The 57671-nt window shown below is 33.7% G+C and carries 60 protein-coding genes and 3 pseudogenes (1 of these 63 running past the window's edge); 46 read left to right on the top strand and 17 right to left on the bottom strand.

All coding sequences use genetic code 11. The annotated features are described in order from the left end of the window. Together ACVWY7_RS21535 and ACVWY7_RS21530 are read left to right on the top strand one after the other, a co-directional pair. Positions 1-510, top strand: partial view of a cytoplasmic protein gene (locus ACVWY7_RS21535; protein WP_105989672.1) — the 3' portion only. 198 nt of this gene lie to the left of the window's left edge; the window shows 510 of its 708 coding nt (coding positions 199-708); the start codon falls outside the window, past its left edge; its stop codon occupies positions 508-510. Positions 511-534: 24 nt separating this feature from the next. After that, on the top strand, positions 535-2070 hold the full coding sequence (locus ACVWY7_RS21530) for an MDR family MFS transporter (protein ID WP_456523971.1): 1536 nt from the start codon (positions 535-537) through the stop codon (positions 2068-2070). Between the two features lie 54 nt (positions 2071-2124). On the opposite strand, the gene ACVWY7_RS21525 is transcribed toward ACVWY7_RS21530, so the two are convergent. Then, the gene (locus ACVWY7_RS21525; RefSeq protein WP_001062733.1) at positions 2125-2445 is read right to left on the bottom strand and encodes a hypothetical protein; all 321 of its coding nucleotides are present in this window, start codon (positions 2443-2445) and stop codon (positions 2125-2127) included. A 396-nt stretch (positions 2446-2841) separates the two neighbouring features. Between ACVWY7_RS21525 and ACVWY7_RS21520 the strand changes: the two are divergent. Beyond that, positions 2842-3056 (top strand): annotated as a pseudogene (locus tag ACVWY7_RS21520) (GNAT family N-acetyltransferase); the annotation flags it as partial. Between the two features lie 535 nt (positions 3057-3591). Here ACVWY7_RS21520 and ACVWY7_RS21515 read toward each other — a convergent pair. Continuing rightward, positions 3592-4023, bottom strand: a complete 432-nt coding sequence (locus tag ACVWY7_RS21515) for a GNAT family N-acetyltransferase (protein WP_000022183.1) — start codon at positions 4021-4023, stop codon at positions 3592-3594. 224 nt (positions 4024-4247) lie between these two features. On the opposite strand from ACVWY7_RS21515, the gene ACVWY7_RS21510 reads away from it, so the two are divergent. Beyond that, positions 4248-5108 carry a DegV family protein gene (locus tag ACVWY7_RS21510; protein ID WP_000538266.1) on the top strand — a complete coding sequence of 287 codons (861 nt, stop codon included), beginning with the start codon at positions 4248-4250 and terminating at the stop codon, positions 5106-5108. A 33-nt stretch (positions 5109-5141) separates the two neighbouring features. Here the strand turns inward: ACVWY7_RS21510 and ACVWY7_RS21505 are convergent, their stop codons facing one another. Further along, a complete protein-coding gene (locus tag ACVWY7_RS21505) occupies positions 5142-5576 on the bottom strand; it encodes an Lrp/AsnC family transcriptional regulator (protein WP_000343325.1) in 435 nt (144 codons plus the stop codon). Positions 5577-5718: 142 nt separating this feature from the next. Here ACVWY7_RS21505 and ACVWY7_RS21500 point away from each other — a divergent pair, with 142 nt between their 5' ends. The 8 genes from ACVWY7_RS21500 (at position 5719) to ACVWY7_RS21465 (ending at position 13327) form a co-directional block, all read left to right on the top strand. Then, a complete protein-coding gene (locus ACVWY7_RS21500; RefSeq protein WP_105989670.1) occupies positions 5719-6975 on the top strand; it encodes an APC family permease in 1257 nt (418 codons plus the stop codon). Between the two features lie 129 nt (positions 6976-7104). After that, positions 7105-8661, top strand: coding sequence for a M3 family metallopeptidase (locus ACVWY7_RS21495; RefSeq protein ID WP_105989669.1), 1557 nt, complete (start codon positions 7105-7107; stop codon positions 8659-8661). Positions 8662-8673: 12 nt separating this feature from the next. Further along, positions 8674-9426, top strand: coding sequence for a WecB/TagA/CpsF family glycosyltransferase (locus tag ACVWY7_RS21490; protein ID WP_105989668.1), 753 nt, complete (start codon positions 8674-8676; stop codon positions 9424-9426). 15 nt (positions 9427-9441) lie between these two features. Continuing rightward, complete coding sequence (locus ACVWY7_RS21485; RefSeq protein WP_105989667.1) at positions 9442-10440, top strand: phosphotransferase; 999 nt, start codon at positions 9442-9444, stop codon at positions 10438-10440. A gap of 21 nt (positions 10441-10461) precedes the next feature. After that, entirely contained in the window at positions 10462-11163 is a 702-nt protein-coding gene (locus tag ACVWY7_RS21480) for a 5'-methylthioadenosine/adenosylhomocysteine nucleosidase (protein ID WP_001033369.1), read from the top strand. Positions 11164-11182: 19 nt separating this feature from the next. Further along, complete coding sequence (locus ACVWY7_RS21475) at positions 11183-11845, top strand: HAD hydrolase-like protein (protein WP_456523970.1); 663 nt, start codon at positions 11183-11185, stop codon at positions 11843-11845. Positions 11846-11897: 52 nt separating this feature from the next. Next, on the top strand, positions 11898-12602 hold the full coding sequence (locus ACVWY7_RS21470; protein WP_456523969.1) for an alpha/beta hydrolase: 705 nt from the start codon (positions 11898-11900) through the stop codon (positions 12600-12602). A 272-nt stretch (positions 12603-12874) separates the two neighbouring features. Then, on the top strand, positions 12875-13327 hold the full coding sequence (locus ACVWY7_RS21465; protein WP_000651757.1) for a GNAT family N-acetyltransferase: 453 nt from the start codon (positions 12875-12877) through the stop codon (positions 13325-13327). A 52-nt stretch (positions 13328-13379) separates the two neighbouring features. On the opposite strand, the gene ACVWY7_RS21460 is transcribed toward ACVWY7_RS21465, so the two are convergent. Further along, positions 13380-13799: a hypothetical protein gene (locus tag ACVWY7_RS21460; protein WP_000976088.1), complete on the bottom strand. Its 420-nt coding sequence runs from the start codon at positions 13797-13799 to the stop codon at positions 13380-13382. Between the two features lie 121 nt (positions 13800-13920). Here ACVWY7_RS21460 and ACVWY7_RS21455 point away from each other — a divergent pair, with 121 nt between their 5' ends. The 3 genes from ACVWY7_RS21455 to ACVWY7_RS21445 all read left to right on the top strand — a co-directional run bounded on the left by ACVWY7_RS21455 (position 13921) and on the right by ACVWY7_RS21445 (position 17932). Further along, entirely contained in the window at positions 13921-14568 is a 648-nt protein-coding gene (locus ACVWY7_RS21455; protein ID WP_073523631.1) for a response regulator transcription factor, read from the top strand. Further along, positions 14561-15937, top strand: a complete 1377-nt coding sequence (locus ACVWY7_RS21450) for a sensor histidine kinase (RefSeq protein ID WP_073523633.1) — start codon at positions 14561-14563, stop codon at positions 15935-15937. The genes ACVWY7_RS21455 and ACVWY7_RS21450 overlap by 8 nt, the downstream gene beginning before the upstream one ends. A 201-nt stretch (positions 15938-16138) precedes the next feature. After that, positions 16139-17932 (top strand): Xaa-Pro dipeptidyl-peptidase, encoded by a 1794-nt coding sequence (locus ACVWY7_RS21445; protein WP_105989665.1) that lies wholly within the window; start codon positions 16139-16141, stop codon positions 17930-17932. Positions 17933-17993: 61 nt separating this feature from the next. On the opposite strand, the gene ACVWY7_RS21440 is transcribed toward ACVWY7_RS21445, so the two are convergent. Then, a complete protein-coding gene (locus tag ACVWY7_RS21440) occupies positions 17994-18272 on the bottom strand; it encodes a hypothetical protein (protein WP_001083948.1) in 279 nt (92 codons plus the stop codon). Between the two features lie 204 nt (positions 18273-18476). On the opposite strand from ACVWY7_RS21440, the gene ACVWY7_RS21435 reads away from it, so the two are divergent. The 12 genes and pseudogenes from ACVWY7_RS21435 (at position 18477) to dltD (ending at position 28736) form a co-directional block, all read left to right on the top strand. Next, a complete protein-coding gene (locus ACVWY7_RS21435; RefSeq protein ID WP_144507569.1) occupies positions 18477-19241 on the top strand; it encodes a class I SAM-dependent methyltransferase in 765 nt (254 codons plus the stop codon). Between the two features lie 201 nt (positions 19242-19442). Then, complete coding sequence (locus tag ACVWY7_RS21430; RefSeq protein ID WP_073523642.1) at positions 19443-19706, top strand: hypothetical protein; 264 nt, start codon at positions 19443-19445, stop codon at positions 19704-19706. 312 nt (positions 19707-20018) lie between these two features. Further along, complete coding sequence (locus tag ACVWY7_RS21425) at positions 20019-20249, top strand: hypothetical protein (protein ID WP_000789031.1); 231 nt, start codon at positions 20019-20021, stop codon at positions 20247-20249. A gap of 490 nt (positions 20250-20739) precedes the next feature. Further along, positions 20740-20826 (top strand): annotated as a pseudogene (locus ACVWY7_RS21420) (ankyrin repeat domain-containing protein); the annotation flags it as partial. Further along, positions 20823-21422 (top strand): DJ-1/PfpI family protein, encoded by a 600-nt coding sequence (locus tag ACVWY7_RS21415; protein WP_144507571.1) that lies wholly within the window; start codon positions 20823-20825, stop codon positions 21420-21422. The pseudogene ACVWY7_RS21420 and the gene ACVWY7_RS21415, both read left to right, overlap by 4 nt. Positions 21423-21810: 388 nt before the next feature. Beyond that, positions 21811-22167, top strand: a complete 357-nt coding sequence (locus tag ACVWY7_RS21410) for an FtsB family cell division protein (protein WP_001228721.1) — start codon at positions 21811-21813, stop codon at positions 22165-22167. Between the two features lie 259 nt (positions 22168-22426). Beyond that, complete coding sequence (locus ACVWY7_RS21405) at positions 22427-22753, top strand: DUF3870 domain-containing protein (RefSeq protein WP_000271324.1); 327 nt, start codon at positions 22427-22429, stop codon at positions 22751-22753. A 143-nt stretch (positions 22754-22896) separates the two neighbouring features. Next, a complete protein-coding gene (locus ACVWY7_RS21400) occupies positions 22897-23958 on the top strand; it encodes a dipeptide epimerase (protein WP_139242262.1) in 1062 nt (353 codons plus the stop codon). Positions 23959-23997: 39 nt separating this feature from the next. After that, on the top strand, positions 23998-24999 hold the full coding sequence (locus ACVWY7_RS21395; RefSeq protein ID WP_105989660.1) for a C40 family peptidase: 1002 nt from the start codon (positions 23998-24000) through the stop codon (positions 24997-24999). 20 nt (positions 25000-25019) lie between these two features. Then, positions 25020-26642: a peptide ABC transporter substrate-binding protein gene (locus ACVWY7_RS21390; protein WP_105989659.1), complete on the top strand. Its 1623-nt coding sequence runs from the start codon at positions 25020-25022 to the stop codon at positions 26640-26642. Between the two features lie 117 nt (positions 26643-26759). Beyond that, positions 26760-27287: a GNAT family N-acetyltransferase gene (locus ACVWY7_RS21385; protein ID WP_105989658.1), complete on the top strand. Its 528-nt coding sequence runs from the start codon at positions 26760-26762 to the stop codon at positions 27285-27287. A gap of 267 nt (positions 27288-27554) precedes the next feature. Continuing rightward, positions 27555-28736 (top strand): D-alanyl-lipoteichoic acid biosynthesis protein DltD, encoded by a 1182-nt coding sequence (dltD, locus tag ACVWY7_RS21380; protein WP_105989657.1) that lies wholly within the window; start codon positions 27555-27557, stop codon positions 28734-28736. Positions 28737-28775: 39 nt separating this feature from the next. On the opposite strand, the gene ACVWY7_RS21375 is transcribed toward dltD, so the two are convergent. Next, positions 28776-29000, bottom strand: a complete 225-nt coding sequence (locus ACVWY7_RS21375) for a hypothetical protein (protein ID WP_000558703.1) — start codon at positions 28998-29000, stop codon at positions 28776-28778. Positions 29001-29139: 139 nt separating this feature from the next. Here ACVWY7_RS21375 and ACVWY7_RS21370 point away from each other — a divergent pair, with 139 nt between their 5' ends. Further along, positions 29140-29628 (top strand): DinB family protein, encoded by a 489-nt coding sequence (locus ACVWY7_RS21370; RefSeq protein WP_438886041.1) that lies wholly within the window; start codon positions 29140-29142, stop codon positions 29626-29628. 39 nt (positions 29629-29667) lie between these two features. Here ACVWY7_RS21370 and ACVWY7_RS21365 read toward each other — a convergent pair whose 3' ends face one another. Both ACVWY7_RS21365 and ACVWY7_RS21360 read right to left on the bottom strand, forming a co-directional pair. Next, the gene (locus tag ACVWY7_RS21365; RefSeq protein ID WP_438886040.1) at positions 29668-30273 is read right to left on the bottom strand and encodes a VTT domain-containing protein; all 606 of its coding nucleotides are present in this window, start codon (positions 30271-30273) and stop codon (positions 29668-29670) included. 234 nt (positions 30274-30507) lie between these two features. Then, a complete protein-coding gene (locus tag ACVWY7_RS21360) occupies positions 30508-31272 on the bottom strand; it encodes a DUF1836 domain-containing protein (protein WP_000447236.1) in 765 nt (254 codons plus the stop codon). Between the two features lie 258 nt (positions 31273-31530). Between ACVWY7_RS21360 and ACVWY7_RS21355 the strand changes: the two genes are divergently transcribed. After that, positions 31531-31980 (top strand): hypothetical protein, encoded by a 450-nt coding sequence (locus ACVWY7_RS21355; RefSeq protein ID WP_000914479.1) that lies wholly within the window; start codon positions 31531-31533, stop codon positions 31978-31980. Then, complete coding sequence (locus ACVWY7_RS21350) at positions 31968-32276, top strand: YxcD family protein (protein WP_000447759.1); 309 nt, start codon at positions 31968-31970, stop codon at positions 32274-32276. Before ACVWY7_RS21355 ends, ACVWY7_RS21350 begins: the two co-directional genes overlap by 13 nt. A 24-nt stretch (positions 32277-32300) precedes the next feature. On the opposite strand, the gene ACVWY7_RS21345 is transcribed toward ACVWY7_RS21350, so the two are convergent. From ACVWY7_RS21345 to ACVWY7_RS21330, 4 genes are all read right to left on the bottom strand, one after another. Then, positions 32301-33536: an NAD(P)/FAD-dependent oxidoreductase gene (locus ACVWY7_RS21345; protein WP_001000585.1), complete on the bottom strand. Its 1236-nt coding sequence runs from the start codon at positions 33534-33536 to the stop codon at positions 32301-32303. After that, positions 33533-33865: a (2Fe-2S)-binding protein gene (locus ACVWY7_RS21340; protein WP_000087058.1), complete on the bottom strand. Its 333-nt coding sequence runs from the start codon at positions 33863-33865 to the stop codon at positions 33533-33535. The genes ACVWY7_RS21345 and ACVWY7_RS21340 overlap by 4 nt, the downstream gene beginning before the upstream one ends. Continuing rightward, entirely contained in the window at positions 33862-34134 is a 273-nt protein-coding gene (locus ACVWY7_RS21335) for a (2Fe-2S)-binding protein (RefSeq protein WP_000182233.1), read from the bottom strand. The genes ACVWY7_RS21340 and ACVWY7_RS21335 overlap by 4 nt, the downstream gene beginning before the upstream one ends. Before the next feature lie 74 nt (positions 34135-34208). Then, positions 34209-35870 (bottom strand): sigma-54 interaction domain-containing protein, encoded by a 1662-nt coding sequence (locus tag ACVWY7_RS21330; protein WP_073523663.1) that lies wholly within the window; start codon positions 35868-35870, stop codon positions 34209-34211. 180 nt (positions 35871-36050) lie between these two features. Between ACVWY7_RS21330 and ACVWY7_RS21325 the strand changes: the two genes are divergently transcribed. From ACVWY7_RS21325 to ACVWY7_RS21275, 11 genes are all read left to right on the top strand, one after another. Beyond that, positions 36051-37226, top strand: coding sequence for an NAD(P)/FAD-dependent oxidoreductase (locus ACVWY7_RS21325; RefSeq protein WP_456523968.1), 1176 nt, complete (start codon positions 36051-36053; stop codon positions 37224-37226). Next, positions 37223-38260, top strand: coding sequence for a proline racemase family protein (locus ACVWY7_RS21320; RefSeq protein ID WP_456523967.1), 1038 nt, complete (start codon positions 37223-37225; stop codon positions 38258-38260). The genes ACVWY7_RS21325 and ACVWY7_RS21320 overlap by 4 nt, the downstream gene beginning before the upstream one ends. Next, positions 38257-39198, top strand: a complete 942-nt coding sequence (locus tag ACVWY7_RS21315; protein ID WP_456523966.1) for a proline racemase family protein — start codon at positions 38257-38259, stop codon at positions 39196-39198. Before ACVWY7_RS21320 ends, ACVWY7_RS21315 begins: the two co-directional genes overlap by 4 nt. Before the next feature lie 22 nt (positions 39199-39220). Next, entirely contained in the window at positions 39221-40117 is an 897-nt protein-coding gene (gene dapA / locus ACVWY7_RS21310; protein ID WP_456523965.1) for a 4-hydroxy-tetrahydrodipicolinate synthase, read from the top strand. 18 nt (positions 40118-40135) lie between these two features. After that, the gene (locus tag ACVWY7_RS21305; RefSeq protein ID WP_456523964.1) at positions 40136-41620 is read left to right on the top strand and encodes an aldehyde dehydrogenase family protein; all 1485 of its coding nucleotides are present in this window, start codon (positions 40136-40138) and stop codon (positions 41618-41620) included. Between the two features lie 113 nt (positions 41621-41733). Beyond that, a complete protein-coding gene (locus ACVWY7_RS21300; protein WP_456523963.1) occupies positions 41734-43224 on the top strand; it encodes an alanine/glycine:cation symporter family protein in 1491 nt (496 codons plus the stop codon). 30 nt (positions 43225-43254) lie between these two features. Then, entirely contained in the window at positions 43255-43692 is a 438-nt protein-coding gene (locus ACVWY7_RS21295; protein ID WP_176268582.1) for a carboxymuconolactone decarboxylase, read from the top strand. A gap of 217 nt (positions 43693-43909) precedes the next feature. Beyond that, complete coding sequence (locus ACVWY7_RS21290) at positions 43910-44413, top strand: GNAT family N-acetyltransferase (RefSeq protein ID WP_001180584.1); 504 nt, start codon at positions 43910-43912, stop codon at positions 44411-44413. 224 nt (positions 44414-44637) lie between these two features. Beyond that, a complete protein-coding gene (locus ACVWY7_RS21285) occupies positions 44638-45303 on the top strand; it encodes a lytic polysaccharide monooxygenase (protein ID WP_000850061.1) in 666 nt (221 codons plus the stop codon). Between the two features lie 161 nt (positions 45304-45464). After that, positions 45465-46394 carry a manganese-dependent inorganic pyrophosphatase gene (gene ppaC, locus ACVWY7_RS21280; protein ID WP_000416849.1) on the top strand — a complete coding sequence of 310 codons (930 nt, stop codon included), beginning with the start codon at positions 45465-45467 and terminating at the stop codon, positions 46392-46394. 105 nt (positions 46395-46499) lie between these two features. Beyond that, positions 46500-48146 (top strand): M3 family oligoendopeptidase, encoded by a 1647-nt coding sequence (locus tag ACVWY7_RS21275; protein WP_105989648.1) that lies wholly within the window; start codon positions 46500-46502, stop codon positions 48144-48146. Between the two features lie 18 nt (positions 48147-48164). Here the strand turns inward: ACVWY7_RS21275 and ACVWY7_RS21270 are convergent, their stop codons facing one another. Continuing rightward, positions 48165-48362, bottom strand: a complete 198-nt coding sequence (locus ACVWY7_RS21270) for a DUF4017 family protein (RefSeq protein ID WP_000789865.1) — start codon at positions 48360-48362, stop codon at positions 48165-48167. 297 nt (positions 48363-48659) lie between these two features. Between ACVWY7_RS21270 and ACVWY7_RS21265 the strand changes: the two genes are divergently transcribed. Continuing rightward, a complete protein-coding gene (locus tag ACVWY7_RS21265) occupies positions 48660-49109 on the top strand; it encodes a DUF6884 domain-containing protein (protein WP_456523962.1) in 450 nt (149 codons plus the stop codon). A gap of 68 nt (positions 49110-49177) precedes the next feature. Here ACVWY7_RS21265 and ACVWY7_RS21260 read toward each other — a convergent pair whose 3' ends face one another. Further along, positions 49178-50008 (bottom strand): hypothetical protein, encoded by an 831-nt coding sequence (locus tag ACVWY7_RS21260; protein ID WP_000722395.1) that lies wholly within the window; start codon positions 50006-50008, stop codon positions 49178-49180. Positions 50009-50259: 251 nt separating this feature from the next. Here ACVWY7_RS21260 and ACVWY7_RS21255 point away from each other — a divergent pair, with 251 nt between their 5' ends. Both ACVWY7_RS21255 and ACVWY7_RS21250 read left to right on the top strand, forming a co-directional pair. Beyond that, on the top strand, positions 50260-50454 hold the full coding sequence (locus tag ACVWY7_RS21255; RefSeq protein WP_456523974.1) for a hypothetical protein: 195 nt from the start codon (positions 50260-50262) through the stop codon (positions 50452-50454). 109 nt (positions 50455-50563) lie between these two features. Then, positions 50564-52119, top strand: a pseudogene (locus tag ACVWY7_RS21250) (IS1182 family transposase). A 121-nt stretch (positions 52120-52240) separates the two neighbouring features. Here ACVWY7_RS21250 and ACVWY7_RS21245 read toward each other — a convergent pair. The 3 genes from ACVWY7_RS21245 to ACVWY7_RS21235 form a co-directional block, all read right to left on the bottom strand. Beyond that, a complete protein-coding gene (locus ACVWY7_RS21245) occupies positions 52241-52693 on the bottom strand; it encodes a hypothetical protein (RefSeq protein ID WP_456523961.1) in 453 nt (150 codons plus the stop codon). A gap of 131 nt (positions 52694-52824) precedes the next feature. Further along, the gene (locus ACVWY7_RS21240) at positions 52825-53184 is read right to left on the bottom strand and encodes a cytoplasmic protein (RefSeq protein ID WP_456523960.1); all 360 of its coding nucleotides are present in this window, start codon (positions 53182-53184) and stop codon (positions 52825-52827) included. A gap of 128 nt (positions 53185-53312) precedes the next feature. Further along, positions 53313-53936: an acetylglutamate kinase gene (locus ACVWY7_RS21235; RefSeq protein WP_456523959.1), complete on the bottom strand. Its 624-nt coding sequence runs from the start codon at positions 53934-53936 to the stop codon at positions 53313-53315. 1071 nt (positions 53937-55007) lie between these two features. On the opposite strand from ACVWY7_RS21235, the gene recQ reads away from it, so the two are divergent. Beyond that, complete coding sequence (gene recQ, locus ACVWY7_RS21230; protein ID WP_456523958.1) at positions 55008-57125, top strand: DNA helicase RecQ; 2118 nt, start codon at positions 55008-55010, stop codon at positions 57123-57125. Between the two features lie 25 nt (positions 57126-57150). Then, positions 57151-57534 (top strand): gamma-glutamylcyclotransferase family protein, encoded by a 384-nt coding sequence (locus ACVWY7_RS21225; protein ID WP_456523957.1) that lies wholly within the window; start codon positions 57151-57153, stop codon positions 57532-57534. Positions 57535-57671: the final 137 nt, after the last annotated feature.

The raw sequence follows: 57671 nt of genomic DNA, 5'->3' as shown, positions 1-57671 counted from the left end.
GGGAATATAGATGCGGAATATGTAAAGGTATATGGTAATACACAAATTCATGGTGATGCACATATTAAAAAAACAAAAGTTAGAGGTATGATGGATATCGCGGGGAAGTTTTTAGGTGATTTTGTCGATGTAAAAGGTGCTTTAAATGTGAAGGGAGATATTGAAGTAGAAGATTTATCATTAACTGGCGGTCTCGAAAGTGATGGGTTACTTAATGCTGAAAATATTCAAATCTCACTTCGTTATGAAGGAAGTAAGGTAAGAGAAATTGGTGGTAAAAAAATTACCGTTCGTAAAAAAGCGAGATTGATTCCTTTTACTAGTCATGCTGGTAACCTCCAAACTTCAATTATTGAAGGAGATGATATCTATTTAGAACGTACGGTTGCTGAAATAGTAAGAGGAAACAATGTTACTATTGGTCCAGGATGTGAAATTAGTGTTGTAGAATATCATACTAGTTTTAAGCAAAAGGGTAATGCAGTCGTAAAAGAACATAAACAAATATAAGTAGTATGAGGGAGAGCAAGAGATATGGTTGAGAAGAATAATAAGCTCGGCTTTGTTGTGGCGGGCTTATTGCTAGGTATTTTAATGGCATCAATGGATAATACCATTGTCGTAACAGCAATGGGAACGATTGTTGGTGACTTAGGAGGCCTTGAAAACTTTGTATGGGTCGTTTCGGCCTATATGGTCGCAGAAATGGCAGGGATGCCGATTTTCGGTAAATTATCAGATATGTATGGTAGAAAGAGATTCTTTATTTTCGGTTTAATCGTCTTTATGATTGGTTCGGCACTTTGTGGTACTGCTGAAAATATTACACAGCTAGGTATTTATCGTGCCATTCAAGGTATTGGCGGCGGGGCATTAGTGCCGATCGCGTTTACTATCGTTTTTGATATTTTCCCTCCTGAAAAACGCGGGAAAATGGGTGGTTTATTCGGAGCAGTATTTGGTTTATCAAGTATTTTCGGGCCATTACTTGGCGCATATATTACAGATTACATTAGCTGGCACTGGGTATTTTATATTAACTTACCGCTTGGCGTTTTAGCACTTATTTTTATTACGTTCTTTTATAAAGAATCAAGAGTTCATAGAAAGCAAAAAATTGATTGGTTTGGTGCAATTACTTTAGTTGGTGCAGTAATTTGTTTAATGTTTGCTTTAGAACTTGGCGGACAAAAGTATGACTGGGATTCTAGCTTTATTTTAAGTTTATTTGGTGGATTCGCTATTTTAATTATTGCATTTATATTTATTGAACGTAAAGTAGAAGAACCGATCATTTCATTTGAGATGTTTAAGCAGCGCTTATTCGGAATGAGTACCATTATTGCTTTATGTTACGGTGCTGCGTTTATGTCGGCAACTGTATATATTCCGTTATTCATTCAAGGTGTATACGGAGGTAGTGCAACAAACTCAGGGTTATTACTTTTACCGATGATGTTAGGATCAGTTGTAACAGCGCAGTTAGGCGGATTTTTAACGACGAAGCTTAGCTACCGAAACATTATGATTATTTCTGCGGTTATTATGCTAATTGGACTATTTTTATTAAGCACATTAACGCCAGAAACAAGTCGCGCATTATTAACAGTGTATATGATTATTATCGGATTTGGAGTTGGATTCTCATTTTCTGTACTAAGTATGGCAGCTACTCACAACTTTGGTATGGAGCAACGTGGATCTGCGACTTCAACGAGTAATTTCATTCGTTCATTAGGAATGACGCTTGGTATTACAATCTTCGGAATGATTCAAAGAACTGGCTTCCAAGATCAATTAGAAGAAGTATTTAAAGGTATGAGCGGGGGAATGAATACAAACGCTTTAGGAGATTCAAGAGCTATTCTATCAGAATCGGCAAGATCTCAAATCCCGCCGCAAATATTAGATAAAATTATTGACGCACTTTCTAGCTCAATTGTCCAAACATTTATGTGGGCATTGGTACCAGCTGGTTTAGCATTCTTATTTATTTTCTTTATGGGAAATGAGCGCATGGTAATGAAGAAACAACAAAAGAATAAAAAAGGCGAAATATCAAAAGCGTAATGAAAAAGCTCCTTTCCAATTGGAAGGGAGCTTTTTCGTATGTACGGATTTAGATTAGCCTTCGATGATTTCGTATTCTTCGTCTGCTAATAATAAAATTTGTGTTTTCTTACCTTTGTTTTGAACTTCGATTACATCGTAAGCACCTAAGTCTCTTACTTTGCTTTGAGAAGCATTAACCATAACTTCAATAGAATCAATTAAGATATCTTCTTCAATGTATGATTCAGGCAATGCCATATCTTCAGTATCTAATACACATGCGTATAGATTTTGTAAGTTTTCAGCAGTTGGATTTTGTTCTTCAACATCAATGATGTTTTTTACTGCTTCCATATTTTCTTCTTTTGCTTGGTATACTTTAATTTTAGCCATTGTTTTAATCTCCTTTATAACGTAATCGTAGAGGCTACACTTCATTATAACGTTTTTTTCATGAAAGATGAAATTGTTATATGTATTTATAGGGAAATTTAAGTGTTTTTACCCATTATAGACGTAATTTCATGATTTGTGTAATGAATAAGTAACTATATGCCTAGGTTAAAAGTATACTGTCTAAGCTCTTCTCATATTTCATCCCTATACTATATGTATTAGATAAAAACATATAGTATAGGGATGGAGTGTAATGGATTGTGAGTCAGCATGAAATTGTAATATCTTATTGCATTTAATGAGATGAAAGGTATCGTATCATATCATGCGTGCAAGAGGACAATGAGGTTATCTTTGTAGATTGCAAATCATTCATGAGTCTAATAACTGTTATCGTATAGCATTTATGATAAAGGCATTGAAATTGAAGTTGAGACTGATCACAATCATAGAAGAAAAGGATTGGCGACTATAGTTAATGCAGTGCTAATTTTGTACTGTTTAGAAAAAGGGATATATCAAACTGGGATGCAGCGAATACTACATCCGCTAAACTAGGATATGTTTTTGATAAAGCGTATCATACATATTTTGTGGATAATAGATGAAATCGTTGTACATAAAAGAGCAGCTAGCAAAAGCTAGCTGCTCCTCTCCAAGGGGGAATGGAGAGATACAATCATGTTACTTACATTATTGACAAAACAGTGATTTTTAATCAAATAACTATAAAAGTTTAGATAAAATATCTTTGATTAAACCAGAGGATCCAATCAAAAGTACTGATAAAAAAACGATTGAGAATATACTTTTTTGAGGCTTTTTAAATTCCATGTATATGTTAATAATGGCGCCAATTGCAACTATAATAAAAATAACGAGTCTTAATATATCTAGCATGAGTAACGCTCCTTTTAAATACTTAATTGTATTATATAGGAATTTGCGTTCTGATTAGTTTGTTGGAATACGATTTAAGGTAATTTTAAACAAACTAATCTTTTATACGAAAGTAAGGTTAAGGAAAAAGACAGCGTATGTAGTAATAGTATATCTTGTAGAAGCTGATGTTGACCAAATAAAGTAGGGTTATTATAAATGTGGAAAGTAGATAATTAATATATATGCTCTCTTTATGTACATTTACAACTTAAATAATAAAACATGCTTGTCATAATGACCCAAACACCAATTATATTTTTCTAGAATAATTGGATGAACAACTTCTTTCGTAGTATCGACCTCAGTATAGCCATATTTCTTATAAAAGTTTTCTAATTCCTCAAAAGGAAGACAATATACATTTGATACTTGTAAATTCTTCGCAGTTTCTACTAAAAATGAAACGAGTTCCCCGGCTAATTGTAGCCCTCTAAATTGAGGGAGAATATAAATCCCGCCCATTTCTAAAGTATCTTCATCTATTTGGACTAATCGTCCAACACCTGCATACGCATTGTTGTATGTAATGATTGCAACTTTATCTCTTTTTAAATCACTTCGTACAAATCCTATTGAGTCATATTGATTATTAATCCATTCTAAATCATTAGATGTAGCCATATGAATACTCATTTATATTTCCCCTTTATAAAAAATGTGATTTTCCCATTATATAGAATATAATATCAGGAAAATTGGTCATACTGGCATGATTTTTATTATTAGTTCAAGTTTTGAAGAATAGTGCATACAATATAAAGTGTTTTCCTTTCTTCATTTAAGTTTTACGTATATAATTTAAAAGTACTATTTTTATTTTATATATTTTATATTTATAACAGAATAGAGGTTTAAAAATGGGTGTTAAAATCATTACGGATAGTGCGGCGGATTTACCGGTAGAATTGCTGCAAGCATATGATATTGATTTAATTCCACTCCGTGTATATGATGAAGCAGAAACAGAGTATTTAGATGGAGTAACATTAGAGTCAGTTACATTATTGCAAAAAATGAGAGAAGGCGCTGTTTATAGAACGTCATTGCCTTCCCTTGAAACTTTCCAAGAGAAATTTATTTCTTATGCAAAAGAAGATAATCCTTGTATATATTTAGCTTTTTCATCTGAACTGTCTGGTACATATCAATCATCAGTTCTCATTAAAGAAGAAGTAAAAGAAACATATGCTAACTTAGATTTAGAAATTATTGATACGAAATGTGCTTCGCTTGGTCAAGGGCTTGTCGTTTTAGAAGCTGCTAAAATGGCGAAAGACGGCGCATCAAAAGAAGATATTTTAAAACGTGTTGATTTTCTAATGAACCATATGGAACATATCTTCACTGTAGCTGACTTACAGTACCTTGTTAGAGGTGGACGTTTAAGTAAAGTAGCTGGTTTTATCGGTGGTTTACTAAACATTAAGCCGATCTTAAACGTGGAAGAAGGAAAACTCGTACCACTTGAAAAAGTACGAGGGAAAAAGAAAGTATTGAGCCGTATCGTTGATATTATGGAGGAGCGCGGAAAAGACCTTAAAGGTCAAACAATCGCTATGACTCATGGCGATGACTTAGAAACAGCTGAAGCATTAAAAGCATTAATTACAGAAAGATTTGGCTGTGAAGTATTTATCGTAAATACAATTGGAGCAGCAATCGGTGCACATACAGGACCTGGCGTTATAACGTTATTTTTCTTAAATGAAGTAGAGTAAAGGATTGATCTTTTGATCAATCCTTTTTTAATATTATTCTATAATTACCGGTCGATATGGTATTGGTGAAGATAAGATCATAGAAGTTTTAACTGTTCCAAATGGTATAACGATATCAATTAATTCTTCTAATTCCTTCATAGAGTGAACTGCTACTTTTAAGTAATAGCTGCTTTCACCTGTTACTCGGTGGCATTCAAGAATCCTCTGTTCTTCGTATATTTTCTCCTCAAATTTTTTGCATGGAATCTTTAAGTTTTCGATCCTTAAAAATGCTTGAATTGATTTTCCAATTATATCAAGTGATATTCGAGCTGTATACTTTTCAATTATTCCTGCATCTTGTAACCTTTTTAATCTTTCTGTGACACTAGGACGGCTGAGGTGTAGATGCTCAGTCATTTCTGTAATTGTCATTCTGGCATCCTCTTGTAATAAAAGGGTTATTTTCTTATCGATTTCATCCATGAAATATGCTCCTTTACAAAATTGAAAATAAATTTCTGAAATAAATACATAATATAAAATCTAATATTAAATTACATACACTTTTGTATATTGAATAGAGTGATAAGTTTCTATAATTAAAATATAAATGGAGGTGTATGTAATGTCTAATTATTTTAATGAAACAATTACTATTAAAAAAGGAACAGCTTTATACGTCGGAGCGGTTTTAGGATCAGGAATTCTAATATTACCTGGTATGACAGCAAGTGTAGCAGAAGGGAATGCAATTGTTTCGTGGCTTGTTATGATTTCACTTAGTATTCCACTTGCATTCACATTTGCTTTTTTATCAATTGAATATCCAAGTGCTGGTGGAATTGCTACTTTTTCAGAGAAAGCTTTCGGCAAAAATATAGGCGCCATTATAGGTTGGTCTTTTTTTATTGCGGGTAGCGTTGGGCAAATTGTTGTTTCAATGACTGGTGGCATGTATATAGTGAAAGTGTTTGCTTTATCATCATATTTTACATACGTTATAGCGCTACTTATTTTAAGTATTTCAATTGGTTTCAATTTATACGGCTTAAAAATGAGTGGTTTGTTTCAAGTATGTATTGGTGTATTAACTTTTTTTATTTTAATCGTAACTATTATTAGTTCGCTACCTTATATTGAAATGAAAAATATAAATATACATTTTTCTATGCATGAAATAAACCCAATTTTAAATGCATCACTATTAATTTTTTGGTCGTTTTTCGGGTGGGAAGCTATTGCAAGTTTAGCTCCAGAATTTAAAACACCTAGAAAAAGGAATGTTATTTTTTCTACAGGGTTTGCGATTATTATTATTGGAATTTTATATATTGGTATTGCATTATCAGTAATTGGAACGAAGTCCTATCATATAAATGCTGATAATACTACAGCATTAGTGCTTGTAATCAAGCAAACATTAGGTGCCCAATTGGCATGGATAATTGGATTTGTAGCTTTTATCATTTGTTTAGGGACGACAAATGCATTTATTGCAAGTATGGGGCGCTTAGGTTATTCACTAGGGAAAGAAGAAATTGCACCTCGTTATTTAGCACATATTAATGAAAAAAGAGAAAACCCAACAAATGCAGTAAAAGTGGTAGGTTGTATTGCAATAATTGGTTTGCTAATAAGTTTCGTTTTTCAAATTAGTATAGAGAACATCGTATTAATACCAAACTCATTAGGAATTATTACATATATAGTCGGTGCTGCGGCTGGAATGAAATTAATAAAAAACAAGTTAGGAAAAGTTTTTTCTGTAGTAGCTTTTACATGTTGCATAGTGGTTTATCCTTTTATTGGGGGAGTAATACTTATTCCATTGGCAGTATCATTCATATGTTTATGCTATTTGCGGTTTCGTAACAGAAGATAAATACGAATGAGGTTATAGAAATCTAAATATTTAAAGATATTAAATTTTTTTCGTTTCATATATAATTGTGAAGGGGGAATATTTGTAACTATTTGTAACTATTTGTAAAAAAAGGAGGCGGCTATAAAAATGCATGAAATTGCTAAATGGGATTTAGGTCGATTGTATTCGAATACAGATATTTTAGTTCCAATATTGGAGTTGAAAGAACAATTTTTTGTAACAAAAGATATAGGGATTCTTTCAAATCTTATACAATCTATTGAAAAAGCAGAATACTATTTGTACTGCCGATCAGCTGAAGAAAGTGTTTCATCTGACATTACTAGATTGACTATGAAAGTAAAGGAACTAAAAAGTGAAGTGGAAATTACCGATAATACTAGGTTAATAAAAGATGAACTTCATGCGTGGGAAAACATGTATATACAAATAAGGAATAGGATAGAAATAGAGCACAATAATAAGCAATTATCATTTGGACAAGCAAATCATATTGCAATGAATAGTGATAATAAAAAGGAAAGACTAGAAGTATTCGAGTCATTAACATGTGCTTTACATAAGGAGAAAGAAATTTTTGCTACTGTATTAAATCAAATAGGAAGATTGCGTAATACAAAGGGCAATGAATTAGAAGATAGAGAGATTTTAGCAAGGTCCCTTCATGCGAATGGCATTTCAGAAACTGTATTATTACAAATATGGAATGCGACAGAAGAAAACCTAGATAAATTAGTAAGTGCTTTAAACGTGTATAAAAAAGGAAAAACTTCGATAACATGGCATGAGCTTATGACAGTAAAGGAAAATAATGAGATTAGTATTTCTTTTTCAGTAGCAGTACAAAACATATACGATGCATTTAAAAATATAGATGAAGAATTAGCAGAATTTGCACGTAATGCGATAGAAAGTGGTTGGGTAGATGCAGAGCCGAGAGAGAATAAACCCCCAGGTGGATTTTGTGCTCCTTTTTTCAGTGAAAAAGAATCTCGAATCTCTATGCGTTATGACGGAAGTATCGATAGTGTAAGAATACTTGCCCACGAACTAGGACATGCTTGGCATTTTTATAATATGAGTTTTGAGCAATCCTTTTCTTTTTTAGATGATTATTTGCCAATGAGTACAGCTGAATCAGCGTCTATTTTCTTTGAAACGTTGCTTATAAATTATCTAATTCAAACAACAGATAGTATAGATATAAAAAAGTCATTGCTTAGCTGGAAAATAAGAAACTGTTTTAATTATGTAATGGCAATTCGAGCATCGTTCGAATTTGAGAAGAACTTTTATGGGAAATGTAAAGAAAGTCCTTTAAGTGCTGATGAAATCGAGAAATTATCTATAGCAGCGCAAGAAAAAGCATATGGGAATGTATTATCAGAATATCAGCCATTTGTTTGGATGAAATATGTCCAGTTTTATATAGCAGATGTTCCTTTTTATAATTATCCATACACATTTGGATATTTAGTTAGTTTTAGTTTATTAGAAATAGCTAAAGAAAATAAAAGTACGTTTCATTCGAAGTATAAAGAGTTTTTAAGAGAAACTGGAAAGGCTCCAGTGGAAGAGCTTATAAAAAAACATTTTGAAATAGATATAACAAGCTATGCATTCTGGGATAAAGCTTTTAAACAAATTTCTAAAGATATTGATGCATATTTGAGGCTTATATAAGGGGAGAGTATAGTGAATCACCAACTTATAAAGGGAATACCTTTTTCAACTTTAGAATATGCAAAAGCTATAAGTTTATTAAAAGGTTGGCTACATGAAAAACAAGAAAAACCAAGATTTGTAGTAACTGCAAATCCTGAAATTGTTATGTCTGCAAAGGAAAACACGGCTAAATCAAAACAATTTAAAAAGATATTACTTTCTGCAGATTTAATAACAGCGGATGGAATTGGCGTCATAATTGGTTCAAAAATATTAAAAGGAACGCTGAAAGAACGCGTCACTGGGGCAGATATCACTCAAGATTTAATAAAACATTGTAATGAAAATGGATATCGGGTCTTTCTTTTTGGAGCTGCTCCAGAAAGTAATAAAAAGGCATTAGAAAAATTAAATGAGCAGTTCCCAGGAGCACAGTTTAAAGGACAGCATGGGTTTGTAAATGGCGAAGAAATAGAAGAAGTAAAAATGAAAATTAAGCAATTCAAGCCGGACTTACTGTTAGTAGGACTAGGCTCACCCAAACAAGAAGAATTCATCTATGAAAACCTACAAACATTAAACATTCCGCTATCTATAGGTATCGGAGGTATGATCGATATAATATCTGGTACTGTAAAAAGAGCACCGAAAATTATGAGGGATACAGGAACTGAATGGTTATATAGATTACTCTCACAGCCGAAAAGATTTAAGAGACAACTTGTACTTCCGAAATTTTTAATTTCAGTTATGGTAGAGAGGATGAAAGGAACACCAAGTTAAGAAAGGATAAAAAAGATGATAGAGTCGTTTTCTAATGAAAAAGCTAATATGATATTACAAGAGCTGCAAGTAGAGTGCGAATCTTTATTTGAATTTAAAATAAAAAAAGTAATTCCAATTCATCGTGGTTGGTTAAACTTGAAGTGGAAACTCGAAACGGATGTAGGGAACTTTGTATTAAAGCAATATAATAAAGAACGATATAAGTTATATGACCCATTGACGTTATTGCAAGCATTACACCAACAGCAAAGGCTACATAATAATGGTGTAAGTTGTCCAAAGCTTCTAACTTATAAAAATAATGTAATGCATACATCAAAAAATAATGAAAGATTTGTAGTTTTAGAATATAAAGAAGGTAATCTAATTTCACCTGGAAAAGTGAATGAAAAGGAAATCTACTCTCTTGGGAAGACAATAGGTCATATGCATAATCTGTTAAATGATGGCTCTTTAATAGAAGGAGAAACCACTAAATTTGTTCCGCCTACTAAAGAGGAAAGGTTGACACATTGGGAAGAGAAAAGGAGAGAAGCAGAGAAGCTAGGAAAAGAGCACATTCTTCCTTATATAAAATTACAACAAGAGGCAACACAATTGGTAAATGTAGATCAATTTTATAATAGTAAAAAGGGATGGGTGCACCGTGATCTATGGGTAGATAATTTCTTATTTCATAACGATAAGGTTTCGGCAATTCTAGATTTTGATCGTATGGATTATGATTATGTGGAATTGGATATTGGGCGTGCGGTTATATCTTGTGCCTTACATGATGGGGTTTTAAATAACAGTCTTATTGCTTCATTTTTAGTGGGATACCGTCACAAATTAGACTTTCCAGTAGGGAGTATTGTTCGGGCAATTCAAATGCTTTGGTATATGGAGAGTACATGGTGGATTCACGCCAATATGGATCAGCATAGTGTACCCCCTTCACGTTTTGCGGATGAAATGAATTGGATAGCTAAAAATTACGGTGCATTACATAATATATTGGCAGGCTTATAAGTGAAAAAGGAGACTATATTCATGAATAAAATCGGCATTATCGGAGCGATGCAAATTGAAATAGACTTACTTTTAGAAAAATTAATTATGCAAGAAGAACAAATAATTGCAGCAATGCCTTTTTATGTTGGAGAATTCATGGGAACTGAAGTAATTGTTACAAGATGTGGCGTAGGAAAAGTAAATGCGGCCGCATGTACGCAAACATTAATTCATAAATTTGATGTAGATGCTATCATCAATACAGGTGTTGCTGGCGGGCTACATCCAGATGTAAAAGTTGGAGATGTAGTTATTTCAACTAACGTAACTCATCATGATGTAAGTAAGACTCAAATGAAAAATTTATTTCCATTTCAAGAAGAGTTTATCGCAAATAAGGAATTAATGGAGTTAGCACGTATTGCATGCAATAGTAGTAGTTTACATATTGGGATTCATGAAGGAAGAATCGTAAGCGGTGAATGTTTTGTTGAAGATTCAAAACTAAAAGCGAAATTAATAGATAAATATGCACCGCATTGTACAGAAATGGAAGGTGCAGCAATTGGACATGTTGCCTACATAAATGAAATACCGTTTCTCGTTATAAGATGTATTTCTGACAGCGCAGATGATGAAGCTCAAATTTCTTATGACGACTTCGCGAAAACGGCTGCAAATTATTGTTCAGAAATTATCATTGAGATGCTGAAAAATATATCGAGTAAAACAGTACTATAATTCCAAAGGAGAGAATGAAATGTTACAAGCATTAATTTTTGATATGGACGGAACGTTATTTCAAACAGATAAAATTTTAGAATTATCGTTAGATGATACATTTGAGCACTTAAGATCTCTACAATTATGGGATACGGTAACACCTATTGATAAATACCGTAAAATTATGGGTGTGCCTTTACCGAAGGTTTGGGAAGCTTTATTACCGGATCATTCTCTTGAAATAAGAGAACAAACAGATGCATATTTTTTAGAAAGATTAATTGAAAACATTAAAAGCGGAAAAGGTGCTTTATATCCGAACGTAAAAGAAATTTTCATATATATAAAAGAAAATAATTGTTCAATTTATATTGCTAGTAATGGTCTAACTGAATATTTACAAGCAATTGTATCTTATTATGATTTAGACCAATGGGTTACTGAAACGTTTAGTATTGAACAAATAAACTCACTTAATAAAAGCGACTTAGTAAAAAGTATTTTGAACAAATATGATATAAAAGAAGCAGCTGTAGTCGGGGATCGTTTATCTGATATAAACGCAGCTAAAGATAATGGCTTGATTGCGATTGGATGTAATTTTGATTTTGCACAAGAAGATGAGCTTGCTCAGGCGGATATAGTAATAGATGATTTACTGGAGCTGAAGGGAATATTGTCTACTGTGCAGAGATTATAAAATGTGTGCAGTTTTTTGCCAATTGCTATATATCTTATTCCACGGAGGAAATATGCTTAAAGATAATTTTAACATTAGTAGTATTCCCGCGGTTTTGTGGGGAGATAGAAGTGAAAAAGTTTTTATTGCAGTACATGGAAATATGTCAAATAAGGAAGATGTAGTTATTCAAAAATTAGCTGAAGAAGCTAATCAAAAAGGTTATCAAGTATTAAGTTTTGATTTACCTGAGCATGGAGAAAGAACAAATGATAATACACCTTGCAAAGTACAGGTTTGTGTTAGTGAATTATCTATAATTATGAATTACGCAAAAGAACATTGGAAACAAGTAAGTGTGTTTGCATGTAGTATTGGAGCTTATTTTAGTCTTTTAGCCTATCAAAATGATGTGATAGAAAAGGCATTATTTTTATCACCAGTAGTTAATATGGAACGAATTATTGAAAATATGATGAAATGGTTTAATGTAACATCGGAGCTTTTGCAAAAAGAAATGACTATAGAGACACCAATTGGCCAAAAGTTATATTGGGATTATTTATGCTATGTAAAAGAACATCCTATTAATACATGGAATATAGATACATATATTATGTATGGAGCTAAGGATGAACTGTGTGAATTTGAAATTATTAACGATTTTACAAAAAAACATCGTTGTGAATTAGAAGTCTTGGAGACAGGTGAACATTATTTTCATACTGCAGAACAGTTAAAGATATTTGAACAGTGGTTACACAAACATATCAATTAACAAATTACAATTTATCTGGAGTCTGTTTAAGAATAATGGCGAATATATAAACTAATACAATATTTGAGAGATATTTTAATTATATGGCTTTATTCATGATTTTTGAGTACAAATAGCTTTAAATGTATAGAATTAGATAATTATATTATCAATTTACATTTGAAGTGAAAAATAGCCATTCTACAAATTGAATAAAGTAACAATCATAAAAATGCTCAGAATAAATAATTCTAGAGCATTTTTATGTATTTCAAAATTAAGGGGGAAATCACTTGAAAGATATACTTATTCAACAAATAGAGGATTTATTGATATACGAACACGATTATCTTGTTCAAGAAAGCAAAGAAGAAGGATTCAAATTCCTAATAAAACTAATAAGTGAATATGAAAATAAAATAAACACATTTAATAAAAATGGTGAATGTTTATTTGGTATTTTTCAAGGGGAAAAGTTAATTGGAATAGGAGGGTTAAATGAGAATCCATATACAGAAAATAATAAGATTGGTAGGGTGAGGAGATTTTATATTTCAAAGGACTACCGTCGTATAGGGCTAGGGAATTTGTTGTTAATCCGAATATTAAATCATGCGGAAAAGTATTTTAAAGTGGTTGTTTTACATACAGATACAAAGCAAGGTGATGCGTTTTATACTGCAAATGGATTTGTGAAAGGGGAATTAGTTAAAGGATCTAGTCACTATAAAGTATTATATGAGTAAGAAAAGAGACCTCTGCTTATAAAAATAAGCTTATGAAGTCTCTTTTTTCTAGTCAATTATGTTTAACATTCATTTCTTTCAATAATCCCTTCGGATCACCTTTTACATAATAAAAATGCGGATTATTTTCATCATCGTAAAGCATAATATAAGGCTTTTCGTTAAGTGGGAGAAGAATAAGTACTTCATCAATTGTTGAATGTAGCCATTGATTTGTAATAGAAACTGGTTTAGATAAAGGGATTTTTATCATGTGACCATCTTTTGGAACGACGTTTAAGTTTTTGAATGGGCCAGTAATCGATTTAGCATATTGAATAGCTTCTTTTTGAATAGCTGGATCTAAAGATTGTTTTTGAACGACCATTTCTTTTTGACAATCAAATACTTCAATTTGTTGATTTGTATTTGCGAACGCATTTGTTGATAATAAGAAGAAAAGAAGAGTAATGACTCCGATTTTTTTCATCATAGTACAACACCTCGTTTTTACTATACCCTTAAATGGTTCAAATATTTTTCTGTCACATACATGTAACAAAGAAGTTGTATGATACAATTGATTTTTGTTTAAAAGCAATGGAGGATAATGTATGAAAGTATTAATCGCAGATGATGAACAAGATATGCTAAGGATTTTAAAAGCTTATTTTGAGAAAGAAGGCTTCGAAGTTTTCTTAGCGAAAGATGGAGAAGAAGCACTTCAAATATTTTATGATGAAAAAATTGATTTAGCTATTTTAGATTGGATGATGCCGAAACATAGCGGTATTACTGTTTGTCAGGAAATAAAGAAAAACTCAAGTGTAAAAGTATTAATGCTCACGGCGAAAAGTGAAAGCGAAGATGAATTAGCAGCTCTTCAAAGCGGGGCAGATGAGTACGTAAAAAAACCATTTCATCCAGGTGTACTCATTACTCGAGCGAAAAAGCTAATACAGCATGATGATGTCATTCAAGTTCAAGATTTGAAAATTGATTTTACGAAAAATAAAGTTTATAAAAATGACAAAGAATTAGATATTACAAAAACAGAGCTAGAATTAATAAAGTGTTTTTTAAATCATAAAGGCATGATTTTAACTCGTAAAAAATTGTTAGATATCGTATGGGGATTTGACTATTTTGGAGAAGAGCGAACTGTTGATACACATGTAAGAAGATTACGTAAAAAAGTTGGAGGAAATATTATAAAGACGCACCGCGGGCTAGGATATAGTTTGGAGGAACAGAGTGAATAAACTTGGAAAAAAGCTATTTCTTAGTATATCTTTAACCGTTATTCTTATATTTACGATCTCTTTATTATTAATTAACTATCTTTTACCGAAATATAATATTTACAAAACACGAGAAAGCTTAGAAGGTATTACAACGCAAATTCAGTCCATACCGAGAGAACAATTGGATGAAGCAATTACGAGCATTGAAAATGGGGGGAATGTTACGATTGCGTATACATCCATAAAAGACTCAGAAGATCATATTAATGATGAGTTACGTATGCAACTTACAAAAAAGAGAGTTGCCCTTAATAAAATTTGGATTACAAAAGAAGAAATAATGAAAGTAAAGAAATTCGGACATTCGAATAAAATATATGATCAAGAGAAAATCAAATCTAGTTTTTTTGTGAAATACATGGCGAAAGATGATATGTTGATTTTAGTAGGAGTTTCTATCGCGCATTCGAATGAAATAATAAAAACGTTAAACTCATTTTATTTATTCATTTTAGTTATTACGATTTTTCTCATTATCGTACTTGTATGGATATTGTCAAAAACAATTACGACACCGCTGAAAGAATTAAGTGATGTCGCAGAAGATATTTCACGTTTACAGTTTAAAAAGACAAAAGTGAAAACGAATGATGAAATAGGAGACTTAGCTACTAGTATTAATATCATGAGTGAAAAACTACATGAAGCACATCAAGATTTAACAGATCGTAATGAACATTTAAAACGATTTATGGGTGATGTGACGCATGAATTAAAAACTCCAATCGCGTTAGTGAAAGCATATTCTATGGGAATAAAAGATGGTCTAGATGATGGTACATACATAGATACAATTATTAAACAAGCAGATCAAATATCAAACTTAATTGAAGAACTATTACGATTTTCGAAGTTAGAAAGAGATGTTTTACAAAAAGAAGAATTCCCTATTAAATCACTAGTCCAAAGTATATTAGATAAGCATAAGATTGAACTGGAGTCGAAAGAAATTAATTTGCAAGTGAACTATAATGTTGGCGATGCAATTGTTTATGCAGATGTAAATAAAATGAGAATGGTGTTCCAAAATTTAATTTCTAATGCGATAAAATATACATCAAATCAAAATATAAAAATTACATTAGAAGATCGAAATGAGAGTGTATATTTTCAAATTCAAAATGGTATGAATGCTGAACATATGAAAGATATCGATAAAATTTGGGAACCTTTTTACGTCTTAGAATCTTCTCGTAGTAAAGATCATTCGGGTACAGGACTAGGCTTAGCGATCGTGAAAAGTATTTTAGAAAGACATGGTTTTGACTATGGCGTATTTACTATAGGGGAAGAAATACGATTTTATATTCATATGAAGAATGACTAATTCAATACTAGTAGAAGCATCGTCTATTAATAGGCGATGTTTTTTTATTGATATATGTAAGTAGTAATTCAAAATATATAACCTTGAAAGCCCGTTGGAAGAGTGTTCTACAAATTTCTCAAGTTGTTGTATAAAATATAAACTGAATTTTCTGTAATTTTATTGTATAGTAAAAAGAGAAATATATGGGGAGGGAAGGGTATGGGGAAAAAGAAAATAGCAACATTATCAGCAATATTATCTTTATCAATTACATCAGGAGTTTCTAGCACGACTGCGTATGCAGACAATAAAGAAACAAACTACATAAATGAGAATGACGTGAAGTTAAATGGAAAAGTTTCAGAGGCGTTACAATCAAACACGAAAATTGAATTAGAAAATGGGATGACAAAACCGATTTATTCGCTTGATGAAGCAATTATTGAAAATTTATTTGTAGAAACGGAAGTAGATAGTGATCGAGATGGAAAAAAGGATCGTGTATCGGTAAAAGTTATGCGTCCAAAAACTGATTCGAATGTGAAAGTTCCTGTTATATATGAAATGAGTCCATATCGAGCTGGTTTAAAAGATGTTCCTGTATATAATGTAGATGAAGAATTGTATGCGTATGAAGGGAAACCGTATGGAGCTGTTAATCTTGGTTCGTATGGAAATTATTATGTACCAAGAGGCTATGCAGTCATTTTAGGCGAAAGTATTGGAACTGGAAAATCAGATGGATGTCCGACTACTGGAGATGAACAAGAAATATTAGGGACGAAATCTGTCATTGATTGGGTGAATGGACGTGCGAAAGCATATACAGAAAATGGTGAGGAAGTTAAGGCGGATTGGTCAACAGGTAATGTAGGTATGACAGGAGTTTCTTATAATGGTACGTTACCGAATGCTGTTGCAACGACAGGCGTTGAAGGGCTAAAAACAATTATACCAATCGCAGCGATTAGTAGTTGGTATGATTATTATCGTGCAAACGGTGCAGTGATTGCGCCAGGTGGATACCAAGGAGAAGATACAGATAATATGGCAGAAGCAGTATTAACAAGGGAAAACCCTGAAGTTTGCGGACAAGTAATAAAAGAGCTAACAGCCGGACAGGACCGGAAAACTGGTAATTATAATGATTTTTGGGATAAACGAAATTATGTAAAAGATGCTAAAAACGTAAAAGCGAGTGTGTTTGTTGTTCATGGTTTAAATGATTGGAATGTAAAGACGAAGCAGTTCGCGCAATGGTGGGAAGCACTTGGAGAGAATGATGTTCCTCGAAAAATGTGGTTACATCAAGGTGGACACGGTGGAACATCAACGAATGACTGGCAAAGAACACAAAATAAATGGTTCGATTATTGGTTGTATGGAATTGAAAATGGAATTATGAATGAACCAATGGTCGATGTACAACGTGAAAATAAAACTTGGGATAAAATAAAAAATTGGCCGGATCCATCAGCTGTGCCGTCAAAAGTGCGAATGTATTTAAGTAATAAAGCCGTTAATTTACCATTAAGTATGGGTTCTGTTAATAAGATGTTTTCATTCGTAGATGATGCAAAAATGAAATCAAACCAATTAGTTGCAAACCCAGAATTAGAAGTAGCCAATCGATTAGTGTATACAATGCCTGTACTGCAAAAAGATACGCGTATAAGTGGTACACCAAAGATTTCAATTACGGGAAATATTGATCGATCTGTATCAAATTTAACCGCTTTACTTGTTGATTATGGAGGAGCGAAGCCGGAAATCGTAACGAGAGGCTGGATGGATCCACAAAACATAAAGAGTATAGAAAATTCAACGGCGATTCAACCGGGTAAAGATTATACATTTACATGGGATATGCAGCCAGATGATTATGTATTTAAAGCTGGGCATCAAATAGGGGTCGTTTTAATGGCTAGTGACTATGATTATACAATTAGACCGAAAGCGGGCACGAAGCTTACAGTAAAATTAAGTGAAGTAGCATTGCCAATTGTGAAATAAATAGTTGTGAATAAAGAGCTTACCGTATAGTAAGCTCTTTACATATTGAAAGGGGAGTTTATTATGAATTTTTATTGGTAGATACAAAAATACTTACAACAAATAAGAAAATTGCATTCATGATCAATTGGCCACTAAATATAAGCCCCGCAAAACCTCCAGCGAATCCATCTCCTACTTTCTCACCAATTATGTGCAAAGTAGCGAAGAAAACAATGGGGGCAGCAAGAATGAAAATACCACTAGATATTTTCCATATTTGTCTATATTTCTTCGCTATAAAGAAAATTAGAGCATTAAAAGCAATAAGAAGTAAAAGAAATATAATGAATGAATTCATCATATCCTCCTTTTGGTAAAGAGTTTGAATTTTCATTATTTACATTGGCATTTCAAAGGAAATATTATACAATATAATTATATTCTATGGAAAGCGAGTGATATAGTATGACAGTCAGCTCTTTCGAATTTTCATTAAAAGTAAAGGTACAGGAAGATTAATTGAATGAAAATCTTCCGTACGTAAAAACGGAGGAGAAAATAAATGTTTAGTTTTTATAGTTCACTTTGCACGGAACTTTATGATTACACAAAGCCTGTCGGTTATTCTTTAAATGGTGATATTGAGTATTACGAAGAACGTTTGAAAAATTGTAGAGGTAGAATTCTCGAAGCAGCAGTAGGATCAGGGCGTGTCATCATCCCGCTTCTTGAGGCTGGTTTTACAGTAGATGGGATTGACTATTCACCTGAGATGCTAGAATCGTGCCGTATAAGATGCAAAGAGAGAGGCTTACACCCTAATTTATATGAAGGAAGCTTACAAAAATTTTCACTTCTGCAGAAATATGAGGCAATTATCATTCCTACTGGTTCTTTTTGCTTAATTGAAAATCGAGAGGACTCTATAAATGCATTGAAATGTTTTTATGAACACCTTAATCCAGGCGGACGATTAATCGTAGATATTATGCTTCCGTATGACTGGAAGACGGGGGAGATTCATACATCAACTTTTTCTTTGCCAAATGGAGACGGAATTACATTAGAAAATAAATCAATTGAAATAGATTGGCTGGATCAAACTACTCTATCATATTTAAAATATGAAAAATGGAGTAAAGGGCAGTTAGTACAAACGGAATTGCAACGCTTTGCGGTGCGTTGGTATGGAATAGAAGAGTTTAAACTTCTTTTAGAAAGTATTGGTTTCTCTAACATTACTTGCTCTGCTGACTATGTTTTTGAAAAAAAACCGTCAAATGCAAATCAAATGTTTACTTTTGAAGCAGTGCGAAAAGAAAAATAAAGAAGTATGTAAGAAAACAAGGCGATCGATACAAAATCGATTGCCTTGTTTTAATTGTATATTACGTACATGTTATTACGTTTTCATTGTCCAAGCATCCTTCTATTAACTACATATACTATTTATATTAAAGACAGTCACTATTTTAAATAGAACTGTAATGATTCTATAAATGATATTTTAGAGAGATAGGGGATAAATTTGACAAACGAAGAACAAGATAGAATTGAAAATCAAGTGTATTCAAATCGAGTATTAAGATCAGAATTTGATGCGAATTGGGAAACTTGTATATCAAAAAGTGGTTATGTAATTTATGTAGCAACAAGTAATAATGCTGAAGTAATAGTACTTCTTGCAGATGGTTCAAGTAAATTATTAATTTTCGAACAAGGCGGAAAAGTAGTAGTAGGCGGTGGTGGAACAAGTCATTACAGTAAGCCGCACATCGCAAGAAATATTTAAGGTAGAACAAAATGCCGGAAAATGGTTAACTCATTTTAGTAGAACTTGATGTACTAAAAAATACTTTTGAATGATCAGAGAAGTTTGTAGGGAATTGTACGGATCAATATTTGAAATATAATGTATGGTTTGAAGAATTCTATAAGCAATAAAAAAGCATTTCCTATTTCGGGAAATGCTTTTTCTATGTTATAGTATAATAGTGTTTTGGAACAATGCTATTTTAATATATTTCAAATCTTGTTGTGTATTATTTTTATATTAAATTAGTTGCGTGACCATTTTTTTATATAAGGAGTAATAATTAGAGAAATGAAAAATATAGACTTTATACTAGAAAGTGATGAGGCATTAAAACCATCTGAACGATTAGTACTATTATTATTAGAGAAGCATAGAATGTTATATACGAACGATCTATTGGCATTATCTAATTTATCATATAAAACATTAACGGATTCATTAACGGCGCTTGTATTAAAATCATATGTGTTAAAGGAAACAGGTAAGGGAAGAAGACAGAATTGTTATAGATTGGTATGATAAGACTGCTGATTTTAGAGAGTTTATATTAATATTTATCGAATATAAGGGAAAAGTGCATTTTTGTTTTCAAATGAAAAAATGAAATAAACTTAAATATTTTTAATTTCATTTTTGTTAATGATAATTTAATCATTTTAAAAAATAGAAAAATAAAATAAACTGCATAAAACAGAAATAAAAAAACAATCCGTTTTTAAAACGGATTGTTTTTTTATTGGAATAATATTATAAGATGAATGGGAAATTGGAATAATTATTCTATTTCACTTGTATACTTTTCAGCCGCTTTAAGTAAATCATAGTCTTCACTATTTAAAGGTATTACTTGTAACATAATTTCTCCTCCATACTAAACATGATTAGTATTATTTTAGCAGAAAATTTTAATATCTAAAATAAAAGATAGTGATTAAATAGATAATATTATTATGTAAACTATAATTTAAAGAGGAATATATAATAATCAACAGAACATATAGAAGAGTGTGATGATGAGAAAACAGCCTATGATATAGCCTTAGAAAAAGGTCATACTCACCTTTTACATTATTTGCAACAGGGAGTGAACGTGTGATGAATAAATGGAGTGTAGGGATATTTTTATTTAATGACGTGGAAGTGTTAGATTTTGCAGGGCCATTTGAAGTTTTTTCTATCACTAAAGTACATGAAGAGAAACCATTTACTGTTTATACAGTTAGCCAAAATGGAGAAATGATTACAGCAAGGAACGGATTAAAGGTAAAGCCTGATTATAGTATTGAAGATTTACCACCAGTTGATATATTAATCATTCCAGGTGGTAAAGGCGCTCGGGAAAATGAAGTGAAAAATGATATTATAATTAATTGGGTTCGTCAGCAAATGAAAGAAGTAAAGCTAATGACTTCAGTTTGTACTGGAGCGTTATTACTCGCGAAAGCTGGTTTACTGGAAGGGTTAAAAGCAACAACACATTGGGCAAGTATTCAAACACTCAAAAAAGATTTTCCGAATGTAGAAGTAATGGAGAATATGAAATTTGTAGATGAAGGGCACATCATTACATCAGCCGGAATTTCAGCTGGTATTAACATGTCATTTCATATTGTGAAAAATTTGCTAGGTGTGGAGATTGCTGAAGAAACGGCTAAAAATATGGAATATGATATTATTGATTTACAAAATTAAAAAAGCCCAAATTGGGCTTTTTTCTTATTTTGAGTGTATATAGGTATGATCTATGCTCTAAACTTAAGCTCTTAAACAGTCATTCTAGTTTTATCGAATGTACGAAAATGCATCTCTTTTCTCCTTGTAACCACGTTAAAACAAGGAGAACTTTGTATGTAAAAAAACTCTTCTACAATAGTAGAAAAAGAATAACAGAAACTACTATTTTATGCCAGCATACATAAAAAAATTCAATGTAAATATGGAAATGTCGTCGAATGCTATCTTTAATTGGTTAATTAGTGAGATATTTTTGTGAAGGAGCTTATTTTATAAGAATAGAATTAAAGTTAATAAGAAATCATGCCGATGGTAGTGAAAATATATGTGTTAGGGGGATTTCATAATGAGGAAACTCAAGCGAATAAATGTTCCTAATATACAAGAACAACTATCACAGTCTAATGAGAATCGGGCAATTAATAAGAAAAAACTAAGGCGTTTTATATTCATGTTTATATTTATTGCGGCGGCTACTTTGTACGTTCAATTTATTTTAACGAAACAACAAGAAATAATTGTAGAAAAAAAAGATACAATTACGAATCAAAAAAAACAATTGGTTTCTTTAAAGAAAGATGAGGCTTCTTTAAAGACTAACATAGAAAATTTAACAGATGATGAGGAAGAAATTTTGAAATTTGCGAGAAAAGAATATCAATTTTCTAAGTCAAATGAAACTATATTTGTGTTGCCGAAGTAGTGTAATAGAACAGTTAGCGATAGCTAGCTGTTTTTTCATGTATGAATGTCATGGTACAAGAAACAATTACATATTGTAAAAATGAAGAGCTTGAGCTGTTTTTATACTTATGGAATATATACGAAAATAAATGTTGTTAAAATTCTGTCAATTGTATTATAATACAAGGTAAGCGGATACATTTTTTAATCAATGTTGAGTTTATCACTCATACGACTATTAAGAAAACCGTTATCCCGTATTAGAAAGGAAGAGAGCTGTGTACGCTTCAAATACAATTTATGTCGTAGGGGATGCGAAAGCACCTCAAAATAATCCCATTACCGAAAAGTTTAAAAGCTATTTTGTAGCGTTTGTGCTTGTTAAGGAGACTGGGGAAATTGTAGATGCAGATTGCTCAGCGACAATTGCATTAACATCACAGTTTGTTAAATATTTATTTCTACATAAAAATATTAATGACCCAGCATTAGTAATGGAAATAAAAGATCGTTATTTCGGTTCGTCTCAAAAGGCACTACTTGTAGCATTAAAAGATGCACAGAAAAAATATAATCAAATCGCTGCTTTGTCTACACATTCATAGACAAAATCCAGCCGTAAGAATCTTCTTATGGCTGGATTTTTTTATTTCACATGTACCTTCTACATGGAAAGTATGCACAAGCGGGGATCTTTTGATCCAAAAAAGTTAAGAATTAAGGCTTTATTTTGCTAGATAAAGAAAGGATGAACAAAATGAAAATTACCGATGTAAAAGTAAATCGTAGACGTGTAAATCTTCATACACCGTTTAAAACCGCGCTTCGTACCGTAACCGAAATTGAAAGTATAGATGTATATATTCATACAGATGAAGGAGTTGTCGGTAAGGGAGCTGCAGCTGCAACACCGATTATTACGGGAGATTTCGCTAACGGGATTGAAGAAGCAATTTTAGGGCCGATGCGTTCATGTTTAATTGGTCAAGATATCATTCAATTTCAGCAGTTACTGCAGCACATTCAAATGAGTTGCATTGGAAATCCAAGTGCGAAAGCAGCGGTAGATATCGCATTATATGATGTGTATTGTCAATATCGTAACGTTCCACTTTACGCATTATTAGGCGGGAAGAAAGAAATTCATACAGATATTACGGTGAGTGTAGATGAGCCTTTCATTATGGCGAAAGAGGCAAAGCAACATGTAGAAAAAGGATTTCAAACTTTAAAAATTAAAGTGGGGAAATCTGCACACTTAGACTTAGAACGTATTGAAGCGATTCGAAATAGCGTACCAAAAAATACGACGTTACGATTAGATGCAAATCAAGGGTGGAATCCAAAAGAGGCAGTTTCTATCATTAAAGAGATGGAAAATCGCAATTTAAATATTGAATTTATTGAACAACCTGTTCATGCGAAAGATTGGGATGGATTAAAGTACGTCAAAGATCATGTACAAACACCTATTATGGCAGATGAAAGCATATTTTCAGCGAGTGATGCATTAAAAATTGTGCAAGGAAGATATGCAGACTTAATCAATATTAAATTAATGAAATGTGGTGGCATTCGCGAAGCTTGGCGTATTGCCGATATCGCAGAAGCAGCTGGTGTGAAATGTATGGTAGGAAGCATGATGGAATCTTCTCTTTCTGTTAGTGCTGTTGCACATTTAGCTGCTGCACATCCTAATATTCATTACTTCGATCTTGATGCGCCACTTTGGTTAATGGAAGAACCGGAAGGAATGACTTATTCTGGATCAAAGGTAAATCTTCAATCGACAGTGAATAGTAAATCTTAGGAGAAGAGACTAGTAAATTATCTTTTAAGGGGGATATTTATGAAAAAAGTAGGAACTGCATTTTTAACAACTTTATTTATATTTTCATCGTTTACATCAGCAAATGCTGAAGAAAAGAAAGATAGTAAGGCGTTTATCGATGTATCTGCCGCAACACTTTGGACCACGCCTGATTCATTACGGCCAATTGATGCACCAAGTGCTACAAATCCAGTTGACTTGTGGAAGTGGACGAAATCGATGACGCTTGATGAGAAACTTTGGTTAACAAGTGCAAATAAATTAGAAACGCAAGCGTTATTAGGCCAAGAAGTAACAGTTGTAGATAAAAAAGGGGATTGGGTGAAAGTGTTAGTCCATGGTCAGCCAACACCTCGAAATGAAGAAGGCTACCCAGGATGGATGCCTGAAAAACAGTTAACATATAATCAAGAATTTGCAGATAAAACAAATGAACCTTTCGTATTAGTAACGAAACCGACAGCCATTATATATATAAATCCTTCTGAAAAACATAAATCGCTTGAAGTGAGCTATAATACGCGACTGCCGCTACTTAGTGAAGATACGATTTCATACCGCGTGTTGCTACCAAATGGGCAGAAAGCTTGGCTACGAAAAAATGATGGAACGGTTTACCGTTCTCAAAATGATATTCCAACCCCGGCGGCCGATGATTTAATAAACACAGGGAAAATGTTTTTAGGATTACCTTACATTTGGGCTGGTACAAGTGGCTTCGGATTTGATTGCTCTGGATTTACACATACGATTTATAAATCGCACGGTATTACAATTCCGCGAGATTCTGGTCCGCAATCGAGAAATGGAGTTGCAGTGGATAAAGAAAATTTACAAAAAGGAGATTTAATCTTCTTTGCACATGATCAAGGGAAAGGTAGTGTCCATCATGTGGGAATGTATATTGGTGACGGAAATATGATTCACTCACCAAGAGCTGAAAGATCAGTAGAGATTATACCGTTAAATACACCTGGATATATAGAAGAATACGCTGGTGCTCGTCGTTACTTACCTTAAAAAATAGAGGGGGTTTTCAAATGAAAAAATTTGTTCGCTACTCATTAGTTAGTACTCTATTCGTTTCTTCGATTTTAGTTGGCTGCGCAAAAGAAAAAACAACGACAAAGCCGAAAGATGAGAAGAAAGTATTACAGTTACTAGAAACGGGTGAAATTCCATCGTTACATTCAGGGAAAGTAACAGATGCAGTATCATTTAACGTTTTAAATAACGTAATGGAAGGATTATTCCGTTTATCGAAAGATGATGAAGTGATTGAGGCTGGAGCACAAAAATATGAAGTGAGTAAAGATGGAAAAACATATACATTCCATTTGCGTGATGCGAAATGGTCTAACGGAGATCCAGTAACAGCGCAAGATTACGTATATGCTTGGAAGCAGCTTATTAATCCGGATACAGCTTCTCAATATGCATACATTGCGTACGATGTGAAAAATGCAGAGAAAATAAATAAGAAACAACTAGGGTTAGATGAATTAGGAGTAAAAGCAAAGGATGATAAAACGTTCGTTGTAGAGTTAGAACATCCTGTACCGTATTTTACGAAACTACTTATTTTACCGTCCTTCTATCCAATTAACGAGAAATATGCGAAGGAGCAAGGCGATAAATATGGATTAGAAGCAAATAAAGCGGTATATAATGGGCCATTTACATTATCTGATTGGAAGCATGAAGCTAGTTTTACGATGAAGAAAAACGATGAGTATTGGGATAAAAAAGAAGTTAAGCTAGATGAAGTAAACTATCAAATTGTTAAAGAAATTTCAACTGCGGTAAATTTATATGAAACAGATAAAGTTGATAGAGCTGTCATTTCTACAGAATTCGTAGATAAATATAAAAATAATAAAGAGCTAAAACAATATACAGATCCAGTTATGTACTTCTTCCGATTTAATGAAAATGTGCCGATTCTTAAAAATAAAAATGCACGTCTTGCACTAAGTACAGTGTTTGATAAGAAAGGACTTGCGACTTCATTTTTAAATGATGGTTCGGTTGCTGCAAACTATTACGTACCAAAAGGATTTTTAAAAGGTCCAGATAAAAAAGATTTTAGAAGTACGGCAGGTGAGTTTAATAAAACTGATGTAAAACAGGCGAAAGAATATTGGGAAAAGGCGAAGCAAGAGACTGGTACAAATGAAGTAACGCTTGAGTTATTAAACTATGATTTAGAAAACTTCAAAAAAGTAGGAGAATATATTAAAGAGCAGCTTGAGAAAAACTTACCGGGCTTAAAGGTGAATGTGAAATTACAACCACACACGCAAAAATTAGCGCTAGAGAAGAAGAAAGAATATGAAATGTCGTTATCACGCTGGTTACCAGATTATCCAGATCCAATGACTTACTTAGAAGTATTCCTTTCTGGAAGTAGTGTGAACAATACAGAATATGCAAATCCGGAATATGATGCGTTAATTAAGAAGATTAAAACCGAATTAGGTAATGATGAAAAGGCTCGCTGGAAAGCACTGCAAGATGCTGAAAAAATGCTACTTGATGATGCGGTTATTGCTCCAGTATTCCAGCGCGGATTATCTTACTTACAAAAACCATACGTGAAAGATTTATACGTACATCAATTTGGTCCAGCTACAAGTTTAAAATGGGCAGATGTACAAAAATAAAGGATGAGAAAACAGACTCCACGTGTGTGGTAGTCTGTTTTTTTAGTTAAAGTCAGGTAAATAGTACATGGTATAATTTACTAGTCTGTATAAAATTTTGGAGGAGAATGAAGTTTTATGTTTGAAGAAAAGAAAGTAATACATACAAAAAGGTTACTCATGAGAAAGCCGCTTATAGAAGATATTGATCAGTTTTATAGCATATTAAAGGAAGAAGCTGTTGGCAAATGGCTTGCTAAATCAAGGGGAATGTCAAAGGGAGAAGCAAAGGACTATATTATACAACTAATATCACATTGGGAACAGTATGATTTCGGGGTATGGTTGTTAGTTAATAGAAATACAGGAGAGCTTTTAGGACATTGTGGTTTAAGAAAAATAGATGAAACAGGTGAAATAGAAATTATGTATTTACTTGATCCGGAGTATTGGGGAAATGGATATGCGTCAGAAGCAGCAAAGGCGTCCATTCAATATGCAAAAGAGATGATGAATGTAAAAAGAATAATTGCTAGAGTAAAAGTAGAAAATGAGAATTCGAAAAAACTTTTACGAAATTTAGGTTTCACATATACTCATGATGTTGATCATAGTAGCCGTTTATTATCGTACTTTGAATTCAAGACATCATTGGATAAATTATAGACATTTTTTATGTTTTTTAACTGTTTAAAAATAAAATTATTACTCAAATTCCAGTGTGAAATGTATGTAGAATCTTGTATAATTAACGTGTTTCTATGGAAACATTTTCTTGTGCTATTTATATAAGACTTAATAGAACAAGGAAAGGAATACATACATGTATATGATAGATAAATAGAATGGAACATGTATAGAGAAAAAGGAGAAAAAAATGACGTGTCAAAAACAAGGGTTACAATTTAATAGCGATAGGAAGAGGAACGAAAAATGAAAATGAAGCATGCTTTTGGTCCGATAATTTTAGCGTGTGTACTTTTTTTCCTTATCATACTCATCCCATCGAAAAGTTTAGTATCACTGATTAGTGATAAGAAGGTAGAAGATGCGGCAACCTCTTTACAAAAAGAAAAATTACAAAGTGTATTCTTGCAACAGAAAATGTTAGAGAATTCGCAGTATTTACCGATGTACGGTTCATCCGAATTTTTACGAATGGATGCATATCACCCATCTAATTACTTTAAAGTAAATCCGGCAGGTTTTACGCCATATTTAATGGGGATTGGTGGTACGCAAAGTTTAGCTCATATATTAAATATGACGTCTACTATGAATGAGTTAGAAGGTAAAAAAGTAGTCTTTGTTTTATCGCCACAATGGTTTACAAAGACTGGGGTTTCGCAGGGGGATTTTACGAACAATTTCTCCAAACAACAGGCATATCATTTTATTTTTAATGATAAAATAAATGTAGAAATGAAGAAGCAAATTGCGAAACGACTATTAGATTATAAAGTTGTTCAAGAAGATGATATTTTAAAAAATTCATTAGAAGGTATTGTATATAATGATACGAAACATAACATAAAAGCGGGTTTAGTTAAACCACTTGCTTATATGCATCGAAATATTTTAGATCATAGAGATTTATTTAACTCTATATTTAAGATTGAGCCGATGAAAGAAAAAACAAATGTGGGACTTCGTTCAATTTCATGGGTAGATGCACGTAAACATGCGGAAGAAGAAGGGAAAGTGGAATCTACTACAAACACATTTGGCATTGAAAATCCGTATTACTATAAACATAATTTAAAGAAAAAATTAAAAGGTCTCAAAAACTTTAGAGCAAATGAATCGTATGAAGAATCACCAGAATATGATGATTTACAAATTGTTTTAAATATTTTTAAAGAGAAAAATGTCAAGCCACTCTTTATTTCTGTACCTGTAAATGGGCCTTGGTATGATTATACTGGCTTCCCGAAAGAACGCCGTGAAGTATATTACAAAAAAGTTCGGGAACAAGTTGAGAAAGCAGGGTATCCAGTAGTCGATTTCTCTGGCCATGAATATGATAAGTATTTCTTAAAAGATACAATTCATTTAGGTTGGAAAGGCTGGATTTACTTTGATGAAGCAGTGCAAAACTTTTATACTGAGAAATAAGTGTGGAGAAAAAGGAACGGCTATAAGCTGTTCCTTTTTTTAGTATAGAGGATTTTGATGTGGGCAATTCGGAAAGGCATGTATATCTTGAATTTGTCTAAAATCATAATGCTTCATTGCGAACTGCGCTTGATAAAGGTATTCATACACATATAATTGACCATCATGTGCTGAACATAATACACCAGAGGTTCCTTGCCCATTTATGAAGGAAATGCCGATAGGGCGTCCGATTAAGTATTGTATTTTTTGTTGCCAATGCATAGGGAGATCACTCCTTTTTAAATAATATACGAAATTAATGAATGAATTGTTGCTTATCCACATAACTTTGAAGGCTTTTTATACAATTGCTAGAAGATATTAATTTGAATGAATTATAAGTGCGAGAAAGGAATGAATAATGAAGAAAGAGAATGTTTTGGAAGAAAAATTATATTTAATAGAATGGTGTCAAACATTACAGCGAGTACCTGATGATATATGGTTTCAGGCATTAAGAGAAGGTTCATGGGCAATTGCGGATGTAATTTCACATTTTATCGTTTGGGACGTGTTTTTAATAAAGGATAGAATTCCATACTTTATAAGTGGACAATCTGTATCAAATGTTCCAATAGATGTTGAGGAAATGAATAAGGGAGCAATTAAATATGCGAGATCTGGTATTTCAAAAGAAGGACTATTAAATCAATTCAGTGTTACTCGTAAACAGTTAGTGGATGAAATTGAGCGAATTCCCACCAAATATTTTTATAATGTCTACCAATTTGGCACTAAAAAAGTGAAATTAAATCATTACTTTTCATCACTCATTCAACATGACTTAAAGCACAAAGAAGAAATAATACAATTTCTAATACAAAATCAAACCTATAATAAAAACCGCTAACATTCGTAATGAATGTATAGCGGTTTTTATTATATATTTTTACGCAAGATTTTTACGTTTTTTTGTCCATTTTTTTATAACGAAGTATAAAACAATAAGTACGACGCCACCAATTGCGAATGATTTCACATATGGTCCAGCGATATCATTAATATTCTCCCAATTTTCACCTAGTTTTTCACCTAAGCAAATGAAAATGATAGACCAAGGGATGATTGCGAGTGCTGTTAACGTAGTGAAACGTAGAAATGACATTTTTGTAATACCAGCAGGAATTGAAATTGCATGACGCACTACTGGAATGAAGCGCGCTGTAAAAATGACGCCAGTTCCGTAACGATTAAACCAATCTTCTGCAGCATCTATTTGTTTTTTATGTATGAAAATATATTTTCCATAACGTTCTAATATAGGGCGTCCGCCGTATCGGCCAATCCAATAAATAAAGATTTGAGCAATAACACCACCAATTGTACCAAACACAACTGCGCCTAAAAATGAGATACTACCATTGAATACTAAGTATCCCGCATAAGCAAGGACAATCTCACTTGGAATAATCTCAATCATAAGTCCAAGCATAATGCCCCAATAACCTAGCCCTTCAAAAAATGTTAATACTGAGTGAATAAAACTACTTACCATTGTTGCACCTTCTAGTTTATGTATTTTTGAATAGGTGAACCTTATAGTTAATAATATAAAAGATTCACTATGTGTAGATTATACCTTATTTGTATAGGGGATTGCTATTTCAATTCTTTTATGTCCTTTATAAGTATTATAGTAAAATATATAAGTTCAATTTTCATGAAGAGATAATGAAAAGATTATTAAAAATTTCTCATAAAAAAATAGGAGCATTTCTGCTCCTATTTTTTACGGCTTCACATCTAAATTCTGTAAAAATAAAGTTGCTGTTACGTAACGTTTCGCTAACATTTGTACATAAGCGGTATGCACGGATAATGTCGCAATAATAATGGCGTTACGAATTGCTTCACGTTGTTCATTATTAATTTGATCGAACTTGCTTGCGATTTTATCAGCTTTTTCTTTTACGATGTTTTCAATTGTATGAACTGTATCTGTTGCATTTAATTGTAAGCAATTCCCCTGATTGAGTTCTTCAAATAGAGAAGAGTAAGCTCCATATAAATGAACAGGATTGATTAAGTCATCACTTCGATCAGCTGGGTCATTTACGATAAGGCGTAATAGCTTACGAATAGATTCAAAATCAAGTGCTGTTTTTAAATCTTCAACAATGAATAGTAAGGCTGCTTGTTCAATTGAATATTTTTTTCCTTTTTGAGGAGAGCCAATCATTTCTTTTATATCTCGTTTCACCCAGTTCTGCATGGCTGTTACTGAGAAACTTGTATTTTCAATTTGATTTCCAAGCGCAACTATTTCATTTAATGAAAAACCAACGTCCGTATCTTCAATCTTAATTAGTTTTTCGAAAATAGGTGAAAGTGCGGTAGTAATAAAAGCAGTAACGCTTTGTCCGCTTTCAATATCTTTTTTATGTGACTTTGCCCAAGCTTCTTGTAAAATACCGAGAGGCTTTTTCGTATTCCAACCTCTTAGTGATAGAAGAAGAGTAGCCATTTCGTTTCGTGTGAGATGAAATGTTTCCATCTTTTCACCTCCATAAATAATAAAAGTTCTTATGAACCTATAATATGTTTTGTTTCATTTAAAGTCAATTCTGTTTTGCTTAATTTTTCCTTATGTCATAAAACTGTCGGAAGTAAATAATACTTGCATATTTCGACAAAAGTTCATATAATAAGTTCATAAGAACCTTAAAATGTTCTTAAAAATAAATCTATCATTCTGAATTTACTAGAGAGATAGATTTCACATATATCTATATAAAAGGAGAATGGATATAATATGTTGAAAAAACTTGTAGCAGTAATGACAGCATTCATGGTAATCTTTGGTGCTAGTAGCTTTATGTTCGTAGATCATGCGGCAGCGAAAAGTTACAAATCTGGTAAAAAATCATTTACACCAAGCTCAGGTCAAAAATCAAAAGTTGATTTAAACAAAAAAGATTCAAATGTAAATTCTCAAAAAACGACTCCAGATTCAAAAACGAAAGCAACAAACACAGCACCAAAAAGTAATAAAGGAAGCTTTATGAAAGGTTTATTACTAGGTGGTCTTGGTGGTTTACTAATGGGTAGCTTATTTGCAAATATGGGAGCTCTTGGTTCTGTATTAGCGTTTATGGTAAATATGTTAGTAATGGCTGGTATCGTAATGTTAGCAGTTCGTGCATTTAAATACTTCAAAGATCAACGTAAGAAAAAGGAAGATGAAGTAGCATGGAAACGATAAAAATTTCTGAACAAGAACTGATCAATGCACTTTGCGTATATATCGCTGAAAAAAGACAAGTTGGTCCAGAAGAAGTTTTAGTTGAACTCATGTACGACGATGACTACGGTTTCTCTGCTGAAGTAGAGGTAAATGGTCGCCAACAAATTTTAATTCAAGCGAACTTAATCGAAGCACTACGCTTATTGCTTGACAGAGAATATAATGTCAATTCATTTGCGGCAAGATTACAACTTGAATTAGATGATGAAGAAGGCATTTACGCATTAGCGAAATTTAATAACTCAGATGAGTAGGAAAAAGAGTTGTTGAGAGTAATCTCAGCAGCTCTTTTTAGTATGGGCATATGCAAGGGAATAATCCTGCCAAATTTCATTCATCTTCCGTCTACCGATATCAACCATCGGATTAAATTGAATAGCAGCTTGTTGACGTACGGCATGTACATGTTGGATCGCTTGTTGTAAGTGTTGTTCAACCGAATGAGATTTTTTATTTGCCTGTTTTACAATTGAATATCCAGCAACAGTTCCTTGTGCCATTGCAATTTTCCCGCTTTCAATGCCAGTTATATTGCCGGCTACAAATAAACCAGAAAGAGGGGTTTCCATTGTTTCAGAATGGAGCGGAACATGACCGCCTAATTCCGGAATGTAACGGAAAGGGCAGCCAGCTACAGCAGCTAGTTCAGCAAGAGGATATAAGCCACCGGCAATACAAACGAAGTCTGCCTCATATATTTGTTCCGATCCAGTTACGATATTTCCTTTCGTATCAATATTAACAATGCGTACACCTTCAACTTGATCTGTTCCGATAATTTCAAGCGCTGCTTTTCGAAGGTGAAGAGGTGTACCGTTTATTTTCATTCCGCTGTTTGGATAGAAGGTTAATCCAGCTTGTTTAGCCCAATTATATTTCATCAATTTACTACCTATACGTAATAAAGGTGACGGGGCAAGGTGTGCAGCATGTAATAGAGAATTTAAAACTTCTTCCGGTTCTCCAGCCTTTTGACTTAATTCACTTTTTTCAGGAAGTACAATATGTTCAACTTTGATGCCTGCTAATTGTAATTCATTCAAAATAGCGAATGACAAAATGTTAGCACCAATAATTATTCCTTTTTCCCCAACTTGAACGCGATGAACATTTGTCATTACTTGGGCTGCCCCGATTGACATGACTCCTGGAAGTGTCCAACCGGGAAGGGGAATGGAGTACTCAGCAGCGCCAGTAGCAAGTAAAACGAACGGTGCTTCTAACGTACCGATATTCGTATGTACGAACCAACAACTTTCATCTTTATCTAAATTATAGACGGAAATACCGCATCGAATATGAACTGAAAGTGATTTTGCTTCATCGTGAAGTCGCTTCGATTCTTCTATTCCGTTCCACCATTCTCCAGAAGGCTCTTGATGTAATTGTCCTAACAATCTCCCGCCAGGCTTCATAAATTCATCAATAACAAGTACATTCAGTCCAAATCGAGCGCAAGAGATAGAGGCTGATAAACCCGCTGGGCCAGCTCCGATAATTATGACATCATTCATCGCTTTTTCACCATCTCTCTAACGATATTTGGGTGCTGTTTACCACTAGCAACAACCATATCTTTTTCAACAACAGTTAAGCATGATCGTACGTTTGCTTGATTGTTTACAGTGACGCGGCATTCAGAACAATGTCCGATATTACAGTAAATACCTCGCGGCGTCCCGTTATCTTCGTGCACTCTTAATGTTCTTATTCCGTTTGCAAGTAAAGCGGCCGCAATCGTTTCATGTTCATATGCTTCATATTGTTGACCGTTAAATTGAAAAGTTATGCGATTACTATTATTTAAACTCCCTAAAATAGGGTGATGTGTAATTCTACTCATTTACTTTCACCTACCGATCCAAAAGTAACTGCTCGTACCGGTGGTTGATATTTCAATGGAATATCATTTGTAGTTACGCCTGGAGTTGCATGTTCAATCATTCGATCTATCATCATTCTACATGTGCGGCCACCACAAAATCCCATGCCAGCACGTGTTCTTAGTTTTAATTCTCTTGCCGAGCATTTATAATCAGCGATTGTCGATTGAAGTTGACCGTATGTAACTTCTTCACATCGACAAACAATTAAGTGGTCTTTATTCGTCATATGTATTCCTCCTCTAGTTCGGTTTGCACAAATTATATAATGCAAAAACTATGCCAATATAGAGGAGGGAAGGTTTATTGTAATCCAAGTTTTTTTAAACGGTTATATAAAGTGGCCCTCGTAACACCAAGCTGTTTCGCACATTCTAATTTATTCCCATTCAAAATGCGTAAAGCCCTCTCAATGACTTTTTTCTCATGTTCCTCCATCTCTTCTTGTAAAGAGAGGATTGTATTATTGTTGCTGAGTAATAGGGAATGAGCCGAATGTTCCTCTAAAGTTTCAGTTGTATGAAATGGTAAATATTCTTGTTTTATAATACCGTCAGTCGCAAATACAACAAGTCTTTCAACAACGTTACGGAGCTCGCGAATATTACCTGGCCAATTGTAATGAAGCAGTTCATGCATAATGCTGGACGGTAAGTCGCGAATTGGTCTGTTATAGTTGATTGAAAAATCGTTTAAGAAAGAGTAGGTTAATTCAATGATATCTTCGCGTCTTTCCCGCAGCGGTGGAATATGCAAGCTAACGACATTTAGACGATAGTATAAATCTTCTCGGAACGTGCCTTTTTTCATTTCTTCTTGTAAATCACGATTTGTAGCAGCGATAATACGAAAATCAATATGAATCTCTTTTTCTCCACCAACTCGATAATATTTTCTTTCTTGTAGTACACGTAAAAGTTTTACTTGCATATCGAGCGGCATTTCGCCTATTTCATCAAGGAATAATGTGCCGCCTTGCGCGAGCTCTATTTTACCCTTTTTCCCTTTGCTATTTGCACCAGAAAACGCCCCGCGCTCATAGCCGAATAATTCACTTTCAAATAATGCTTCTGGAATTGCGCCGCAGTTAATTGAAATGAACGGAGCTTTAGCTACTTCACTTGCATCATGAATTGCTTTCGCAAATACTTCTTTTCCAACACCACTTTCGCCGAGTATTAAAACAGTTGATTTCACCGAACAAACCTTTCTAGCTAATTGTATCGTTCTTTGTATAACGGGGCTCTTTCCATTCATCGAAAGGAAAGGGTCTGATTCATCTTTATACTTTGCGACCTCTTGTTCTAAACGGTGCATTTCATGTGACATATTAAATAGTTTTTCATTTAAAGCGACTTGATTCGTAACATCAGTTTCAGAGACAACGGCTCCTATAATTTCATCGTGACAATAAACTGGGTTTGAATTAATTAATACAAACAGATCTGGCCGAGGTTGATGGAACTGAGCGATTATGCTTTTTCCGTCATGTAATGATTGCAAAATTTCCAAATCTTTATAGTCAAAAAAGCGAGTGATAGGTTGCCCAATAATTTCATTATACTTGACTGAAAAAATCTTTTCGGCGCCATCTGTCCAGGTACGAACGCATTCTTTATCATCGATGACTGTAACAGAAGAATCAGTAGTTTGTATTACGGTGTTATAAAAAGATTGGAGTTCATTGTAAGACTTAACAAGAAACGGAATGATTTGCTGTGCCGTTATACAGCATATAGGCTCTTTATTTCGGTTCATTATGATAACGGCTAGTTCATTGGAAACCCCGTCAATTAAAGCGGTGAACGATTCATCTTCATATATAACTGCACAATTATATTCTTCTGTAGTAGAAGGTCGGTAATAAAATTTTTCGTCAACTTGTTCAATGTGTTGAGTGCTATATGTATGATCAATAGATAATGTTTTTAGAAATTCTTTTATTGTGGGAAATGAGAATGCCATATTGTCCTCCTGTTATGTATAAAAATTTTGACAGTGATAAAAAAATAATACACTTATTTACGATAAATTTAAAATATTTTTACAAATAAAAATATTATTTGTGAAAATTGTATATATGTACAGTTGGCACGTCAATTGCATAAAAGAAAGTGAGAGGTTTAGGGGAAGGAGGAGTATTTTGTGAGGCACTGTGACGTTTTAATAATAGGTGGTGGAATTATAGGTTGTTCTATCGCTTATTACACTTCAAAATACGGAAGAGACGTAACAATCATTGAAAAAGGGGAATTTGTCAGTGGGACGTCTTCACGGTGTGATGGGAATATTTTGGCTATTGATAAAGACCCAGGCTTTGATAGTCAAATGTCTTTAGTTAGTCAAAAATTAGTAACAGAATTAAGTGAAGAGTTAGAGCACTCATTTGAATATAGGGCGCCTGGAAGTATTCTCGTATGTGAGTCAGAAGAAGAAATGGAAGCAGCGCAGCAATGGGTGAATCGTCAAAAAGAAGTTGGCTTACCGTTTCGAATGCTTGATAGACAAGATATAAGAGAAGAATCGCCATTTTTTGCAGAAGATTTATTAGGCGGGTTAGAATGCGCAACGGATTCGACTGTAAATCCATATCTCCTTGCTTTTTCACTTCTTACAGAATCGAAGAAATTTGGTACGAAAGCTTTTAATCATACGGAAGTAAAAGAAATGAAAAGAGATATAGACGGTTCCTTTATTGTAGAAACGACTAACGGGACGTTTACTGCGAAACAAGTGGTAAACGCAGCCGGTGTGTGGGCTCCGAAAATCGGAGGAATGTTGGATGTAAATATCCCCATTGAACCGAGAAAAGGGCATATTATTGTAGCTTCAAGACAACAACACGTTGGTTGTCGTAAAGTTATGGAATTTGGTTATTTAATTTCTAAATTTGGCGGAAAACGAAAAGTGGATGCTTTAACTGAAAAATATGGAGTAGCTCTCGTATTTGAGCCGACAGAAAGCCAAAATTTTTTAATTGGTAGTAGTAGAGAGTTTGTAGGGTTTCATACGAAGATAAACAACGAGGTTATTAAATGTATTGCGAATAGAGCAATTCGTTTTTATCCGAAAATGGCGGATATGATGGTGATTCGTTCATATGCTGGATTACGCCCGTGGACAGAAGATCATTTGCCGATTATTTCGCGTGTGGAACATATCCCGAATTACTTTATTGCAGCAGGGCATGAAGGGGATGGCATTAGTCTTGCCGCAGTTACAGGGAAAGTGATTGAAGAGTTATTAAATGAAAAAGAAACAATCATTCCTATTGAACCACTTCGTTTGAGTCGTTTTACAGAAAGGGTGTTAAACGGATGAGGTCACAAAGAGTCTTTACGACGATTGATACACATACGGGTGGGAATCCAACGAGAACATTGATTAGCGGACTACCAAAGTTACTTGGAGAGACGATGGCAGAGAAAATGTTACATATGAAAAAGGAGTATGACTGGATTCGCAAATTGTTAATGAATGAACCGCGTGGTCATGATGTAATGTCCGGGGCACTATTAACAGATCCATGTCACCCTGATGCCGATATTGGTGTTATATACATAGAGACAGGTGGATATTTACCGATGTGTGGTCACGATACAATTGGTGTATGTACAGCTTTAATTGAATCAGGTTTAATTCCTGTAGTTGAACCGATTACTTCGTTAAAGTTAGATACGCCAGCTGGCTTAGTTGAAGTGGATATCTTTGTTCAAGATGGAAAAGCGAAAGAAGTTTCTTTCTGTAACATACCAGCTTTTTTACTGAAACATATCACTGTACAAGTCGAAGGAATTGGAACTGTTAAAGCAGATATTGCGTATGGAGGGAATTTCTATGCCATTATTGATGCAAAGTCAGTAGGTTTGGAGTTAGTACCGGAAAATGCATCTACAATTATCGATAAGGCAATTCATATTAGAAATATCATAAATGAGAAATTTGAAATCATACATCCGCAGTATTCGTTTATTAGAGGATTAACTCATGTTGAATTTTATACAGATCCTACTCATGAAAGCGCTCATGTAAAAAATACAGTTGTCGTTCCGCCTGGAGGAATTGATCGATCTCCATGTGGTACAGGAACATCAGCGAAGTTAGCTGTATTATACGCAAACCAAAAAATTGAAATGAATGAAGAGTTTGTTCATGAGAGTATTGTTGGTTCTTTATTTAAAGGGTGCGTTATAAATACGACAAATGTTGCAAATATGGAAGCTGTCGTAACGAAAATTACAGGTTCAGCTTGGCTTATGGGGATGCATAGATTTTTTTACAATGAAAAGGATCCACTGAAAGAAGGATTTTTGCTAATTCCGCCGATGGAACATGAAACGGAGGATGTAAAATGAACATTCAAAAAATGTATACAGCAGTAGACGTACACGTAAATGGAGAGGCATTCCGTGTAATAAAAGATGTACCATGCAAGTACTACTACAATTTAGAGCAATTAAACGAACAATTTTCAGGTGAATTAGCAGAAGAAATGCAGCTTTTATTAAATGAACCGCGTGGTTTTATCGGTTTAAATGGATGTATCGTCGTTCCTTCTATTCATTCGGAAGTCGATGCAGCTGTATTATTTTTTAATCATGAAGGATCCATTCTGCTTCATTATGGGGGTATTGTCGCAGTCATAACGACGTTACTAGAAAGCGGGTATGTAAAAAAGAGAGAGACGAATCAATACAAAATAGAAACGTTATCTGGCATATTTGTAGTCCATGCGTATGTAGAGAATGATGAAGTTGTATCTGTTTCGTTTGAAAGTAAACTATGTTATTTGATTGAGAAAAATTTACAAGTTGGTAATATAAGTTACTCTCTTATACAAGCAGATAAAATATATGCAGTTGTAGAAAAGGATACATATTCGCCAGAAATCTGTGTGGAAAACATTTCTGAATTAAAGAAATGGGGAGAAGCTACACTTCAAGCTATACAAAAACAGTCGTTAATAAAAAGGCTTATTTTAGTAGATTCTTCGCAAAAAGAAAAGAACCATATAAAGTCGATTACCTTTCATGAAGATAACTTTATCGTACGATCGCCAGGTTTTGTTTCTACTATTGTGTCTTATGTTCATGCATTATTTAAAAATGATTATATAGTGGATAAACCTTTTATAAATGAAAGTATATTTAATAGCTTTATAACAGTTGAAAAAGTGAAAAAGGAAGAAACGGGTTACATTTTCCGTTTTGAAAGTAGAGGGTTTATTACAGGGATGCAGACGTTTCTATTAGACCCTACAGATCCGTTTCCGGCAGGATTTTTATTAAAATAAAATGGTAAAGGGAGAGATAAATATGAAAACAATTAAAGGGGCATTTCCAGTATTAATCACACCGATGGATGAGTTGCAAGAAATTAATTGGAACGGTGTAAAACAAAACGTAAACTATTTTATTGAGCAAAAAGTAGCTGGCATTATTATTAATGGAAGTACAGGGGAGTTTGTTAGTTTATCAAAAGAAGAACGATTTAAAATGGTAGAAACAGTATTAAAAGAAGTTGATGGACGGATTCCAGTTATTGTTGGAACTGCAGCAGAAACGACGAAAGAGACGATTGAATATACGAAACATGCCGAAGCACATGGTGCGGATTGTGCATTAATTATTAATTCGTACTATTGTAAACCGAAAGAAGAGGAAATTTATTTTCATTTTAAAGAAATCTCAAACGCTGTAAATATACCAATTATGTTATATAATAATCCGTTTACTTCTGGTGTTGATATGAGTACAGAGCTCATGCTACGTATTGGAAAAGACTGTGAAAATGTTACACATATTAAAGAATCTAGCGGAGATATTCGAAAAGCAAGAGATTTAGTAAGACAAGGCGAAGGTGCTTTTCAAGTATTCTGCGGATCTGAAGATTTAGTTATGGAATCTTATTTAGTTGGTGCGACGGGATGGGTTTCAGTAGCAGGGAATATCGTACCAGCACTTGTCACAAAAATGTATGAGTATGTTCAAAATGGTGAATTAGAAAAAGCTTGGGAAATAAACGATGCAATTTTACCTCTTTGTGAGTTCCTTGAAGGATCAGGGAAATATGTGCAAATTGTGAAACGTTCTATGGAATTATACGGGCAAGCTGGGGGACCTTCTCGTTATCCAAGACTTGGGTTAACTGAAGACGAAGATCAAAAACTTCAAGCGATTATCTCAAAAATTGCAGCTCATGCGGCTGTGTAATTAAGGAGGAGAGCATATATGTTAACGACAAATATTGAGTTGAAACCAAAAGTGAAAGCGTTTTTAGACGCAGAGATTAAAATGTTTATTAATGGTGAATTTGTTCCTTCTATTAGTGGAAAGACGTTTGAAACATATAATCCAGCGACAGAAGATGTTCTTGCAGTTGTTTATGAAGCACAAGAAGAGGATGTTGATGTGGCAGTAAAAGCGGCAAGGTCTGCATTTGAATCAGGACCTTGGGCAGAAATGACTACCGCAGAAAGAGCGCATCTTATTTATAAATTAGCAGACTTAATTGAAGAGCATGGAGAAGAATTAGCACAGTTAGAAGCATTGGATAACGGGAAACCATATCAAGTAGCACTTGATGATGATATTGCAGCGACTGTAGAAAACTATCGCTATTATGCGGGCTGGGCTACGAAAATTATCGGGCAAACCATTCCGATTTCAAAAGATTACTTAAATTACACCCGCCATGAACCTGTTGGGGTTGTAGGGCAAATTATTCCTTGGAATTTTCCGCTCGTTATGTCTTCTTGGAAAATGGGAGCTGCACTAGCAACAGGTTGTACGATCGTATTAAAACCAGCAGAACAAACGCCTTTATCGTTATTATATGCAGCGAAACTATTTAAAGAAGCAGGGTTTCCAGATGGTGTAGTAAACTTTGTTCCAGGTTTTGGTCCTGTAGCAGGAGCTGCTATCGTAAACCATCATGATATAGATAAAGTAGCCTTCACAGGTTCAACTGTTACTGGAAAATATATTATGCGTCAATCTGCAGAAACAATTAAACATGTAACGTTAGAACTTGGTGGTAAATCACCAAATATCATTTTAGAAGACGCCGATTTAGAAGAAGCGATTAACGGCGCATTCCAAGGTATTATGTATAATCACGGCCAAAATTGTAGTGCTGGGTCTCGCGTGTTTGTTCACCGAAAACATTACGAAACAGTCGTAAATGAACTAGTAAAAATGGCGAATAACGTGAAACTTGGAGCAGGTATGGAGAAGGAGACGGAAATGGGGCCACTCGTATCTAAAAAGCAACAAGAGCGTGTGCTACATTACATTGAACAAGGGAAAGCTGAAGGCGCTACTGTTGCTGCTGGTGGTGAACGTGCATTTGAAAAAGGTTATTTTGTACAGCCAACAGTATTCACAGATGTTACGGACGATATGACGATAGTTAAGGAAGAAATCTTCGGTCCTGTTGTCGTTGTACTTCCATTTGATTCGACGGAAGAAGTAATTGAAAGAGCGAATCGTTCGTCATATGGACTTGCAGCGGGCGTATGGACACAAAATATTAAAACAGGACATCAAGTTGCCAATAAGTTAAAGGCAGGAACAGTATGGATTAATGATTATAATTTAGAAAATGCAGCTGCACCATTTGGTGGGTTTAAACAATCTGGTATCGGTCGTGAGTTAGGTTCATATGCGCTTGATAATTATACAGAAGTGAAAAGCGTTTGGGTAAATATAAAATAATATAGATTCTAAATGTTAATGAATAAAGATACGGACAACTGGAAGCTTTCATAATAGTTGTCCGTTTTCTTATATATAAAATAGTTTTCAAAAGAATGATAAGGGGGATTTGGATGGAGCAATTAGTAGAGTGGTTAGTAGGGCAAGTATGGAGTATTGGGTTAGTTGTTTTTGCATTAGGAGCAGGCGTGTATTTTACAATTACAACTCGTTTTCTACAAATTCGTTATTTTAAAGAGATGATTAAACTATTATTTGAAGGGAAAAGCTCGGAGACGGGAATTTCATCCTTTCAAGCATTTTGTTTAGCTTTATCAGGTAGGGTTGGAATAGGTAATATTGCAGGGGTCGCGACAGCTATCGCTTTTGGCGGACCTGGAGCTGTATTTTGGATGTGGATAATGGCTCTTTTAGGGGCAGCAAGTGCATTTGTTGAATCAACATTATCTCAAGTGTATAAAAGTAAAGTTGGAAATGAATATCGCGGTGGTACACCATATTTCATTGAAAAAGGCTTGAAAATGAAATGGTTTGCAGTCATTGTAGCAGTCGTTGTAACACTTTCATATGGCGTTTTATTACCAGGTATTCAATCTAGTAGTATCGCAGTTGGATTCGAAAACTCTAATGGGATTAGTAAATATATCACTGGCATATTGTTAGTCGTATTATTAGCAGCGATTATTTTTGGTGGTGTAAAGAGAATTGCTGGCGTTTCACAAATGCTTGTTCCATTTATGGCAATTGGTTATGTAATTGTTACATGTATCGTATTAATTGCGAATGTAACAGAAATTCCAAGTATGTTCGCTTTAATTTTCTCTAGTGCTTTTGGTGTAAATGAAATGTTTGGCGGAATCGTCGGTGCAGCAATCGCATGGGGAGTAAAGCGTGCTGTATTTTCAAATGTTGCTGGCGTTGGAGAAGCGACGTATAGTTCGGCCGCGGCTGAAGTATCTCATCCAGCAAAACAAGGGTTAGTTCAAGCATTTTCTGTATACATTGATACAATTGTCGTATGTACAGCGACAGCTCTTATGATCTTAATAACAGGTATGTATAATGTTATACCTGAAGGGAAAAGCGCTATCGTAAAGAATATAGGGAATGTTGATGCGGGTCCAATTTATACACAACAAGCAGTTGAAACTGTTATGACAGGGTTTGGCCCATTATTCATTTCAATCGCAATTTTCTTCTTCGCATTTACAACATTACTTGCATACTACTATATCGCTGAAACGACACTTACTTATTTAGACCGTGAACTTAAGCATAGTTGGTTAAAACCAGTTTTGAAAATTGGATTTTTAATTATGGTTTACATCGGTAGTGTAGAATCAGCATCGCTTTTATGGAATCTTGGAGATTTAGGAATCGGTAGTATGGCATGGTTAAACTTAATCGCGATTCTACTATTAAGTAAAATCGCATTAAAAATGTTAAAAGATTATGAAACGCAGAAAAAAGAAGGGAAAGATCCCGTGTTTGATCCTAAAAATGTGGGAATTGAAGGTTTAACATTTTGGGAAGAAAGAAGTAAAGAGGTTGCAAGAAAAAACTTTAAAGAAAAAGCGGTAGTGGATGATAGTTTGAAATTGTAGTTTTAATAGACTGAATATTAAATCTATTAAGTGGAGTATATTGCCTTCTTTTCATCACATACTACAATAGGTACACATAATTTGAATGGGGGTAATAATAAGATGGAACACGAACAACATAGTTCAGTAAATGATGTTCTACATCATTATAAAGAAGGAATCGGTAGTTTTACAAACCAAATTCCTGAAATTGCTGAAACGTATAATGCGTTTACGCAAGCTTGTTTTCAAGAGGGCGCTTTAACAAAAAGGGAAAAACAACTTATCGCATTAGGAATTAGTCTAGCAACGCAAGATGAATATTGTACGATTTATCATTCAAAAGGATGCCTGGATCAAGGATGCTCGGATAAGGAAATTCTAGAAGCATGCGGTGTTTCAGCAGCATTTGCTGGTGGAGCTGCGATGAGTCAAGCAGTAACTTTAGTGCAAGAGTGTTTAACAGAACTGAAAAATCAAAAGCATTGAATATAAAAAACGTTTTAAACTTTATGTTTAAAACGTTTTTTATGTGAAATTAAATTTGTATTCATTTTAATATTCTATCTCTTCATAAATCGATTTCTCTACATCAGAAAGAACTTTGTATATGCTCTTACCAATTATAGATTCTAATAATTTCATCTTAGTATTTCATTGTTCCTTCGTTTAAAATTAATACAATGAAACAAAAGGGGGATTAGTAATGCAAAATTTAGTAATTGAAGAGATTAAGCAAATAAAAGATGATGTGGAAGAGCTTTCTAACCTTTTGAAAACGGTTGTAGATGATGGAGCGTCAATTGGTTTTTTACCTCCACTGGAACAAAAAGAATCAATAAAGTATTGGCAAACTGTTATAGTGCCAGAAGTGATCTTATATGTCGCTAAAATAAACAATCAATTGGCAGGGAGTATTCAATTACATTTAGTTACAAAGCCTAACGGAATTCATAGAGCCGAGATTTGTAAGTTAATGACTCATCCAAACTTTAGACGTAATGGTATTGGGCGTTTACTTATGCAAAAAGCAGAGGAACGAGCGAAGCAAGAAAATAGGTCTCTTTTAGTGCTAGATACGAGAGAAGGAGACCCTTCCAACAGATTGTATAAATCATTAGACTATCAGGAAGTTGGAAAAATACCAGAATACGCAATATCTCCAAATGGTAATTTAGATGCCACAGTTATTTATTATAAATTTTTATAAGTGATGATTAAAATGCTATCATGCTTAAAATAATAAAGTTCGATTTTTAACACCGTCTATATTTCTCTAGCGGTGTTATTTGAATTTAATTAATGTGCTAATTGAATTTGAGAAAGTTTTTAGAGGGTTCTTTTAGTAATGTTCCTCGACTTATAATGGATGTAGAGAAGATGACTAGGCAACTATAGTTATTTTCGCTTTATTATGGGAAAGGGGATGACGAGATGAAAACGAAAGGTTTACAGAAGGTGAAGAAAGTTATATTAAGTGGTGGGATATTACTTACAGGATTGTTAACTTTCGGTTTTTCAGAAAAAGCTTCAGCTCATGGATACGTAGAATCACCAGCGAGCCGTTCTTATTTATGTAAGCAAGGGGTAAATGTAAATTGTGGTCCGATTCAATATGAGCCGCAAAGTGTAGAAGGAATAGGTGGATTCCCGCAATTAGGACCTTCTGATGGACAAATCGCAGGAGCTGGCCATTTCCCTGCTTTAGACGTTCAAACAGTTGATAGGTGGAAAAAAGTTACGTTAAACGGCGGGACGAATACATTTAAGTGGAAACTAACCGCACCTCATAGTACGAAAGAATGGAAATATTATATTACGAAAAAAGATTGGAATCCAAATAAGCCACTATCACGATCTGATTTAGATTTAGTACCTTTCTATGTGAAAAATGATGGAGGAGCTAGACCTGGAACTTCAGTAACACATGAAGCAAATGTACCAACTGATAGAAATGGATATCACCTTATTTTAGCTGTGTGGGAAATAGCGGATACTGGAAATGCATTTTATCAAGTGATAGATGTTAACCTTGTAAATAACGGTTTAGCATCAAATAACGTGCTAAATCATGTAGTGCAAGTTCCTACATTATTTTAAATAAAGTATACATTTTGATCATCTAATTCATTTTAGATGATCTTTTTTATAAAAAACGATGAAAAATATAGAAGAAAGTGCAATTATTTATAAAAAATTATGCTTTAAATATTGTCATATTTGCTTCTTTAAGATATCCTTTTCATGAAGAGGTGGAAAACATGGAAAAAGTACTAGTTTTCGGGCATAAAAACCCAGATACAGATGCAATTTGTTCTGCAATTGCTTATGCAGAATTGAAAAAAGAATTAGGAATGAATGCTGAGCCTGTACGTTTAGGTGAAATCAGCGGTGAAACTCAATTTGCGTTAGACTATTTTAAAGTAGAAGGACCGCGTTTTGTTGAGACAGTTGCAAACGAAGTGGACAACGTTATTTTAGTAGACCATAACGAGCGTCAACAAAGTGCTAACGATATCGAATCTGTTCGTGTGTTAGAAGTTATTGATCATCACCGTATTGCTAACTTTGAAACAAGCGATCCTATTTACTACCGTTGTGAGCCGGTTGGTTGTACAGCTACAATCTTAAACAAAATGTACAAAGAAAACGGCGTTACAATTCGTAAAGAAGTTGCAGGTTTAATGTTATCTGCAATCATTTCAGATTCTTTACTATTCAAATCTCCAACTTGCACAGAGCAAGACGTAGCAGCAGCTCGTGAATTAGCGGAAATCGCTGGTGTAGATGCTGACAAATACGGCTTAGAAATGTTAAAAGCTGGTGCTGACTTAAGCGGAAAAACAATGGAGCAATTAATCTCTCTTGACGCTAAAGAATTCCAAATGGGTAATGCGAAAGTTGAAATCGCACAAGTAAACGCTGTTGATACAAATGACGTTCTTGTACACCAAGCGGAACTTGAAAAAGTTATCTCTGCAGTAGTAGAAGAAAAAGGTTTAGACCTATTCTTATTCGTTGTAACTGATATCTTAACTAACGATTCTGTCGGTCTTGCGATCGGTAAAGCAGCAAACATTGTTGAGAAAGCATACAACGTATCTCTAGAAAACAATACTGCTACATTAAAAGGTGTTGTATCTCGTAAGAAACAAATCGTACCAGTATTAACAGAAGCATTCCAAGCTTAATATTATTGAGTATGATTTAACAAAAAGACAAGTAGTCAGATTGGCTACTTGTCTTTTTCTTTCTCTAAAAAACAGAAAATTAGAATTTTAAAAGGAGAGTTGCGTATGTTTAATGATTTGGAGAGTAAATTACAGTCACTTTTAGAGCGAAATATTACTTCTGTTTTAGAATTAGAAAATTGGCTTTTCGATGAATTGCGTGTAAACGCTGAAATAGAAGAGAAGATAACAAGTAGTTTAATCGCCACGTATAGAGATACAGATAACAGAAATATGCGTGATTTACATATGTATAATCAAAATACAATTCAACCACTTTTAAAAAGATACAATGCAAAGTTTGACCAAAAATTTATAGAGTGTCCGTTTTCTAACTTATTAGACGAGCGAAAATATGGATTTATGAAAAAAGCAAGATTTGTAAAGAGTAAAATGTTTAATGAAAAAAACATTGCTCTTTCTATTAAAGAGCAAGAGTGCATTACGAAGTATAGAGAAATAATGTCTAACATAACAATTAATTGGGAAGGCGAGCGAAAGACGTATGCATACGTAAAGGCAAAGTTAGATAACCCCAATAGAGCTATTCGCGAAAAAGCTTGGTACGCTTTATGTGAAGCAAGGAGTGTAGTGAAACCAGAAGTGGATCGTATTATGAATGAACTTATACAATTGCGGAATGAGATAGCTTTAAATGCAGGGTTTAATAATTATAGTGAATATGCTTTTAAACAAAAAAACAGAGATTACAGTATTGATGATTGCTATAAGCTCCATGAATCTATAGAAAAGTATGTTGTACCAATTTGGAAACAGTTAGGAAGTATTTCTAAAAAGAATCTCGGTGTAAAAACGTATCGCCCTTGGGATATTTCTCCATGTAATTTACCAAAAGTCCCAATCCAAAATGCTATTGATTTATTGGATGGGGTGGAAGAAATGTTTCGGACGACAGATTTATATTTTTATGAGAAATTTGTTCATTTAAGGAAAGCTGGATGCATTGACGTAGAAGAACGTGAAAATAAAGCACCAGGAGCTATTTGTTTTACCTTACCCCATAGTAAAGAGGTTTTTGTGTATTCTAATTTTAGTCCTTCATTTTATGCAATTAATGCACTTATACATGAAGTGGGGCATGCATTTCATTTTTATAAACAATTTAAAAACGATAGTAGTATGCAGGAAAGATATCTGCGCGAAGAGGTGGCTGAACTTTATTCCCTCAGTCTTGAGTTATTAGTAATGGATAAGCTAAATGTTTTTTATAAGCAAGAGGATGAATATAAAGAAGTGCAACGCGTACAAATATATCGTGCTTTGTCTTTATTACTATCATCAGTTGCAGGAGATGTATTCCAGCACTGGATCTATGAGAATCCAAACCATACACCAGAAGAACGTGATAAGAAATACGCCGAACTATGCAAAAGATATCAATATTCAACAGTCGACATTGCAGGATTAGAGGATGAAATTGGTGCAAGTTGGATAGAGTCATTTCACTATGTTCAGTTTCCTTTTTATAAAATTGAATATGCAATTGCACAAATAGGAGCAATGCAATTGTTTCAAATTTACTGGGAAGACCCAGAAAAAGCGATTGCTTTCTTTAAAGAAGGTGCGAGTGCAGATTGGAATTTATCTATACAAGAAATATATGAAAAAACAGGTGTCACGTTTGATTTTTCGGAAGAAAGGATAGAAAGTACTGCAAGTGTTATTTTGGATTTGATCAATGAATTAAAATAAGGATAGCATTCGCTATCCTTATAACTGTTTATTCGTAGATTTTTTCTTGTTTATATAAAATGTAATAATAGCTGTAATTAGGAAAATAGGTAGGGCATACGCTTGCCCAACAAACAATTTCCAGCCCACATGATTATAGCCTTCAGACGCTGGAGCAAGTATAGCAATTATGCAAATTATAATATAGAGTACTAGTGCAGGGAGTATATTTTTCACTTGTTCACCTCCTTCTAAAGATGTTTAATTTTATTATTTATATATCAAATTATATTCAGATTCTTTAAAAAGTAAATTTACCATTGAATGTAGTATTATAATATTTACAAGGAGTGTCCTATGTTTAAATAGGGGGATTGGGGTTCAAATCTTAAAAAAGTGAATATTAAGTAAAAAAAAATGTAGTGATATGGTAAAAGATGTAATTTGTATTTTAAATATCATTATATAGCATGTTGAGAGAAAAATGTATAAAATAATTAACTTTACTTATGCAGGAGAAGAGGTAAGAAATATATGAGAAGGTTATGCATAATTCCATGCGGAAAAAAGAAAATTTGGGATAAGTATCCGGATTACGGCCCGATGGAGGCAAAAGATGTATATATTAGTCCGTTCGGAAAAGCATGTCAGGCGTATGCAACAATGTTTTTTGAGAATTGGGTTATATTATCGGCGAAGCATGGATTTTTAAGACCAAATGATATTGTACTAGAAAACTATGATCTTGCATTTGATTCAAAGGGTGATGAGATTATTAGTATGGAACAATTAACACAACAAATGATTGAAAAAGATTTGCTTCAGTTTGATGAAATTGTTTTACTTGCAGGTAAGAAGCATAGGAAGGTAGTAACACAATTATATCCAAAAGAAATCATTACGTATCCGTTAGCAGGCTGTAAAGGGATTGGGTATATGTTGCAGAGGTTGAAAGGGGCTGTGGGGGAAGGGAAGGAATTATAGTAGAAAATTAATTAGTGTTTCTATAATATGAAATAAAATCGACTCTAAAAAAGAGTCGATTTTATTCTTTAAAACTTAATTTTATAATTGAATGGTTCAGGTTTTAAATCGTAATTTTCACTTGAACCTTCTAGTATTAGTTGCAATTCACCTTGCTCAATTGGGAGTTTAGGGAATGTTAAAACAGCATCACTAGTTACACCAGGCATCATACCTTGTGGAATTTTAGGGTATTTTGCCTCATAATTATCTTGGTATTCTAATTGTTGACCGCCTACAATTAATTTAGAGTTAAAATCATAGAAATTAAATGCTGCAGTTGCATCATTTTTGGCTGTAAAGTAAACTCGCGTTTCTTTATCAGCGATTTCAATTTTTTTAACAATCATTTTATAACCATTATGGTCTTGCTCTTGGTTTACTTCAATTGTTTTTTTTGCAGGATCAAAAGCAGTTGCATAATCTGTTTTTTCGATACTTGTTGCAACGATAGTAGGGCCTTTTACTTTTCCGCCAAAAGCATTTTCACCTTCAAAGACGTCTTTAATAGTTCCCTTTACATGAATGTAATCTTCGCGTTTTACATCTAATTTAGGATCTTTATATGCAATAATAGTGTTTTTGCTGTGCTCTTTATCAGCCCAAGCTTGAAGATATGTACCATCTTTATCACGTTCAGGCTCGACAAAGATCTGCGCATAGAAATCAACCTTTTTTCCTTTATACTCTTTAGGATTAGAGTGCATCTTTTCAAATTCTTCTTTTGATAATACCTGTGTCGATTCACTTGTCTCCTTAGTAGTTTTCTTTGATGTTGAATCTTTAGAGTCTGTATCTTTAGAGCATGCTCCACCTAAAATAATAGCTCCACAAAGAACAGATAATAGAATTTTCTTCAAAACTTATCCTCCTACATATATAAAATATATTTTCGGTTTATAGTATAACAGATTACAAGTAATTATTTTACAAAAACTTTTAAAAAGAGTTATTTTTAGTAAGATTTACTATACTAAAGAGGCAAAACTAGACTAGCAAACAATCCTTTTTATACTTTCAAACATAGAATATGATGAATTCTAATTAGGAGGATGCATATTCATGGGGAATCATTGGAATTGTAGGCGTTCATTTTGGGACGATTTAATGTTTGGAAAATGTGGATGTAGGAATTGTCACGAATGTCGTTGCAAAGAGAAACCGAAGTGCGATTGTGAAGAGTGTTGCTGCAAGAAGAAACCGAAATGTGATTGCGAGAAATGTTATTGTAAAGAGAAACCGAAATGCCATTGTAAACAGGAAGGGTATTAACAATAAAGAGGTTGTCCCAAAAGTAGCTGAATAGCTACTTTTGGGCAACCTCTTTCTTTACAGAAAATAAAAAAAAGAATCGTCCTTTTTGATATAATTAAGTCACCACAACAAAATAATCAAAAGAAAGGAACAATTCTTTTATGTTTATAGATTATAACAAAAACCAACTTACTTTTCCACTAGATGTTGAGGTTTATATTCCTGAACATCATCTTTCACGAGTGGTTCATACAGCTGTAGAAGCGATGGATCTCTCTATCCTCTTATCACGTTATCCAGGTGGTGGCAGACCACCGTACCATCCAAAAATGATGTTAAAAATTTTATTATATGCTTATGCAAAAGGAATCTATTCTTCTCGAAAAATTAAAGAACAACTCCATGAAATATTCATTTCATGTGGCTTTCTGATGAAAAAACACCAGACTTTCGTACGATCAATCGTTTTCGATCCGAGCGCATGAAAGACGTGATTTATGAAACTTTCTTCTCTCTTATCGACCTGTTGAAACAAGAAGGGCTTGTCAAACTCGAAGATTATTTTCTAGATGGAACAAAAATCGAGGCAAATGCCAATCGATATACATTTGTATGGAAAAAATCCACAGAAAAATATGATCAAAAACTAGATGAGAAGTACCAAAAAATTGTCGCGACAATTGAACAAGCAAGTGAAGACGATCAGAAAGCGGAATTAGAAGAAGAACAAATGAAAGATACCTGTTCTGTCACTTCAGAAAAAATTAAACAAACCATTCAAACCTTAGAAAAACGCCTGCAAGATGAACCGAAAAATAAAACGATGAAAAAAGCAAAGCGTCAGTTAGAAAATGATCTTCTTCCACGCAAAATAAAATACGAAGCTCATAAAGAAACATTTCAAGAAAGAAATAGCTTTTCGAAAACAGATACAGATGCGACCTTTATGCGGATGAAAGAAGATCACATGAAAAATGGTCAACTTAAACCAGGGTACAATATACAAATCGGAACCGAGGATCAATTTATTACAGGGTTTAGCATTCATCAAAAAGCGGGAGATACAACTTGTTTGATTCCTCATTTTGAAATATTTGAGAAGTACAATCGTGCAAAGCCTCAAAATGTAGTTGCCGATTCTGGTTATGGAAGTGAAGAAAACTATGCATTCTGTGAAGAGAAAAAAATGAAAGCATATGTGAAATACAATACGTTTGAAAAAGAACAAACGAAGGCTTGGACGAAACAAATCGGTCGAGTGGAAAATATGGTTTATGAGGAAGAGCTAGATGAATGGATTTGTGCAAATGAAAAACGCCTTATTTTTTCACATGAAAGCAAACAACAAACAAGCAATGGTTATACTTCTGTCAAAAGAACATATCGTTGTACAGAATGTTTGGGCTGTCCATTTCAAGAAACATGTGCCAAAGGAAAAGAAACAAAATCTATCAGTGTCTCTGTCAAAAATCAAAAACAGCGAAAAGAAGTACGAGAACGTTTACGTACAATAGAAGGTAAAGAATTATATGGAAAGCGAAAAATAGAGGTAGAACCCGTATTTGGTCATATTAAATACAATCGTTTCTTCCAACGTTTTTCCTTGCGAGGCCTTTCTAAAAATCGACTGGAATGGGGTCTTATTTGTGTTGCCCATAATTTACGGAAATGGACAACAACAGCTCAATCAAAAGCGAAAAACCCCGATCATAAGTAGAAAACTTATAGGTTTTCTACTTATGATCGGGGTTTTTATCCATATAAAGGTAAAATATAAGAAGTTGTCTCCAAAAGTTCGTTTTTAACGACCTTTTGGGACAACCTTTCATTTTATAAGGTTATATTCCATCTTCAACAGATTTTTTTACAATTTTCCATTTATCTTGTTTTTTAATCTTTATAGCTACATTAGTTCCGGTAGATTCCTTATAAAAGATATATCCATTGTTTGCGTTCACATATGTCAATGGTTCACCTATGCAATCTTGTGAACAAGATTTATTGATAATCTCAATTAAGGATAGTTCGTTCGGATCTGTCCTACTTGCATCTATAATAGTATTAAGGTCTGTTTTACGATAACCTTGTAAGTTTACTTGGAAATTTTGTTCAATTTCTCCTGTAATACTAGTATTCATTACTTCAACTGAATTTTTCTTTTCTTGTAGAAATCCGTTTTTATAAAGCAATTTTGTATATCCAACCCATGCGATTAAAACTAGCATGATAAACATACTACATATTTTAAGTGTTCGAAGCCGTTTACTAACTATCGTTTCTGAGTATTTCATTCCGTTTAATCCTCCAATGTTTTTAATTTAAAGTATGCCTCAATACATGCTTTTAGAAGAGGGATAGAATTTAACGAGTTCTAGATTAAAAAAGAAAGCATCTGAAGTTAGATGCTTTCTTTTTAGTATTTTCACTGTCTGTTCGTTACTTGTTTCATAAGTGGCCTAATTTCTTTAACAGGTGGTTTTTTATCATATACATCAACGTAAGAAAAGTAATAATTTAAGTTTCTGAGAAGTCCTTTTCCTATTTTAGCACTTAAAAAGGGAAAGACTTGTCCAGTATAATCATCAAGAGATTTACAGTAGTATTTTTCATCTAAATATATACTGTATTTACATGTTAGTTCTACTAGTGAGTTCCCTTTATCATCAATTACTTCCTTAGAATCAATAATGTCTATTAATGCAAATTTTTCATTCAGATATACTTTCTTCTTTTTCTCATGTTTATTTGTAAGTATAAATACGAGACCAATGGCGTTAATCAAACTATTTCCTCCTATAAAAAACGGATATTAATAAAATATATCGATATAAGCTAAATGTAAAGAGCATGGCGAAATATCCTTAATAGAAAGTTTAACAAGCCGATTTGTTTTTTCAAATCGGCTTGTTGTTATTGAAATACTTGCGGGAATTGCTTTACGATTGCGTTTGTTATCATGTCGGACATTTCTAAAGCTTCTTTTTCAACTTTATCGTACAATTTTACTCCTGCTTCATAATCTTTATTTAGAAAGGCAAGTGCTTCTGCTTTTGTTAATGCTAAATGTTCATAAAACATTTTTCTAAATGCTTCTTTATCTATATATGGGTTAATGCTAGTAAGAAACGCAACAATTTCATCACTGTTAGCGTACCATTTTTTCTCTATAGCGGCAGCTGCATTTTGGTCACCAGCTTTTGTGGCTTTAATAAGATCCGCTGCAATTACTAAGTGGTCTTTAATTCGTGCACTATATTTTTTTACAGCATCTTCACCATAGAATGGTTCAAGAGATAGTCCCATATGTGTTGCATTTTGAAGAAGCCGTCCAACAGTAACGTTTACGTCAGGTAAATTGAAAACAATACTTATAATAGCTAATCTCGTCCAAGCGACATGTTGTTCCCAAAAGGAACGCATATAACCTTTAAAAAAGTTCTCGTTTTTACTAATTCTGTAATTACGTACAGATGTATCAAAGTGTACATAATGGTTATGATAGGGGGAGTAATGCGCTTGCCAATAAGAATACATAAACGGTAACACTCCTTTGAACATGTATAACTCAAAGTATGATGGGAATTTATAATTAGTTACGTGTCCTCGTTTATTTTCAGAAATTGATATGGAAAAAGATGAGGAATTTTATTGCGTTATATATAAATAAATTGAATATAAAGTAAAAGAGGCTCTGCAAGGGAAGTTGCAGAGCCTCAAAAGGGTATTGCCGAGATGTCGGACTCGACTACGTAATATTATCATAAAATTCACTAAAAAAAACCTGGTAAATGTGTCCAAATAAAAATGGCTCTTTAATAAAGTGAAAGGGACCTGCTTCCCGCGGCAGATCCCTCTCACTAGATAATGTCGATGAGCAAAAACTCATCTGGAGTACTTTTATAATAGCAAGTGAAATTCGTTTTGTGTATTGAGAAAAAAGAATTAGATAATTAAATGTTAAGCATTTATATTTTACCTTTTGTGATTATCACCATTTGTAGTGAGTGGATTAAGATTATAAAATGGCGATAAGATTTATAATTACATCTAATAGTGTTATGAAATATATAATATAAAAAAAGACCCGCTTATATAAGCGGGTCAACTTAAGGGATTTATCCAACAGAATATTTCATATGATAACAACTGTATTGTAGTAAGTCTATAAGGTTTATATTGAGAAAATGATTATGAATGATCTATTTCGTACGTGTATTAACGTTTAAAAAGTTGAGAAAAAAAATGAAAAAGCTTTCTATAAGAAAATAATGGCTGGTACTTATAATATGATTCATATTTCCACGCGTCATTATTTGAGAATTGGAGTTGGTTTGGTACGGTTTTCTGTTTGATGGAACTCATATTACGGTGCTTCATATAGTAACCTCCTGAATTCATATGTATAAGATTAGTAGTATTCAAGGAGAATTAATAAAATGTGTATTTATTTTAAATTTATTATAGTGCTAATCATTCTCTAAAACGTAAAGAAGCATAAAGTAATGAAAAAGCAAGCTGTTAGTCATGTATTCATCACTTTCATGACGCGTAAGTGATGATATAATAGAAGTAGATGAAAGATAAAGAAAAGCAGGTGACTCTTTTTTGTTTACAAAAGCACAAGAACTTTTAGCGTCTTATTTCGGTTATTCGTCATTCCGAAGAGGACAAGATGAAACAATTAAAAATGTATTAGATGGGAAAGATACAGTTTGTATTATGCCTACAGGTGGTGGTAAGTCAATTTGTTATCAAATTCCTGCATTAGTATTTGAAGGAACAACGTTAGTTATATCGCCTTTAATATCACTTATGAAAGATCAAGTAGATACATTAGTACAAAACGGTATTTCAGCTACTTATATTAATAGTTCTATTTCGATTACAGAAGCGAATCAACGAATTCAATTAGCGAAACAAGGACATTATAAGTTACTTTATGTAGCGCCTGAGCGACTTGATTCAATGGAGTTTGTTGACCAACTTATCGATATGAAAATCCCGATGATTGCCATTGATGAGGCGCACTGTATTTCGCAGTGGGGACACGATTTCCGTCCGAGTTATTTACATATACATCGCATATTAGACTATCTTCCAGAAAAGCCGCTCGTATTAGCTTTAACAGCAACAGCAACACCACAAGTTCGTGATGATATTTGCAACACGCTTGGAATTAATCAAGAAAACACGATTATGACAACGTTTGAGCGCGAGAACTTATCATTTTCTGTTATTAAAGGACAAGATCGTAATGCGTATTTAGCGGATTATATTCGTCAAAATCAAAAGGAATCCGGAATTATTTATGCAGCTACTAGAAAAGTAGTCGATCAGTTGTATGAAGATTTAATGAAAGCGGGAGTTTCGGTTTCCAAATATCACGCTGGTATGAGCGATCATGATCGAAATGAGCAGCAAGAACTCTTTTTACGTGATGAAGTGAGTGTAATGGTAGCTACATCTGCGTTTGGTATGGGGATTGATAAATCGAATATTCGTTACGTTATTCATTATCAACTGCCAAAAAATATGGAAAGTTATTATCAAGAAGCAGGACGTGCAGGACGTGACGGATTAGATAGTGCATGTATATTGCTGTATGCTTCTCAAGATGTGCAAGTACAGCGCTTTTTAATTGATCAATCGACCGGAGAATCTCGTTTTTCAAATGAACTTGAAAAATTGCAAAATATGACTGATTACTGTCATACAGAACAATGTTTACAATCATTTATTTTGCAATACTTTGGAGAAGAACCGAAAGAGGATTGCGGTCGCTGTGGTAATTGTACGGATAACCGAGAAAGTATCGATGTGACGAGAGAATCACAAATGGTTCTATCTTGTATGATTAGGACGAATCAACGATTTGGTAAACAAATGATTGCACAAGTACTAACTGGATCTAAAAATAAGAAAGTCATTGAATTTAATTTTCATACTTTGCCAACTTACGGACTTTTATCAAATCGTAGTGTAAAAGAAGTTAGTGAGTTTATTGAGTTTTTAATTTCAGACGAATTAATTGCAGTTGAACATGGTACTTACCCGACACTAAAAGTGACGGAAAAAGGGAAAGAAGTGTTACTAGGTAAAGAGAATGTATTACGTAAAGAACGAGTAGAGACAAGACAAATCGTTCAAGATCATCCTTTATTTGAAGTACTTCGTGAAGTACGTAAAGAAATTGCGCAAGGAGAAGGTGTACCTCCATTCGTTATTTTCTCTGACCAAACGTTGAAAGATATGTGCGCAAAAATGCCGCAAAGTGACTCTGAACTTTTAACTGTGAAAGGGATTGGTGAACATAAACTTGTGAAGTATGGTTCGCACTTCTTACAAGCAGTTCAGCACTTTATTGAGGAAAACCCAAACTATGCTGAAACAATTAAGACAGAAGTCGTGACAGAGCGAAAAAAAACAGGGAAAGCTTCAGCAAATTCTCATTTAGAAACATATGAAATGTATAAACAAGATATTGATCTAGATGAAATTGCGAAAGAACGTGGCTTATCAAGACAAACGATTGAAAATCATTTAATTCGTTGTTTTGAAGATGGAATGGAAGTAGACTGGAACAGTTTTGTTCCTGCAGAATACGGACAACTGATTGAAACTGCTGTGCAAAATGCTGAGGGTGGTCTGAAATCGATTAAAGAACAACTTCCGAATGAAGTGAGTTACTTTATGATTCGTGCTTATTTACAAATTAGAAAGTAGAGACATGTAAAGGGGATAGGGATTTATGCATCACGTTTTTGTATATGGCACGTTAAGAAAAGAGCAATCGAATGCTCATTATATGCAAGGTGCAATATGCATTGCAGACAAAGCATGGACGTATGGGAAATTATTTGATACAAACGAAGGGTATCCAGCCATGACTTATTCGAGTGAAGAAAAGGTGTATGGTGAAGTTTATGAAGTAAATGATGAGATATTGCATAAGTTAGATGAACTAGAAGAATATACAGGTAATGCGGAGACTGATTTATATGATCGAATTACGCAAACAGTATATGCTACTGATAGGGAAATAGAGGCGTATGTATATATCGCCCAAGATAAAAAGATGATATTGAAAGTGATTGATTCTGGAGATTGGGTGGAGTACCAAAAAGTAAAATAAGAGTAGCTAAAGAGTAGATAGTGGATTAATCCATTATCTATTTTTTTATTTAGCGTGCCCAGCTAAGCTGGGCACTGCTTGCTGGTGAAAGTCCAGCCTAGGTAAGAGCCAAGTCGCCTAGTAGCTGACAGGCAACT

This window comes from Bacillus sp. TE9106W (assembly GCF_054062215.1).
Note: the sequence above shows the minus strand (reverse complement) of the source record. Positions and strands in the feature narration are given on the sequence as shown.

Bases quoted from the DNA above. Each gene is read 5' to 3' on its own strand.
- ACVWY7_RS21385 (WP_105989658.1), top strand. From the start codon at position 26,760: ATGTTTGAAGAAAAGAAAGTAATACATACAAAAAGGTTACTCATGAGA.
- ACVWY7_RS21455 (WP_073523631.1), top strand. From the start codon at position 13,921: ATGAAAGTATTAATCGCAGATGATGAACAAGATATGCTAAGGATTTTA.
- ACVWY7_RS21335 (WP_000182233.1), bottom strand. From the start codon at position 34,134: ATGACGAATAAAGACCACTTAATTGTTTGTCGATGTGAAGAAGTTACA.
- ACVWY7_RS21375 (WP_000558703.1), bottom strand. From the start codon at position 29,000: ATGCATTGGCAACAAAAAATACAATACTTAATCGGACGCCCTATCGGC.
- ACVWY7_RS21390 (WP_105989659.1), top strand. From the start codon at position 25,020: ATGAAAAAATTTGTTCGCTACTCATTAGTTAGTACTCTATTCGTTTCT.
- ACVWY7_RS21355 (WP_000914479.1), top strand. From the start codon at position 31,531: ATGTTGAAAAAACTTGTAGCAGTAATGACAGCATTCATGGTAATCTTT.
- ACVWY7_RS21300 (WP_456523963.1), top strand. From the start codon at position 41,734: ATGGAGCAATTAGTAGAGTGGTTAGTAGGGCAAGTATGGAGTATTGGG.
- ACVWY7_RS21530 (WP_456523971.1), top strand. From the start codon at position 535: ATGGTTGAGAAGAATAATAAGCTCGGCTTTGTTGTGGCGGGCTTATTG.
- ACVWY7_RS21425 (WP_000789031.1), top strand. From the start codon at position 20,019: ATGAAAAATATAGACTTTATACTAGAAAGTGATGAGGCATTAAAACCA.
- ACVWY7_RS21305 (WP_456523964.1), top strand. From the start codon at position 40,136: ATGTTAACGACAAATATTGAGTTGAAACCAAAAGTGAAAGCGTTTTTA.
- ACVWY7_RS21275 (WP_105989648.1), top strand. From the start codon at position 46,500: ATGTTTAATGATTTGGAGAGTAAATTACAGTCACTTTTAGAGCGAAAT.
- ACVWY7_RS21505 (WP_000343325.1), bottom strand. From the start codon at position 5,576: ATGGATGAAATCGATAAGAAAATAACCCTTTTATTACAAGAGGATGCC.
- ACVWY7_RS21235 (WP_456523959.1), bottom strand. From the start codon at position 53,936: ATGTATTCTTATTGGCAAGCGCATTACTCCCCCTATCATAACCATTAT.
- ACVWY7_RS21315 (WP_456523966.1), top strand. From the start codon at position 38,257: ATGAACATTCAAAAAATGTATACAGCAGTAGACGTACACGTAAATGGA.
- dapA (WP_456523965.1), top strand. From the start codon at position 39,221: ATGAAAACAATTAAAGGGGCATTTCCAGTATTAATCACACCGATGGAT.
- ACVWY7_RS21435 (WP_144507569.1), top strand. From the start codon at position 18,477: ATGTTTAGTTTTTATAGTTCACTTTGCACGGAACTTTATGATTACACA.
- ACVWY7_RS21470 (WP_456523969.1), top strand. From the start codon at position 11,898: ATGCTTAAAGATAATTTTAACATTAGTAGTATTCCCGCGGTTTTGTGG.
- ACVWY7_RS21510 (WP_000538266.1), top strand. From the start codon at position 4,248: ATGGGTGTTAAAATCATTACGGATAGTGCGGCGGATTTACCGGTAGAA.
- ACVWY7_RS21360 (WP_000447236.1), bottom strand. From the start codon at position 31,272: ATGGAAACATTTCATCTCACACGAAACGAAATGGCTACTCTTCTTCTA.
- ACVWY7_RS21365 (WP_438886040.1), bottom strand. From the start codon at position 30,273: ATGGTAAGTAGTTTTATTCACTCAGTATTAACATTTTTTGAAGGGCTA.
- ACVWY7_RS21460 (WP_000976088.1), bottom strand. From the start codon at position 13,799: ATGATGAAAAAAATCGGAGTCATTACTCTTCTTTTCTTCTTATTATCA.
- ACVWY7_RS21345 (WP_001000585.1), bottom strand. From the start codon at position 33,536: ATGAATGATGTCATAATTATCGGAGCTGGCCCAGCGGGTTTATCAGCC.
- ACVWY7_RS21445 (WP_105989665.1), top strand. From the start codon at position 16,139: ATGGGGAAAAAGAAAATAGCAACATTATCAGCAATATTATCTTTATCA.
- ACVWY7_RS21410 (WP_001228721.1), top strand. From the start codon at position 21,811: ATGAGGAAACTCAAGCGAATAAATGTTCCTAATATACAAGAACAACTA.
- dltD (WP_105989657.1), top strand. From the start codon at position 27,555: ATGAAAATGAAGCATGCTTTTGGTCCGATAATTTTAGCGTGTGTACTT.
- ACVWY7_RS21495 (WP_105989669.1), top strand. From the start codon at position 7,105: ATGCATGAAATTGCTAAATGGGATTTAGGTCGATTGTATTCGAATACA.
- ACVWY7_RS21480 (WP_001033369.1), top strand. From the start codon at position 10,462: ATGAATAAAATCGGCATTATCGGAGCGATGCAAATTGAAATAGACTTA.
- ppaC (WP_000416849.1), top strand. From the start codon at position 45,465: ATGGAAAAAGTACTAGTTTTCGGGCATAAAAACCCAGATACAGATGCA.
- ACVWY7_RS21285 (WP_000850061.1), top strand. From the start codon at position 44,638: ATGAAAACGAAAGGTTTACAGAAGGTGAAGAAAGTTATATTAAGTGGT.
- ACVWY7_RS21370 (WP_438886041.1), top strand. From the start codon at position 29,140: ATGAAGAAAGAGAATGTTTTGGAAGAAAAATTATATTTAATAGAATGG.
- ACVWY7_RS21350 (WP_000447759.1), top strand. From the start codon at position 31,968: ATGGAAACGATAAAAATTTCTGAACAAGAACTGATCAATGCACTTTGC.
- ACVWY7_RS21330 (WP_073523663.1), bottom strand. From the start codon at position 35,870: ATGGCATTCTCATTTCCCACAATAAAAGAATTTCTAAAAACATTATCT.
- ACVWY7_RS21245 (WP_456523961.1), bottom strand. From the start codon at position 52,693: ATGAAATACTCAGAAACGATAGTTAGTAAACGGCTTCGAACACTTAAA.
- ACVWY7_RS21290 (WP_001180584.1), top strand. From the start codon at position 43,910: ATGCAAAATTTAGTAATTGAAGAGATTAAGCAAATAAAAGATGATGTG.
- ACVWY7_RS21500 (WP_105989670.1), top strand. From the start codon at position 5,719: ATGTCTAATTATTTTAATGAAACAATTACTATTAAAAAAGGAACAGCT.
- ACVWY7_RS21225 (WP_456523957.1), top strand. From the start codon at position 57,151: ATGCATCACGTTTTTGTATATGGCACGTTAAGAAAAGAGCAATCGAAT.
- ACVWY7_RS21515 (WP_000022183.1), bottom strand. From the start codon at position 4,023: ATGAGTATTCATATGGCTACATCTAATGATTTAGAATGGATTAATAAT.
- ACVWY7_RS21320 (WP_456523967.1), top strand. From the start codon at position 37,223: ATGAGGTCACAAAGAGTCTTTACGACGATTGATACACATACGGGTGGG.
- ACVWY7_RS21440 (WP_001083948.1), bottom strand. From the start codon at position 18,272: ATGAATTCATTCATTATATTTCTTTTACTTCTTATTGCTTTTAATGCT.
- ACVWY7_RS21395 (WP_105989660.1), top strand. From the start codon at position 23,998: ATGAAAAAAGTAGGAACTGCATTTTTAACAACTTTATTTATATTTTCA.
- ACVWY7_RS21340 (WP_000087058.1), bottom strand. From the start codon at position 33,865: ATGAGTAGAATTACACATCACCCTATTTTAGGGAGTTTAAATAATAGT.
- ACVWY7_RS21525 (WP_001062733.1), bottom strand. From the start codon at position 2,445: ATGGCTAAAATTAAAGTATACCAAGCAAAAGAAGAAAATATGGAAGCA.
- ACVWY7_RS21485 (WP_105989667.1), top strand. From the start codon at position 9,442: ATGATAGAGTCGTTTTCTAATGAAAAAGCTAATATGATATTACAAGAG.
- ACVWY7_RS21265 (WP_456523962.1), top strand. From the start codon at position 48,660: ATGAGAAGGTTATGCATAATTCCATGCGGAAAAAAGAAAATTTGGGAT.
- ACVWY7_RS21475 (WP_456523970.1), top strand. From the start codon at position 11,183: ATGTTACAAGCATTAATTTTTGATATGGACGGAACGTTATTTCAAACA.
- ACVWY7_RS21400 (WP_139242262.1), top strand. From the start codon at position 22,897: ATGAACAAAATGAAAATTACCGATGTAAAAGTAAATCGTAGACGTGTA.